Consider the following 56570-nt stretch of genomic DNA (forward strand, 5'->3'; position numbering starts at 1 on the left):
GACATGGATGAAGCCACGGCAAGCTGAAACGAACCTGAATGGAGTGCCTATTTACGTGTGGGCAGATGCACCTCGGCTCTCAATCCCCCTGCGGCGGCTGTTGAGTAGCTCACGCAACCAGCGTAATGCTTGACGAGATGCGCAAGAATGGAGAGCCCCAGCCCATACCCCGGGTGAGTTTCGTCCTGCCGCCACCCACGCTCGCCAAGATGGGCCAACTGTGCCTGCGGCACCCCCGGACCATCATCCTCGACGCAGAGCACGATCTGGTCACTCTCTATCGTCAATCGGCATTGCACCTGATTGACAGACCATTTGCCCGCATTATCCAGCAATATGCCGAGCATTTCGGTGAAATCCTGTGTCTCGACATTCACCCAGCTATCCGCATGCTCATTAGATACGCCCAGACACTCCAGCAAGAAGGTACGCTGCGGATAGATCCCCTGGAACATCTCGATCAAGCGCTGGGCCTCTTCAACCGGGCGTGTTGTCTGACCGGCGCGCGGGCCAGCAATGCGGGCTCGCCTGAGTTCTGTCTCCAGCTGGGAATGAATCGTCTTTACACGTTGCAGCATCTTGCCACGACGTATCTCATTGATCGGTCGCTTGCCACGCAGCACCTGTGTCAGCGCCGTCAGAGGTGTCTTGAGCGCATGGGACAGATTCGCCACAGACTCTCGTGAACGAGACAACCGACGATCAAACTCATCCAGCAGGGTGTTGAGCTGTGATACCAGCGCATCAAGCTCGGAAGGGGCCTCAAGCACAATCCGCTTTCGGTGCCCGGACTGGAGTTCACTCAATTGATGACGCAGGGCACTCAACGGCTTGAGCCCGCGCCTTACCGCCAGCAGATTGAGAGATATCAGAATCCCCCACAACAGGATGGCGCTGGCGGCGATCCACCAATGAACTCGGGTCAGGCCCTGCTCCACTGGCGAGAAATTCTCGACAATCAACAATTGCACCGCGTCCCCGCGGATATCGAAGACGTGCCGATAGACCAACAGTGACTGTTGCTGAAACTGATGCATGAACAACGCATCCCCCTTGCCCTCAAGCAAAGGGAGCATCTGCGTCGGCAAGGCAGGCAGCGAAGTACTGACCTTCTCCCCGACTCGCAACACATAGAAATGATGAAAGCTCAGGGACTCCTCTCGGGCCGCTGCCATGAGCTGGGCAACAGGCCGCTCATCCTTCTTGAGCAAGGTGACGATATGCGATGCCTCATCCTTGAGACGCTCGCCAAGAAAGTCCTTCGCCAGCTCTTGGAGAAAGAAGCCATGCAGATACCAGGCAAACAGCACCACCGCGAGAGATGCTCCTCCCAGGCGGGTCAGCAGGCGAAAACGAAGGCTACGACGATCGATGTGAAACAAGCAGATACCCCTGTCCGCGGCGGGTCTGTATCAAGTCCTTGCCCAGGCGGCGGCGAAGGCGAGCGATATAGACTTCTACCAGATTGGGCGCCGCGGCGTCCTGCTCCAGGGCATATAGCTGATCCAGCAACTGTGCCTTGGAGTGCACTCTGTCTGGATGATGCATGAGGTAGCGCAACAGGCGGAATTCGGTGGCCGTCAAGCTCGCCCACTGCTCTCCATCGCAGCACACACGCTGCGCCTCTTCATCCAGCTGAATTCCGCTCACCTGAAGATACCCATGACTTGCCCCTTGGCGGCGCCGAAGGAGCGCATGGAGACGTGCCAGCAACTCTGCTTCATGAAATGGCTTGGTAAGGTAATCATCTGCCCCGCTGCGCAAACCGACGACCTTGTCTTCCCACGTGTCACGGGCCGTGAGAATCAGTATCGGAATATCCACCTGACCTTTACGCCAGCGCTTGAGCAAATCCACCCCGGAGCCGTCCGGTAGTCCCAGGTCCAGAATGGCCAACGCGTACTGCTCGGTTGCCATGAAGGCCTGCGCATCATTCAAATTCGAGGAGACATCCAGTCGATAGCCATTGTCCTCAAGCAGCTCGGCCAGGCTTTCCGCCAGCAGGTCATCATCTTCAAGCAACAACAGCTTCATGCCAGCTTTCTCCTGATCCACAAAACACCCACTGAACACCGCAGCATAGGGCTAAACCAACATGTCATGGTAAGCCTCACCATCCTATGGGGGAAAGCTGGTCTCTGGCTGAAAAGACAGCAACATGCAATCACTCCACCACGCGAAGCCGCTCGAATCTCCCATGTGCTATTCAGCCACGCACGCTTGGCTGGATAGCGCCTCTTGGTCACGGTAGCCTTGCACGCCTGTCAGGCAGGTCATGCGTCATGTCGGCTGCCTGAGCCCCTATTCTCTCTCTATTGGCTACTTGCACAGGATGCCCGCAATGCCCGCCAGTCCCGCCGATATTCCCTACCTCGCAGACCTGCTTGATGGCCTCGCGCAGTATTTCCCGCTCTCGCTGCCTATCGTCTGCGCGTTGCTGCTGCTTGCCCTGCTGACATCAGCCATGTCCGCTGCCGTCGGGGTCGGCGGTGGCACCCTGCTGATCATGTTCATGGCGCAGTTGATGCCTGCCGCTGCCTTGATTCCGGTGCATGGCATGGTGCAGCTGGGTTCCAACGGCGGGCGCATGGCGATGACGTGGCGCCATATCGACATGCGCCGTCTGTTGGCCTTTCTGCCCGGTGTGGCGCTGGGAGCGCTGGTCGCGGCCTGGGTGTTGATCCGCTTGCCTGAAGGGGTGCTGGAGCTTTCCATTGCGCTGTTCGTGCTGTTCACCTGCTGGGGGCCGGCACTACCCAAGCGGGCTCTGAGCCGCACAGGCACCTTGATTGCCGGTGCCATCACGACTTTCCTTTCAAGTCTGATCGGTGCCAGCGGCCCACTGGTCGCGAGCTTCATCAAGCAAGGCGGCGGCGAGCGTCACACCAAGGTGGCGACCTTCGCGGCCTGCATGGTTGCGCAGCACCTTACCAAGGCCTTCATCTTCGGCATGGCAGGGTTTCTCTTCCAGGAGTGGTTGCCCCTGATCGTACTGATGATCGGCGCGGGCCTGATCGGCACCCGCCTCGGACTGCGCTTTCTGGATCGCGTCTCCAACCGGCACTTCGATGGCCTGTTCAAATGGGCGCTGTCATTGCTGGCGCTCAGGCTTGCCTGGCTGGGTAGCGCTTCTCTGATCAGTCATTGATCCGTCGTCAGCCATGCCCTGATCCGCTTCTCACGCACCGCTCATCTGGCGGTCGCGCTGATGATCACAGTTTGTATCCCTGTCCTCTCGACAGGGATGCCCTGGGTATCACACTCAGCTGGCCTTGTTGCCTACCTCGCCCATCATGACGCGTCAGCATTACCTACCATCAAAAGCGCCCCGCTCAGGCATCAGGCTGAGCGGGGCGCCGCTTGTCATGCGTCAACTACAGATCAGAGAGATCAGAACGGGTACTGGCGGGGCTCGACCTGCAGGCTGACCCACTGGTCGGTGGTGAATTCCTCAAGCACCCAGTCGCCATTGAAGCGCCCAAGGCCGGAGTTCTTCTCGCCACCGAAGGGTGCGCGCGGGTCATCATTCACCGGCATGTCATTGACGTGCACCATGCCAGCCTCGACCTGGCGCGCGAAGCGCTCGCCGCGTGCGATATCCGTGGTGAAGACGGAAGCCGAAAGGCCATATTCGGTGCCATTGGCAAGCTCCAGCGCGTGCGCTTCGTCACGGGCCTTCTGGATGCCGACCAAGGGCCCGAAGATCTCGTTGCGCGCCAGACTCATGTCATTGGTGACCTCGGTGAACACATGGGGTGGCACCAGCTGACCCTGCGTCTCGCCCTCAAGCATCACCTGGGCACCCTCGCCCTTGGCCGTCTCGATCATCTCGAGCAGACCATCACGCTGCTTGGCATTGATGATCGGCCCGATGACGGTATCGTCCTGTGCGGGATCGCCGACCTTGAGTGCGCGGGCACGCGCCACGAAGCGATCGACAAAGGCGTCGTGGACCGACTCATCGACGATGATGCGGTTGATGGCCATGCAGATCTGCCCCTGATGGAGGAACTTGCCGACCAGAGCGGCGTCCACCGCCTGCTCGATATCCGCATCATCCAGCACCACGAAGGGGCTGTTGCCACCCAGTTCCAGGGCAACGTGCTTGAGGTGATCACCACCGACGGCGCGCTTGCCGATGCCCTTGCCTACCTGGGTGGAACCGGTGAAGGAGATCAGCCTCGGCACCTCGTGATCCACGAAGGCATCGCCGATCTCGCTGCCGGAACCGACCACCACGCTCAAGACGCCGACAGGCAGACCCGCCTCCTCGAACAATCTGGCCAGCAGCAGGCCACCCGTCAGCGGCGTGTCACTCGCCGGCTTGATGACGACGCTGTTGCCGAGCGCCAATGCTGGCGCCAGGGAACGCTGGGTCAGATGCAGCGGGAAATTCCACGGGCTGATGATGCCGATGACACCCAGCGGCTTGCGGAAGACACGGCTCTCCTTGCCCGGCACCTGAGCCTCCATCGCCATCCCGGCCACGCGGTTGGCCATCGCGGCAGATTCCAGCGTGATCGCGCGAGCCGCGGCCAGCTCCGCCTGGGCCTTGATGCGGGTACTGCCGGACTCACGGATCAACCAGCCGAGCAGCTCCTCGCGTCGCTCGTCCATCAGCTCTACCACCTTGTGCATCACGCCCGCGCGCGCGCTTGCCGGCGTCTGGGCCCAGTCAGGCTGGACATCGCGCGCCTTGCGATAGCTGGCGTCGAGATCCTCGGCGTTGGCCATGGAAATCGAGAGCAGCGAGCTCTGATCGAAGGGGTCCAACACCTCAAGCGTCTTGCCGGCTCGTCCGGCACGCCATTCACCGGCGAGAGGTAGCTGCTCCAGGTTCTGGTAATCGCGAGGCATGAGTCTCTCCGTGCTATGGGGTTACAGGAGACATGGCGATAGTGTGGCAAAACCCAACCACCGCAACTCAGCTATGCCAGAATGGCACCGCCAACTGAGAGCATCCCCCCCCCTACCGAAACCAAATGAGAGTCAAAGGATGAGCCCTGAAGACCTGCAGAAACTGACGACCCGCCAGATGCCCTATGGCAAGTATGCCGGACGCCTGATTGCCGACCTGCCCGGGGATTATCTGGGCTGGTTTGCGCGCAAGGGGTTTCCGCAGGGCGAGATCGGTCGCCTGCTCGCGCTGATGCACGAGATTGATCACAACGGGTTGAATGCGTTGCTGGAGCCGCTGCGGCGGCGCTGAGGGACTAAGACGCTGAGGTCGAGAGATACAGAAGAGCTGCACAAGCCGCAGCGTCGCTGACATACCAGCGAGTGGGAATCACGACAGGCGGCCGCTGGCCTCCAGTTGATCGAACATGTCGTGCAGCGTCGCCTCGAGGGGCCGGTAGATCAGGCCCAGCTGCTCGCGGCTGCGGGTATTGTCGAAGACGAAGGGATGGCCCACGTTGCGCGCGACAACCTTGCGGGTCACGGCCTTGTTGGCCAGCGGACCCGCCAGCCACACCAGCCATTTGGGCAGCTGGCGAGCGGGAATCGAGTACTGCGGGCCGGCGTGACGGTGCAAGGCCCGCCCCAACTCAATGAAGCTTGAGGAATGCCCAGCGACCAGGTGGCGCCCATTGGCCGTGGGCAGAAATCCTGCCGCCAGATGCGCCTCGGCCACATCCCGCACATCCACCACACCCATGCCGTAATCCGGTGCGCCTATCCTGAGCGTGCCATCGCATAGTTGCGTCATCAGGCTGAAGGATTCGCCGCGCGTGTCATCGCTGATCGCGGGGCCGAGCACCAGCGAGGGGTTGATCACCACCAGCCGCCAGCGCGACTGCTGCTCGGCGATCTGCCAGGCGACCTGTTCCGCCAGCGTCTTGGAATGGGAATAGGCCTGATGCTCAAGCGACGCCGTGGTGTTCCAGACACTCTCGTCGAAACAGCCGCGCGGCGTATCCAGCGCATCGGCATTGTCGCTGTAGATGGCGGCACAGCTGCTGGTCAACACCACACGTTCGACACTGGCGTGACGATTGGCCTCTTCCAGCACATTGCGCGTGCCCTCCACTGCCGGACGCACCAGATCGCGCTCAGGGTCCAGGACACTGACCACGAAGGGCGAGGCGGTATGAAAGACCACCCCACAGCCTGCCATCGCCTGAGCGTAGGAACCCGGTTTGAGCAGATCGCTGGCAAAGACACGTAGCTCGCCCGGCAAGCGCTCGCCCAGCGCCATGAGAGCCGCCAGACGTTCGCTATTGCCGGGATCGCGCACGGCGGCATGCACCGTCAGGCCCTCTTCCAGCAAGCGACGAATCAGCTGCCCCGCCACATAGCCGGTCGCGCCGGTCACCAGTACCGGGCGCGATCGCTCCAGCCCTGCCAACAAGGCTTGCGTAGACGCATTGAGCGGCATGGACGGACTCCCGGAATACAGTAATTGGCGATCTGACGGCACAGTGTGCGCGGCAATGGCGTCAGGCAGACAGCTTGACGAACCAGGTCCACAGGCCGCCCAGAATCAGCGACTCGGCGGCGAAGCGGAACAGATGGCGCATCTCGATGCCATCCAGCATCAGCCCCATCAGACGGGCCGTCATGATGCCAGCGATACCTGCCACCGCGAGCGTCACCAGCACCGGCAACACACCCAGGCCGATCGGCGGATACATCAACAGATACCCCACCGCGATGACCCAGCCCCAACGAATGCGCCGCGAGATCGCCGCGCCGGTCTCCTTCGGTACGGTCTGCGGGGTGTCGTTCGGCCCCTTGAAGCGGTTGACCAGCTCCGGCACTGCCGCCAGCAGTACCCCTGCTGTCAGCACGAAGCCGCCCAGAATCTGCAATACCATCATCATCGTGCCATCTTCCCTTGTCCGGTAATCAATGGCGCACATGCTACCAATACTGCCGGGCAAATGCCTGATTTACGCCGCCGGCATCAGTTTGGCGCAGCCTCGTTCACGGCTGGCAGGTCGCGCGGCTCACGCCATAACGACATGAATGTGGCAATGCACATCAGAATCATCAGCAGCGAAAACGGCAGAGAAGCGATGAGCATTGCCTTCTGAATCGCCGCCAGGCCACCCGCCAGAAGCAATGAGCCCACCACCAGTGTCAACAGAGCGCCCCAGATGATGCGGTGACGGCGCTCGTTGGTTTCCTCTCCCCCGGCCATGATGGCGTTGAGCACCAGCACGCCCGAGTCCGCACTGGTCACCAGATACGTGATGATCAGGATCAAGGTGCCGCCGACGATGACATGGATCAAGGCGCCGGTATCCAGATAATCCAGCGTCACGAACAACACGGTGGCGATATGGTCGCGCACGGTTGCCAGAATCGTGCCTTGCGCCAATCCGCTGGTTTCCATGTGCAGACTGCTGCCACCCATGTAGCAGATCCATACGAAGCACATGAGACTGGGAGCCACGACCGCCCCCAACACGAATTCACGAATCGTGCGGCCACGTGAAATACGCGCAAGGAAGAGCCCGACGAATGGCGCGAAGGCAATGAACCAGGCACGCTGCAGAATGGTCCAGTCGACCTGCCACTGGCCTAACGCACTCGTCACCGGCCAGGTCTGGAAGCTGCGTTCCGGCAGGGTTCTCAGATAATCCCAGGTCGCGGAAACCAGCAGTTCACTGGCAAATAGACGACTGCCGAACCAGATGAAGACGGCCAGCAGGGCAAAGGACAGCAGCATGTTGAACTGGCTGAGCCAGTTGACGCCGCGCTTCACTCCGGTCACGGCGGACAGTGTCGACAGTCCCATTATCACGACAAGTGTCAGGATCAATGGCCAGGGGCGTGGAATACCGGCGGAGTCCAGCAGCTCAGTCCCCGGCATCACGAAATCCAGCCCTGCCACCAGCTGACTGACACCGGCGCCCATGGTGGTGGCCACGCCCAGAGTGGTCGCGACCACGGCGATGATATCCACGGCGTGACCCAGGGGGCCATCCAGCAGCCGCTTGCCAAAGATGGGCATCAAGGTACTGCGAATGGTCAACGGCAAGCCACGACGATAGGCGAAATACCCCAGTGCCAGTGCCACAGAGGCATAGATTGCCCAGGCATGCAGCCCCCAGTGCAGGAAGGTATAGCTGACGGCACTTTCAATGGCCTGCTCGGACCCCGCCTGCACCTTGCCTGCCGCGATATCCGGATTGAAATTGAAGTGCGAGACAGGTTCCCCGATGGAGTAGAACAGCAGCCCGATGCCCATCCCGGCGCCGAACATCATCGAAAACCAGGCAAAACGCGAAAATTCAGGCACTTCATCATCACGTCCCAGTCGCTTGCGCCCCAACGGCGACACACACAGCACCGTGCAGAACACCAGATAGAAGGCGACGGCATATACGTAATAGAGATTGAAGTGCTCAAGCATGGTCTGATTGATCGTGGTCAACAGCGCTACGGCCCGATCAGGGAGGGCCACGGCAAATACCACGAGAAGAGTGATGATCAGTTTGCTGATCAGTGTCACCGGAATGTTGAGTCCTCGGTACAACCCCGTTTTCTGGCAAGTGATAGTGATACTGCTGTCATTCACATCGGACGACATGTCTTTACCTCACGTCAGTAGGCGTGCAGCCAGCCGTCCCTCACGCGCCATAGGCACTGGTACATGAAGGAAGCAGACAATGGCGGCACGATCATTTATTGGAATTATGGTGATCTGTGTCTCTACATCTGTGTCACTACGAAACGCGTCAGGAGGTTGCGATCAGGCAGCTGCCCGACCGAACACCCCGGAGTATGAAAACAACGTCATTGCGGACGGCAGACTGCGGGCCAAGGAGTGTCATGGCGCTGCTTGATCAGCAGCGCCATCCTGAAATCATCAGTTCAACAAGGCTTCCTCGAACGGGAACTTGCTCAGGATCTCGAGGCCGTCTTCGCGCATCACGCACTGCTCCTCGAGCTTGACGCCTTCCCCGGCTTCGGGGTCGCCGATATAGCTCTCGACGCAGAGCACCATGCCCGGCTCGATCACGCCGTCGTAGCCTGAGACGGCAAAGTCGGCATGGTGATACAGGTAGGGATATTCGCCGGTCATGCCACAGCCATGGGCAGAGAGGTAATAGCGATTGGCATGGAAACGCTCGGGGATGTTCCAAGCCTTCTCGGAATATTCACGGAAGCTCATGCCGGGACGCAGGATGTCGAGATTGTGCTGTACCTGCTCATGGGCGGTGCGATACAGCAGCTTCTGGGTCTCGGTCGGCTTGTCAGGGCCGACGTGGAAGGTGCGCGAGAAGTCGGAGTAATAGCCGTGGCAGCCGACGACGTCAGTATCCAGTGCCACCAGCTCGTTGGCGGCCAGTCGCTTGGTCGCGGTTTCCTGGAACCAGGGATAGGTGCGCGGGCCTGAGTTGAGCAGGCGAGTCTCACAGTAGTCGCCATTGTCAGCGATGATGGACTGATGCAGCACCGACCACAGCTCGTTCTCGGTGATGCCGGGGCGAATCGCTTCACGCAGACGTCCTACGCCGCGCTCGGTAGCACGCAGCGAGGCTACGACACACTTGAGCTCTTCGTCAGACTTGATGGCACGTGCACGTTCAAGCGGTGCCTGGGCATCGACGACGCGCGCGCCCAGACGATCAAAGGCGATGGCGGTCCCGGCATTCATGCGCTCCATGCCGATCACCGCTTTCAGACCGCACAGCTCGGTAATGGTCGCCAGCATCTCGCGCGCCCATTGCTGTTCACGCTCAGCGATATCGTGACCTGCCGCAACGAAACTGGCAGTCATGGCCGGGCGCACTTCGTCGATGGTTTCCAGGCCATCGGCGAGATGCTCACAGCCCGTGAATTCGAACAGCACACTGCGATGCTGGGTCAGCAGCAGGTAACGCGCCGGAGTATTGCGAGCGCTGAAGACCTGCATGTTGCGTGCGCCGCTGGCGTAGCGGATGTTGACCGGGTCCGAAATGATCAAGGCATCAACGCCCTGGGTGCTCATCTCTTCGCGCAGGCGATTCTGTCGATAACGACGCACGGCCACCAGGTCGATGCCTTCACTTTCAGGGGCATTGTCCTGAAGCTCCAGCGGGTGAAGGTCACTACGGTCGGCATGCCAATCAAGTTCATTCATGTTTGCTACCCAGTCAGGTCACGGAGTGTCATGCTGATAGCCCGTGGTCATCTACGGAATACCCTATGCATCACGATGACATCAGTGTGAACCTGATGATTCTAGCTGTGTATAGCCTCAATCCTGATCAACCTTGATAACCTGAAGTCATCAAGCATTGACCTATCAGCCAACGTTACCCTCCTCGTCTCGGAGCCCTGCATGAAGAGCTTTCGTCATCGCCTCCCGCCTCTCAACAGCCTGCTGACCTTCGAGGCAGCCGCGCGTCACGCCAACTTCACGCGTGCCGCCAGCGAATTGCATATCACCCAGGCTGCCGTCAGCCGTCAGATCGCTATCCTTGAGCATCACATCGATACCAAGCTGTTTCATCGCCATGGCAGACGCGTCTCTCTGACCGCAGCAGGACAGCAGTTGAGCCAGCGCCTGGCGACCAGTTTCGACTTCATGATCGACGCACTGGAGAGCGTCAGCCGCCCTTCTCCCAATGCCCGCCTGACACTGGCCGCCAACAGCGCCATCTCACACCTATGGCTGGGGCCGATGTTGAATCGACTTCGCGCCACCCAGCCGACGCTTGCCAGCGGCCTGCGCCTGATCACTGCAGATCATCATCGCGACATCCTCACCGAGGATGTGGATCTCGCCATCTGCTATGACATGGCGCCGCATCCGGATTGGCAGTTGACCCCTCTGTTCACCGAGACGCTCTATCCGGTGGCGTCACCCGACTTCATCGCCGAGTTGCCACAAGGTGCCCGCGACTGTCGGGAGCTACCTCTGCTGGCGGCTCTGCCACTGCTCGACTACGAGCGCCTCGAACCCAACTGGATCAACTGGCCACGCTGGTTCAGCGGCATGGGCAAGCCGGGGTTGGCACTCAATGTGCAACGTCAATTCACCAGCTACCACCTGGTGCTGGATGCCGCATTGGCTGGGCAAGGCGTCGCGCTGGGCAGTCATCAGCAAGTCAGTGCATTGGTGGCACGGGGACAGCTTGTGCGGCTGGGGACGTTGGAGTATTCCTCCGGTTGTGATTACTGGCTCGCGGCGCGTCTCGAGAGCCAGAACCCGCGCCAGGCAGCGTTGGCCAGCTGGCTGCATGAGCAGGTCTGAGATGGCCAGCACGAATACTGATGGCTGTCAGCCCAAGACGGAGGGCTGAAGATCGACCGCTGAAGATCGAGAGCAGAGAGCAGACTTCCCATCCGCGGCACGCTGATCTATCATCGCACCATCGTCATTTCGACAAGTCTCGACATATGGACAGATCAAATGAATGACTCCGACAGCCTGCCCGACCCGCAGGCCACGCTGGACACCTTCGCAGCGCTGTCCCAGGCCACGCGTCTGGACACGTTTCGCCTGCTGGTCCGTCATGAGCCACAAGGCCTGCCCGCCGGCGAGATCGCACGCCGTCTCGAGGTGCCGCACAACACGCTCTCGACCCATCTGGGCGTATTGAGCCGCGCGGGGCTGATCCACTCCCAGCGCGAAGGCCGCTCGCTGATCTACCGCGCCAACCTCGAGCACATGCTCGCCACCGTGCAGTTTCTGGTACGTGACTGCTGCGCGGGCTCCTCGGTGGTCTGCGACCCACTGCTGGCCTCGCTCACCGTGCCCGACTGCAGCGCCTCTTCCACCCCCTGTGCTTCTCAGGAGCCTCGCAACGATGACTGATTCCGTCCGTTCTTCCGGCAAGATCACGATGTATCACAACCCGGCCTGCGGTACGTCACGCAATGTGCTGGCCATGCTCAAGGCCTCCGGCGAGGCACCGGAGGTGATCGAGTATCTGGTCGCCCCGCCGACGCGCGAGACGCTGGAATCCCTGATTGCCGCCATGGGGGGCGGCCCGCGCCCGCTGCTGCGCCGCAAGGGCACGCCCTATGACGAGCTCAATCTGGATGACCCGGCCTTGAGCGATGCGGCGTTGATCGACGCCATGATGGCCCACCCGATCCTGATCAATCGCCCCATCGTGGTCACGCCGCAGGCCACGCGTCTGTGCCGCCCGTCGGAGGCGGTACTGGAGCTGCTGGACAATCCGGTCGCGCAATACACCAAGGAAGACGGCGATGTCGTCCACGCCCCCAGGACCTGAATCATGAACGCACACACTCCCGACACGTCTCACCTGCCGACAGGCGACACCATGACCGACGAGATGAAAGCGGCACTGGCCGAGCTGCCCAATATCGATGCCGAACACTGGCGACCGCTGGAGATCAATCGCCTGGTCGGGCCGGATGCCCCGCGTCATGCACCGCGCATTCTGGTGCTGTACGGCTCCCTGCGTGAGCGTTCTTTCTCACGCTTCGCCGCCGAGGAAGCGGCGCGCCTGCTGCGTGCCTTCGGTGCCGAGGTGCGCCTTTACTCGCCAGCCGGCCTGCCATTGCCGGATGACTGCGAGGCCGATCATCCCAAGGTGCAGGAGCTGCGCGAGCTGGCCCAGTGGTCCGAGGGCATGCTGTGGGCGAGCCCGGAGCGCCACGGCGCGATGACCTCGATCATGAAGGCGCAGATCGACTGGATTCCCCTGTCACTGGGCGGCGTGCGCCCCACCCAGGGCAAGACGCTGGCCATCCTGCAGGTCAGTGGTGGTAGCCAGAGCTTCAACAGCGTCAATCAGCTGCGCATTCTGGGCCGCTGGATGCGCATGCTGACCATCCCCAACCAGTCATCCGTGCCCAAGGCCTTCAATGAATTCGACGAGCATGGCCGCATGCGCCTGTCGCCGCTCTATCTGCGCATCGTCGATGTCTGTGAAGAGCTGATGAAGTTCACCTGGATGAACCGCGACCGCAGCGCCTATCTGACCGAGCGCTACTCGGAGCGTGTCGAGAGCGCCGAAGAGGTCTCCCGACGCGTCAATCAGAGCACGATCTGACGCAATCCGCGGTCGCGCACGCGGCTTCTCACTTACTCTTCACCCTCGACAAGGAGACGTCATGCTTGCCTTGGCAATCTTCGCCATCACGCTGGCACTGGTGATCTGGCAGCCACGCGGGCTGGGCATCGGCACCAGCGCCCTCGGCGGCGCCGTGGTCGCGCTGGCCTGCGGCGTGGTCAATCTGCCGGATGTGCTGGTGGTCTGGGATATCGTCTGGGACGCCACCTTCACCTTCGTGGCGCTGATCATCATCTCGCTGATCCTCGATGAGGCGGGCTTCTTCAGCTGGGCCGCGCTGCATGTCGCGCGCTGGGGCGGCGGCAACGGACGCAAGCTGTTTCCGCTCATCGTGCTGCTGGGCGCGGTGATCGCGGCCTTCTTCGCCAATGATGGCGCGGCCCTGCTGCTGACGCCGATCGTGATCGCGATTCTGGTGCGCCTGGAGTTCTCGGCGGCGGCCTCGCTGGCCTTCATCATCGCCACCGGCTTCGTGGCCGACTCCACCAGCCTGCCGCTGGTGATCTCGAATCTGGTCAACATCGTCAGTGCCAACTACTTCGACATCTCCTTCACGCATTACGCCGCCGTGATGGTGCCGGTCGATCTGATCGCGCTGGCCGCCACGCTGATCGTGCTGTGGCTGATGTTCCGCAAGGAGCTGCCCTCGCACTACGCGCTGGAGAAGCTCGAGGCACCGTCGAGCGCCATCAAGGACCGCCAGGTATTCCGCGCGGCCTTCCCGCTGTTGGGGGTGCTGCTGGTGTCCTACTTCGTGACCGCGCCGCTGGGCATTCCGCTCGCCGTCGTCACCGGCAGCGCCGCGCTGATTCTGCTGGCCATCGCCGGGCGTTGGCTGGGCAGCGGTGTTGCCGTAATCGAACTCGGCCCGGTGCTGCGCGGTGCGCCGTGGCAGATCGTGCTGTTCTCGGTGGGCATGTATCTGGTGGTCTACGGGCTGGGCAATGCCGGCCTGACCGATCACGCCAGCGACATCCTCGCCTGGCTTGCCAGTCAAGGCGAGCTGGTCGCCACCCTCGGCACCGGCGTGCTGGCCGCCGTCACCGCCTCGGTGATGAACAACATGCCGGCCACGCTGATCGGCGCGCTGGCCATCGACCACCTCACCGCGCAGCAGGTCAGTGACGCGACGCGTGAGCTGATGGTCTACGCCAACGTGATCGGCAATGATCTGGGGCCCAAGTTCACCCCGATCGGCAGTCTCGCCACACTGCTGTGGCTGCATGTGCTCGATCAGAAAGGTCATCACATCAGCTGGGGGCAGTACATGAAGGTCGGCCTGGTGCTGACGCCGCCGGTGCTGATCGCCACCCTGCTCGGCCTGTGGGCCTGGCTGGGCGTACTCAACGGCTGAGAGGCCCGCCATCTCCTGGCCAAGGGTCATGGTTCAGGCCATTGCTCAGATCGCGACCCATGCCGTCATGACATGAGCACTTGCACAAGAAAGCCCCGCCGAATCCCGGCGGGGCTTTTGCGTTGTGTGCGCCATTGACTGGCAGCGAGATGCCCGCCGTCAGGGCTGGCGGCGGCTGACGATGACCCCGCTGTCGGCCGCTTCTCCCTCGGCGGCGATCTCCGCGCGCATCCAGTCGCAGAATTGCTGCACATGTCTGGCGGGCTGCGGGTGATGGAACAGCCAGTAGGCACGCTGGCGATTGGCGGCCATCTCGAACAGGCATTCCAGGGTGCCGTCCTCAAGCTCCTTGCGGATCAGGCGTGGCGGACACAGCGCGACCCCCTGCCCCGCGACCACCGCAGCACTCAGCAGACTGAAATCCTGATAGAGATCGCCCTTGTCGAGCTGGGAGGGATACAGCCCGCAATTGTTGAACCAGTCATGCCAGGGCTGGCGCGACTGATCGTGGATCAGCTCCAGCTTCAACAGGTCTGCCGGCTGGGTCGGGCGGCGGTGATGCTCCAGATACAGCGGGCTCGCCACCGGCTGGGTGGCCCCCGAGAACAAGCGGAACGCCTGTGATGCCTTGTCCGGAAGCTCGTCCTGCCAGGTGATCATCACATCGACCTCCGGCAACAATCCCCGCGCACTGATGCCGGCATATTGCAGGCTGACCGCGATATCGGGGCATTGTTCGCGAAAGCTGTTGAGCCGCGGAATCAGCCAGCGCACCGCCACCGAGGGAAGACAGCTGACGCGCAGCTGGCGCCGCTGATGCACGCCTTGTGGGTCGACCTCGAATTCGGCTACCGACTGCTCGATTCTGGCAAAGCCGGCCTGCAGGCCATCGGCCAGTCGGCGTCCGGCGTGTGAGAGCACCACGCCGCGTCCAGCCCGCTCCAGCAGACTGATCTCCAGCGTGGCCTCCAGGCGGCGTATCTGGTGACTCACCGCCGACTGGGTGATGTTGAGCTCATCCGCAGCCGCGGTGATGCTCCCAAGGCGTGACACGACCTCGAAGGCATTGAGCGATGACAGACTGGGTCGCATGGGATGTCCTTGATGACTGGCCTGGCCGGGGGCCAGAAACCGGGTGCTGAGTGCCTGTGCCAAGCGCTTTGCTGAGTGCTGTGCTGAGTGCTTGCGAGAGCGCCCTGATGGAAGAAAGGCGTCAACCAGCATGTGACGGCAACCCATGACATGAAGTCATAGGTTAAACGAAAAATGGTCAGTTTTCTGCAATCTACCTCATGGCTAAGGTGAAGGTGTCAGTGATATTGCCAGCTCCCCGCTGCTTGTTCCGCGCAAGCCTGCTGCAACACGACACCACTGGTGAACAATAACAAGACGCCTCGGCGTCACCATGAGGTCTCCTAGGATGAACTTACCTGTCCTGCTGTCGTTCGGGCTCTATCTGCTGCTGATGCTGGGCATCGGCATCTACTTCTATCGCATCACCCACAATCTGTCGGATTACATACTCGGGGGACGCGGCTTGCCGCCAAGCGTCGCGGCCTTGAGTGCCGGCGCTTCCGATCTCAGCGGCTGGGCCCTGATGGGCCTGCCCGGCGCCATCTTCAGTGGTGGCCTCTCGCAAGCCTGGATCGCGGTCTGGACCCTGGTCGGCGTCTACCTGAACTGGACCCTGGTCGCCGAGCGACTGCGCGTGTTCACCGAAGCGGCCGGCAATGCGCTGACGGTGCCGGATTATCTGGAAGCGCGTTTCGAAGACCGCTCACGCGTACTGCGTACCCTGTCTTCCGTGGTCATGCTGGTGTTCTTCACCTTCTATGTCTCGGCGGGTCTGGTCGGTGGAGCCGTGCTGTTCGAAGGTCTCTTCGATATCGATTACCGCGTCGCACTGTGGTTGGGCGCGCTGGTCATCGTCGGCTATACCTTCCTCGGTGGCTTCCTCGCCGCCTCATGGACCGACCTCATCCAGGGCCTGATGATGGCCGCCTCGCTGTGTGCCGTGGCTGCCATGACGGCAGTGGCGCTGTTCGGCGATGGCGCAGCCGCCCCGGCAGCGGCGCAGGATGTCGCCCCCATCGGTGGCCTGCTGGAAGGCGTGACCTTCCTGGGCATGCTGTCGCTGGCCGGCTGGGCGATCGGCTACTGTGGCCAGCCACACGTCGTGGTGCGCTTCATGGCCGTGCGCAAGCGCGAAGATATCAAGGTGTCGCGGCGTATCGCCCTGCTGTGGTCCGCCATCACCATGGCGGCTGCGGTATCAGTGGGCGTGCTGGGTTACTACTGGTTCGGCGGTGAGCTGGGTGGCGGTCTCACGGACAGCGAGCGTGTCTTCATCTCCCTGAGCCAGATCATGCTCAACCCCTGGGTGGCAGGCTTCATTCTGGCCGGTGTCCTGGCCGCGATCATGAGTACCGTCGATTCCCAGCTGCTGGTCTGCTCCAGCGCGATCGCCGAAGACATCTACCGTGGCCTGATTCGCCCCCAGGCGACGCAGAAGGAGCTGGTCTGGCTGAGCCGTGCCAGCGTGATCGGCATCGCACTGCTCGCCACCGTGATGGGCAGCGAGCGTGACAGCAGCATCCTGGGCCTGGTGTCCTACGCCTGGGGTGGCTTCGGCGCCGCCTTCGGTCCCGTCATCCTGCTGTCACTGTTCTGGCGTGGCATGACCCGCAATGGCGCCATCGCCGGCCTGCTGGTCGGTGCTCTCACCGTCGCGATCTGGAAGCCGCTGAGCGGCGGCCCGCTGGAGATATTCGACATGTTTGAGGTCGTGCCCGGCTTCCTGTTCGCCCTGATCGCCGTCGTCCTCGTCAGCCGCATGAACGCAGAACCTGCCGCCAGTGCCTGCTTCGACCGACTGATGAAGCACTGGCGCCGCGAACAGGCATGACCCCGCGCAGGGGGACCGAGAACCTCCCCCTGTGCCCTGCAGATACCGCCACTGCCGGCCACGACTCTTGCCGGCAGTGCACGAAAGCCCCCGGCCGGGCAGCGAATTCCAGATTGTCCGGCCTGGTCATCAGATCCAATTTCGACTCACGAGGAGTCCTGTCATGAGTGATGTACCTGCCGCCTATCAAGCCAGCAAGGGTTCGATTCTGGACGTCGATCGCGACTTCTACGACAGCCTCACCGAAGGCAAGGCCGAGCGCACCCTGGTCGCGACCCATACCGTGCCGCTGCGCGATGGCCTGGCGTGGGAAGTGCCGGCGGGCCACGTGCTGCGCATCAAGATCACCGAGGGTTCACAGGTCGGCGATTTCAACATGTGGAACCTGCAAAACCCGCGTGAGCGCATGTGGGCGTCTCGCACCCGCCAGCTGCAGCGCGCGCATGTCAGCACCTATGATCGCCTGTGGTCCACACTGCCCTACCTGCGCCCGATGGCGACCATCATCGATGACACCCTCGCCGACTATGGCGTCGATGCAGAAGGCGGTCGCGTGCATGACCTGCTGGGTACGCGCTGCGACCCCTACGTCAATCGCCTGCTGACCGGCGAGGACTTCGATCACCACTGTCACTCCAACCTGGTGCGCGCAGTGGAGCCCTGGGGCCTGACCGAATTCGATATCCACGATGTGCTCAACATCTTCCAGTGCACCGGCCTCAACAATGACGACAAGTACTTCATGAAGGCCTGCCCGGCACGCAAGGGCGATTACCTGGAGTTCTTCGCCGAGACGGACCTGCTGTGCGCGATGTCCTGCTGCCCGGGTGGCGATCTGTCAGTGGACCTGTGGGGCCCTGATGCGCGCGACCCGCTCGAGACCTGCAACCCGCTCGGTGTCGAGATCTATCGACTGGAAGGCGATGTTCTCGCAGGCTGGGAGTCGCCCAAGGTCGCGGCTTACGCCGGCAACCACGGCCGCCAGCACCCCGCAACCGACTGGGCCGCCATCAAGCGTGAACGCTGCTGCTGATGCGGATTTTGAAACGCTGATCGTCTTTATCGGGTACTGATGCAACAAAGCCCCCTGCCGAGACTCTCGACAGGGGGCTTTGCCTTTCATGTACGGACATCGCCGTCTCACCCTTGGCGGGTCTGCTCATACAAACGGCGATGTTCGGCGTGCAGCGATGTCCAGAGCGGCGCCATGCGGGCAATCAGGCGAGGATCAAACTGCTTGCCGGATTCCTCGCTGAACAATCCGACCAGACGCTTCAACGACCAACCCTGCTTGTAGGCGCGCGGCGAGGCCAGGGCATCGAAGACATCCATCATCGCGGCCACCTGACAATGCAGTGGCAAGGCACCCCCGGCGGACCCGACAGGATACCCTTGGCCATTCCAGCCCTCGTGGTGGGTAATCGCCACCAGGCTGGCCAGCGCTCTCAGGGGGCCGCGCAGCGTAAACAACAGGCGTCCGCCATGACTGGCATGATCGCGCATAGTGACACGCTCCTCATCACTGAGCGCACGCGGGGCATTCAGAAGCTCCGTCGAGATCCCGACCTTGCCGATATCATGCAGCAAGGCCGCGCTATGCAGGTCATGCAGTGGCACCTTGCGCTGACCGGGCCCCAACAGCCTTGCGTAGAGAAATACCGTCAGCCCCGCCACCCGCCAGGAATGCGCCAGAGTATCGCCATGATGACGATGAAGGAGGCGCGCCAGGGCCAGAACTCCGGGTTCGAGCGTCTTCGCCCCGGGGGGCGGCATGAAGAGGTAATCCGGCAAGGGGGCATCACCGGCATGCGCGAAACGCATCGCGCGCGGGGCATCTTCCATGGAGCCTCCCTGTTCAATCTGCCTATAAAGAGTCGCGAGTCATCAGGGGGCTCATGATCGATGCACCAGATAGGGTCGCATCAGCCCAGAGTGACGAGCGCCTATTTCTCGTTCTTTTTTAGATTTATGTTTCACATTCGTCTCGCAAGCTCGGGCCTTCATATCCGTTTTGAAGACCAGCTCTTCCAAGACCCTGCACTTGCTAAAAAGGGCTTGCTAAAAAGGACTTGATAGACAGCACTTGATAGAAAGCACGTGATAAAAGGTACTTGGTGAATATTAGGCGATAATAATGATGCACCTCAATGTTTCCTTCATCAAATCCTTGCCTCATCCGTATTGCAGCATGACGCATACCGCGCTCAGAGACGCGCGCATATTATCTCGCGAACCATTCCAGCAGATGCTCGATCAAGCGCACCGTGCGCAGCGGGCGATGGCGCTCACGATGATAGATCAATGACAACGGCACATCCGCCGGCTGCCAGTCACTCAGCAACTCCTGCAGCTCCCCTCGCGCGATGGCTGATTCACAGTAGAGCCTGGGCACGCGAATGATGCCGTTGCCGGCGATGGCACCACTGACCAGCACATGCCCGTTGCGGCACTCAAGCTGGCCACCGACGTCCACCTGCAATTCGCGAGGCTCTGCCCCGCGTGCAGTGAAGGACCAGCGCGAGACCGAGCCGACCAGGCAGCGGTGATCCACCAGCTCGCCGGGCGTATTCGGGGCGCCATGGCGAGCGAGATAGTCGGGGCTGGCCACCACCACGTAGGGCAATGTCATCAGCGGACGCGCGATGAAGTCGGCATCCTCGAGGGCGCCCATGCGCAGGGCGATATCGAAATCATCACGAATCAGGTTCACGCGATGACTGCTGAAATCCAGCTCCACCTGCACTTGCGGCCAGGTCTGCATGAAGGCGTGCACGGCGGGTGCCAGCAGCCGCTCGCCGATCGGCCCGCCGACGCTGTTGATGCGCAGCCTCCCGCGCATGGCGTTGCGCTCCTCACGTACCAGCGTCACGATCTGGGTGATGTCGCCCAACGCACTGCGACACTGGGCATGCAGCAGATGGCCGCTCTCGGTGAGTCGCAACGAGCGTGTCGAGCGCTGCATCAGCGACACGCCAAGTGCCTGTTCAAGCGCAGTCACCTGTTTGGAGACCTGCGACCGCGACACGCCCAACTGCTCGGCGGCGCGGGTGAAGCTGCCATGATCCGCCGTCATGACGAAGGCACGAATATCGGCCAGAGGAAGCGACTCGAGCATGGGGCTCTCCAGGCAGGTGTGATGTCGAGAGGGAACACAGAGGCAGGCACGCCAAGACACTCAATCGAAGATACTCGACTGCAGACACGCAATCGAAGACACGCGATCAAAGACAGTCAGTCACAGAGCATCATGCCAGCAGTCTACCAGCCGCATTGACGTCTGCTGTCACAAGGTCTTCAAGACGACAGATGGCGCGTGAAGATCCTCGGCGTTAGATAACGCATACAAAAAGGGGCGCTGATGAGCGCCCCTTTTTATTTCAAGATCACCAGTCTATTTCTAGATCACCAGTCTATTTCTAGATCACCAGTCTATTTCTAGATCACCAACTTATGACCAGATCACCAACTTATGACCAGATCATCAGCTTATGACCAGATCACCCGACTTCCGAAACTGGCTTATATCGTCTGTCTTGCCTGTCTATATGCCGTGACTGTCTATATGTCGTGACTATCCTGGCATCGAGCCCCCCTGGCGAGTCAGCCTGCCAGAGGGGGCCACATTACCAGCCGACGCTGGCTGACAGGGTGATTTCCATCGGGTCACCCACCAGCACGCGGGTATCGCCGCCGCTGCCGTAGTAGTAGCCCGTATCGAACAGGTTCTTCGCATTCAGCTTGAATTCGGTGTCCGGGCCGAAGAAGTCATGACGCCAGCCGACGAAGGCATCTGCGACGGTGTAGGCATCCATCGAGAAGCTGTTGTCGTCATCGCCTTCACGCTCGCCGACATAGCGCACGCCACCGCCGACACGCCACTCGCCGTAGGACGGGTCGATCGCCAGATCATGTGCCAGATAGAGGCTGGCCGCATTGAGCGCCGCATTCGGCAGACGATTGCCCTCGGTGCCTTCGGTATCCTCCAGCACTTCGGTATCGGTGTAGGCGTAGCTGAACAGCAGGGAAGTGCGATCCGTCAGGGCCCCTTCGAGGCTGAATTCCAGGCCTTGCGAGCCGGCTTCACCGATGGTGCGAGTCACACCATTGTCAGTGACTGCGACGTTTTCCTTGCGGATCTGGTAGAGCGCCACGGAGGTTGCCAGACGCGGATTCCACTGACGCTTGTAGCCGATCTCGTAGCCCTTGCCGAGCTCGGGGTCGAGGCTCTCGCCGCTGTCACTGTCGCTGCCGTTCGGCACGAAGGATTCACTGTAGCTGATGTAGGCGGAGCTGGCATCGTCGATGCGATAGAGCAGATTCGCGGAGGGCAGGAACAGGTCGTCGCTGTAATCGGGGTCAGACACGAAGTCCTCGCCCTGCCCGCTCTGCTGATCGAACCAGGTGTAGCGCCCGCCAAGGCCCAGAATCCACTTGTCGGTCAGATACCAGCGGTCGCTGACATAGACCCCGATGGCCTGGGTCTCGTCGAGACGATTGCTGCGCGAGGTATTGATGTCGTCGGAGGTCACCTGGGCCAGCTGGCCGTGGTTCACGTCGGTGACGGTAGAGACCGTGACGGAATCGCCGAAATAGCGCTCATCCAGATAGTCGCGAGTGGTCTCGTAATCCGCCCCGATGACCAGCTGGTGACGCTGGCCCGCGATCTCGACATCGCCCATGGCGTCCAGCGCCGTGTAGTGCTCGCTGCGATCATAGCCCTGGTTCTCTTCGGCGCGCACGGTCACATCACCGCTGTCGCTGACGTCGGTGACATTGGCGCGTGCATCGCTGTACTGACGACGCGTCCAGCCGTAGGTCAGCTTCATGTCCCAGTTGTCGGTGACTTCCTGCTTCCACCAGGCATTGATGGACTCGTCATGGCCATAGACGCGGTTCCAGGATTCATCGAAACGCGTGCCACGCGTGACGTTGGCGGCGCTGCCGTTGTAGAAGACGGTGCCACGATCGATATCCAGCTCGTAGTCCTGGTACTCATAGCTGATCTGGGCACTGCTGTGCTCGCCTTCCCAACGCAGTGACGGGGCGATGGTGGTGCGACGGTCATTGCCGTATTCGCGCCAGGAGTCCTCATCCTCATGCGAGAGGATGAAGCGATAGGCCAGGCCGGTATCCTCGATGGGGCCGGTGGTGTCCAGGGTGGTATTGCCACCGCCGAAGGAGCTGACCTCGCCACTGATCTCGGTGTGGGTCGCGTACTGCGGACGCTTGGTGACCATGTTGATCACGCCGCCGGGGTTCTGCTGGCCCTGGAAGAGCGATGACGGCCCCTTGAGCACCTCGACGCGGTCCACGGTCGCCGTGGTGTAGGTACGGCGCGGCTGACGGATGCCGTCGATCAGCATCGAGCCATCGCTGTTGCTGCCGAAGCCCCGCTTGACGAAGCCGTCCTCGGTGCCCCCCAGGGTGTTGCCCAGCTGGATACCCGCGACCGGCTGCAGCGCCTCTTCCAGATCATCCAGATTGAAATCATGCATGACCTGCTGGGTCACGACATTGATGGTGCGCGCCTGCTCGAGGAAGTCCACCGATTGCTTGTTGGCCAGGCTCGAGGCCTCGGCGCGGTAGCTGCCCGGCGCCACTTCGCCTTCACGCTCTCCGGTCACCACGATCACCGAATTCGCGACCGGCGACTCGCTTGAGGTGGCACCCTCTGCCGCCAGCGAAGTGCCCGGCAATACCATCAGGGTGAAGATCAGGCAGGAGAAATGTCCCTTGTTCGTGCTTGCAGCGCTATCCCGAGAATGATTTGGCACCTGAAAACCCTTTGTACGCGATGCGACAGCGTCCTGCTGAACCACACCTTTCATCTGCTCGATGAGCAGAAAGTGGCCATGACTGACGCCCCCCGCGCCAGTAAATAAGTCGCGAATGCTAATCTTTATCAAATGCTACCGCAACGAAAAATGCGTGATTTTTCCGCGGAATGACCTGGGCTTTGCCTTATTTAACGCTCAGCAAACTTCTAATTGCGTAATTGTACTGACATCGAAGTGTCACACGCGCAATGCGCGACTTCAGAACATGGCAGCAATGACACAAGGCTTGGGAAACGCTGCATTGACATAGGGAGAATGGACGCTCTACCCTGCGCAGGTAGAATGAACACTCTCCCTCGTTGATTCGACCATGGCACCGACATGATTCAGCACGATATCGCCGCCCGCCTGGAGACGCTCTTCAGCCAGCGCGGCTTCGCAGAACCGAGTGTTGCCGAGCTCAAGGCAGCGTCAGACGTGAGTCTGCGCACCCTCTATCGCCACTTCCCCTCCAAGGAGAGCATGGTGATCGGTGCGCTTCAGCATCGCCACGAGCGCTATATGGCCTTCCTCGAAGAGGGAGTGCCCGCGGATGGCGCTGCGGCGCTCAGCCACCTCTACCAGCGGCTGGGCCACTGGATGGCGTTCGAGGCGCCCAATGGCTGCATGTCGGTCAATGCCCTGGCGGCCTTTCCCGACAACCTTCAGGTGCGCGAGGCCGTCGACCGCCACAAGCACGAGATTCTCGAGTGGCTCGGCCAACGCAGCCGCCGCGCAGACCTCGCCACCGAGCTGTTCCTGATCCATGAAGGCGCCTCCTCCGCCTGGCTGGTGCTGGGCGAGAAGGCCATCGAGGCCGCACTTTCCACCACACTGACCCTGTTGGGAGCACCCCACCGATGAGCTCACTTGCCACAAGCAAAGACAGCATGCACGGCGTCTACCTGACCGGGCATGGCGGCCCGGAAGTGCTGGAAGTGCGTGACGACATTCCTCGCCCGACACCCGGCCCGCGTGACGTGCTGGTGCGGGTCGGCGCGGCTGGCGTCAACAATACCGACCTCAACACGCGGCTGGCCTGGTACTCCAAGGGCGATGGCGAGGCCGAGGATGCCAGCTGGTCCGGGCAGCCGATCCACTTCCCGCGCATCCAGGGGGCCGATATCTGCGGCGAGATCGTCGCGGTCGGCTCAGACGTCAGCCAAACGCGCCTCGACGAGCGTGTACTTATCGAGCCCTGCCTGAGGGAGCACGACGGCCAGGCGCTGGAGTCCGCCTGGTATATCGGCGCCGAATGCGATGGCGGCTTTGCCGAATACACCCGGGTCGCGGCGCGCCATGCCCTGCGCGTCGAGAGCTCGCTCAGCGATGTGGAACTCGCCTCCTTCCCCTGCTCCTACTCCACCGCCGAGAACATGCTGACTCGCGCACGGCTTGCCAAGGGCGAGCGCGTGCTGATCACCGGCGCCTCCGGTGGGGTCGGCTCCGCGGCCGTCCAGCTTGCCAAGGCCCGTGGTGCCCATGTGATCGCCGTGACCAGCGCGGCCAAGGCCGATGCCCTGCGCGATCTCGGAGCCGATGACATCGTGCTGCGCGATCAGCCTCTCGACGAAGCGCTCAACGGCCAGAGTGTCGAGGTGGTCATCGATCTGGTGGGCGGCCCGCAATGGCCGCAACTGCTGGATATCCTGGGCTACAAGGGGCGCTACGCCGTCGCGGGTGCCATCGGTGGCGAGATGGTGGAACTCGACCTGCGCACGCTGTACCTGAAGGACTTGAGCTTCTTCGGCTGCACGGTGCTGGAACCGGAGGTCTTCCCCAATCTCGTGCGCCATATCGAGCAAGGCAACATCAAGCCGCTGGTCGCTGACACCTTCGCGCTGGCCGAGATAGCCACCGCTCAAGAGGTCTTCCAGCAGAAAGGTCACGTGGGCAAGGTCGTGCTCAAGGTCCGTCAGGACTGAAAGCGCCCTGCCCGCGCGACCGGCCAGAACGCAAAAGGGCTACCCGATGGGTAGCCCTTGTTGTGACTGAACGCTCATTGCTCGACAAAACTGCCTGACAACAAGACAGCCAGACAATCGCGTGGCGATAATCAGTCGCTAGGCTTGTCTTCGGTGTTGGTCTCGAAGTCGCTCGCCGAGTGGCGTTCGATCAGCTGCTCCTGCGACTCTCCCCAGAAACGGTTGACCATGCGACCCCGCTTGACCGCAGGGCGTTCGGCAATCGACCTGGCCCAGCGCTGCACGTGCGTGTAGTCCTGCACGGAGAGGAACTCGGCGGCGTCATAGAGCTTGCCTTCGACAAGTGCGCCATACCAGGCATAGATGGCGATATCCGCGATGCTGTATTCGTCACCGGCGATGTAGGCGTTGTCGGCCAGCTGACGATCCAGTACGTCCAGTTGACGCTTGGTCTCCATCGCGAAGCGATTGATCGGGTACTCGAGCTTCTCCGGGGCGTAGGCATAGAAGTGGCCAAAACCACCGCCCAGGTACGGCGCAGAGCCCATCTGCCAGAACAGCCAGTTCATGACTTCGACACGCTTGGCGGGGTCCTTGGGGATCAAGGCGCCGAACTTCTCGGCCAGATGCAGCAGGATGGAGCCGGATTCGAACACGCGAATCGGCGTCTCGCCGCTTCTGTCCATCAGCGCGGGGATCTTGGAATTGGGATTGATCGCGACGAAATCACTGCCGAACTGATCGCCTTCGCCGATACGGATCGGCCAGGCATCGTATTCGGCACCGCTATGCCCGAGCGCCAGCAGCTCCTCGAACATGATGGTGACCTTCACGCCGTTGGGTGTCGCCATGGAGTAAAGCTGGAAGGGATGCTCGCCGACCGGCAGCTCCTTGTCATGCGTCGGGCCCGCGATCGGCCGATTGGTACTGGCGAACTTGCCGCCACTCTCGCTTTCCCATGTCCAGACCTTGGGTGGCTGATAACTGTCGCTCATACCCTTGACTCCTTGGCATCCTGTTGAAGCTTCAAGACTGAAGTTTCAAGACTTCGGTGACGTCAGACACGTCGGCGTGGTGCCGCTCTGACTCGGTAGACAAGTTATGACGGTCAGGCGCTCGTGACACAAGGGGATGAAATGACAAGATTTTGTTGCTAGTATGCCACCAGTTTTTGGGGAGTAGCCCGCTCTCGTCACCCAACGAGAGTCTCGGATGTCAACATAGTCGGCAGGCATTGCCGTGGCACCGAGGACCCACCTATCCGATCATGCCCGTGATCAGTCAGGACGAGGTTCGGCGAGACCAATGACAGTCAGACGCTTCCGGCCGGTGGTGTCTAGCTGTTATTGACTCGTAACCGGCCTGGAAAACCTGACTCATGCCTTTGCTATCGACATTTCTACTCGCCTTCTCCATGTCCTGCGACGCCTTTGCTGCCGCCTTGTGCAAGGGAGCCGCCATACGTCGTCCCTCTCTGAAAGACGCCCTGCGTATCGGCCTCATCTTCGGGGTCATCGAAGCCATCACGCCAGTGATCGGCTGGCTGATCGGCCGCTCACTGGCCGTCTATGTCGAACAGTGGGACCACTGGATCGCCTTCGCCCTGCTGCTGCTGCTCGGTTTGCACATGATTCATGAGGGGCTTTCCAAGGACGAGGAAGACGAGGACTGCACCACGCCACAGTCGTTACCTCGTCTGATGCTGACCGGCCTTTCTACCAGTATCGATGCCATGGCCGTGGGTGCCGGGCTTGCCTTTGCGGGCGTGAACATCGTCACCACTGCGCTGGCGATCGGTACCGCCACCTTCGTGATGGCTAGCGCCGGCGTGATGCTGGGCGGTGTGCTGGGCAAGATGGTCGGCAAGCGCGCGGAAATCATCGGTGGCCTGGTGCTGATCGGCATCGGCACGACCATCCTGCTGGATCACACCGGCTACCTGGGTTGATCCTCTGCTGAAAAGCGCCCCGAACGGCCCCGTGGCGGCCCCGTGGCGGCCCCTGGCGATGAACGCACCCTCGCGTTGCGCCAGGGGCCCCCTTGAAACCCCTGACAATGGCGTCATTCAAGGGGGACACATGGCGCCTCCTGTCGCTGGTCATTCAAGCCGCTTGATTTCTCAGATAGTGATATCCCGACACGTGATATCCGCCGCCTGATCAGCAGTGACATGAAAGCCAACGCCGTGATCTTCCAAAGGGAGCCAGATTGCATGTATACACGCAAGCTTCATCCAGGCAGTGAATTCCCGGCCATCCAGGTCAAACGCAGCGACGGTGAGGCACTGAACCTCGGCAAGCCCCAGGGCGAGCATGACTGGCAGCTGGTCGTGGTCTATCGCGGTAAGCATTGCCCGATCTGCACCAAGTTTCTCAACAAGCTTGAGAGCTATCGCGAGCGCTTCAGCGCCCAGGGCGTCGACCTGGTCGCCGTGTCTGCCGATGATGAGCAGCAGCTCACGCAGCATCGCGAGTCGCTGGAGGTCAACTTCCCGCTCGCGTATGGGCTGACCCTCGAACAGATGCAATTGCTGGGGCTGTTCATCTCGACGCCGCGCAGCGAAAAGGAAACCGATCACGACTTCCCGGAGCCTGCCTTCTTCATCGTCAATGGTGAAGGCAAGATCCAGATTCAGGAAATCGCCAACGCGCCCTTCGTGCGGCCTGATCTGGATACCCTCATCGGTGGCATCGAGTTCATCCGCAAGCCGGATAATGACTACCCGATTCGCGGCACCCGCGATTACGACTAAATCCCCCAGGGTTCATGTCGCCACACAGACGCCCCGCAGCCTTCATGCTGCGGGGCGTCTGTGTATCTGGTCCTGTTGCTTGCTACCTGTCCTTCACCCTGCGCTCTTTGTGCTTATGGCCTCTTTGCATGACGCCGCTGATAGGCGCTGAAAACAAGCCCTGTATAACCACGAAAAAAAATGTGATCCCGTGACATCCAGACGAGAAAGGCCAGCGTTATGAACAGTGCAAGGGAGACAACGACACACCTGCAACCGCTAGCTGAACCTTACATGTCTACGGAGTCGTCAAGATGAAAACAATCGCCTGTATCTCTGGTATTTTCGCAGCCCTCGCATTGAGCCCGCTGGCTCAGGCCATGGACGTTCCCGAAAGCGTCACGGTGCCAAAAGGCAATGAAGTCGCCATGGAAACCGTCGGTGTCGGCAAGATCAAATGGGCCTGCGAAGCCAAGGACGATGGCACCATGGGCTGGGTCTTCAAGGGTCCGGATGCTGCTCTGAATGATGCCGATGGCAAGCAGGTCGGCAAATACTATGGTCCGCCCGCCACCTGGGAATCCATGGATGGCTCCAAGATCACCGGCACACAGCTGGCGGTAGAGCCCAACGGCAAGGGCAATATTCCGCTGCAGCTGGTCGAGGCCAACCCGGCCGAAGGTGAAGGGCACATGCAGGGCGTCACCTATGTTCAGCGCCTCAATACCCAGGGCGGTGCCGCACCTGACATGGCCTGCGATGAAGCCCACAAGGACAAGGTCGAAATCGTGATGTACCAGGCCGATTATCTGTTCTACAAGGCCATGTAATCTCAAGCCTTGAATAGAATGGATTCACCACTCGATGTCGTGTAACAAAGCGCATTGACACAGGGAAGGTGAGATCATGAAAAGCCCCGACATGCACAGGCATGTCGGGGCTTTGTCGTCATCAATCCCTGCGGGGAAATAATGATTCAGCGTGGAGCTCAATCAGCAACGCGCAGGCGATAACAGAAGTGCTAACAGAGAAGATCAGGGAGGCCATCACGAAGACAGTCAGCCCCCCCATTTCGGTGCAAAAGCCGTGAGTTTGTTTCCCCGGCCTTTGAACCGATCTCTAATCCGATAAGCTGCCGTCAGACCAGCGCCAGCATCGTATAGGGCGCTTCACAGGAGTGACGCTCATCGCGTTCATCCACGCTGCCCAGCTCATGATTGCGATCATTGTCATAGACCACGAACAGCCGTTCGCGATCCAGTACCGCAAGCCCTTCCGCCTTGTGCTCGAACTCCAGCACGCGACCATCCTCATGCGTCACCAGCGTCGGGGGCTTGCCTGCATGGAAGTCCGAAAGCGACAGCACCCACAGATAGCCCCCGATCACCTCTTCACTGCCCTCGGTCTCGAAGCTGGTCACCAGGTAGAGACGTGCGTGATAGGGATCATATTCCAGGCTCGAAAGACCACACTCGTGATTCACGCCCTCATACTCGGCGGGGTCAAAGGCATAGACGTCGTGAAGGTCCTCGATGAACTCGATATTGTCGCTGTCGGTCATGGCATAGCGCGCCCCGATGACGCGTCGCACGTACGCGAAGTCATCATGCGAGTTGCCTTGTTCGCGCACCCCGAACAGGATCAGCCCATCGCCCTTGTCACTCGGGACGACCGCCAGACCTTCGATCTTGTAGTACGGCTGGCCAATGGCCGCTTCCAGCTTCTGACGGAATTCCAGTGAGCCCTCGACCCCGTCACGCGGGTCCGGGTCGACCACCTGCACCTTGTCCGGCTCGCCCAGCGGCCAGATCAACAGGTGGTTGTAGGCATTCAGGGCATGGCTCTCGCTGTCGATGCGATCAAACCCGGTGGTCGCCAACATGTGACGGCCATCGGTGGTCAACGCGAAGTCTTCATATTTGACCGCCTGACGGATAAGCGGCGTGGTCAGATACTCAAGCTGACTGTCATCGGGCCCTTGCGAATCCAGAGGCAAGGAGAAGACCGCCGAGCGTCCCTCGCCCGGAATCGGCTTGTCACTCGCCATCAACAGACGCTCGCCGTCATAGGCCACGGCGGAAATCTCGGCGTTCACCAGCTTGCCCTCCTCATCCTTCAAGCCGGCCGGAAAACAATGGATCGTGCCCTGTTGCGTGATACGTACCTTCGCCATGCATGGCTCCTTGAAATGAAACGTCATGACAGTGGGACAGGCCATGCAGGATTGAGTTCGTGCTAACCACTTGAAGACCTTGAACCACAATCACCATCAGTGCAGCACATTGCGAATAAAGCGCAGCATCCCGGTGCCCGTGTTGTGGTAGCGGTAGGCCTGATCACTGGGATAGACATGGAAATCCCCAGCGTGAATGACGATTTCCTCACGTTCCAGCGTGAGGGTCAGCTCGCCTTGCGTGACCACCAGCATCTCGTGCCAGCCGGCATCATCGGGCGCGGAGTCATAGTGCTCGCCGGGGGCAAGAGTCCAGTCCCATAACTCGACTTCCTGGGTCGCCGGTTTGCTGGCCAGCAGCACCGCGCGGCTTTCGGGCGCCTGCCCGACCCACGCCACCTCATTGATGCGTGCCGAGTCTTCGCTTTCCGGGGGCTGCACCAGCGCGTAGAAAAGTACCCCAAGCGCCTCGGCGAGCTTGTCGAGCGTGCCCAGGCTGACATTGACGTCGCCCTTCTCGATATTCACCAGCATGCGGCGGCTGATCTCGGCCTGATCCGCGAGTGCCTGCTGGCTCAGCTCGGCGGCCAGACGCAGACGGCGAACATTGGCCGCGACATGGACCAGAACATCGGGTCGATCTTTACTGTTGTGCAATATAGTGCGCATCCGTACAATCCCGCTGACGATGAGGGAAGCCGGCATCCCACTGGCCTCAAGCTCCCTTCCCTTGCTACCTCAATGTCCCTGAATCATGCCGCATGTGTTCTTGACTGACCATGCCCGTCATCCACTGGATCGCTCAAGGAGCCCCCCATGTCCGTTGCCGTCGCCGCCTCCTCTTCTCGTCTGTGGCCCGTCGCCATGCTGCTGGTCGCCATGTGCTCGATCCAGAGCGGTGCTTCGCTGGCCACTTCCCTGTTCCCGATGATCGGCGCGGCGGGCGCGACGGCGATTCGTTTGATCATCGCCTCGATTCTGCTGCTGGCCATTCTGCGCCCGTGGCGCAAGCCGGTGACGCGCAAGGCCTGGAAGTCCATCACCATCTACGGCGTGGCGCTGGGCGTGATGAACCTGCTGTTCTACCAGGCCCTCAAGACGGTACCGCTGGGCATCGCCGTGGCACTGGAATTCACCGGCCCGCTGGCCGTGGCGCTGCTGAGCTCGCGCCGCTGGATCGATCTTGGCTGGGTGGCGCTGGCGATCACCGGGCTGGTACTGCTGTTGTTGCTGGGTGAGGACACCGCCGCGCCGATCGACCCCGTCGGTGCCGCCTTCGCCCTCGGCGCTGGTCTCTGCTGGGCGCTGTATATCCTGTTTGGCCAGAAGGCCGGCGCAGGCAATGGCACCCAGAGCGCGGCGCTGGGCATCACGATCGCGGCGGTGGTGGTCGCGCCCGTCGGCCTGATGGAGGCCGGCAGCGCCATGTTTTCGGTCGATATCCTGCCGTTGGCACTGGCCGTCGCGGTGCTCTCGACCGCGCTGCCCTACACCCTCGAGATGGTGGCCTTGCCGCGCCTGCCGACTCACACCTTCGGCACCCTGATGAGTCTGGAACCCGCCATCGGGGCGCTCTCCGGCCTGTTGTTCCTCGGTCAGACGCTGGGCATCTTCCAGTGGCTCGCCATCGGTCTGGTCATCGCCGCCTCGGTGGGTACGACGCTGACCGGTCGCAGCAAGGAAGTCTTCGATGGGCCGGTGCCGGATTGAGGATGTCCCCGCCGTCCGCAGCTGAGCCGTTCAGATGTTCCGTTCAGCTGAACCGGGCAGACGTACCTCTCAGCTGAACCGTTCAGGTGCCCCTTTCAGGAAGAACGGGACGGTGAATCAGGACGCAGCGTGGGATATCGTGTCTTTCTCTATCACGCTTTTCGAGACAGGAGACCGCCAGATGACATCGCCACGTTCCGCGTCTTCCTCACCCTCCGCTGCGCGCTCTACCGCCCAGATGGTGGTGTGGTTCGGGCTGAGCTTCCTCACTGCCGCCATCGGCGCGCTGGCCTCGGTTGATGCGAAGACCTTCTATGCAAGCCTCACCCAACCGGCCTGGGCCCCGCCGGCGGGTGCCTTCGGGCCGGTGTGGACGGCGCTGTTCGTGATGATGGCGCTCGCCGCCTGGCGTGTCGCGCGCGATGGCTTGCATGCCAGCAATGGCTTCCGTTGGCGCCATCGTCTGGCGCTCGGGCTGTTCGTGGTGCAGCTGGTCGTCAACGGCCTGTGGAGCTGGCTGTTCTTCGCCTGGCATCTCGGTCAGGCGGCGTTCATCGACGTGCTGGTGCTGTGGACGCTGATCGCCGTCACCCTGATCGCCTTCTGGCGTATCAGTCGCCTGGCCGGGCTGTTGATGCTGCCCTATCTGGCGTGGGTGACGCTGGCCAGTGCGCTGACCTGGTCCGTCTGGCAAGCCAATCCGGCCCTGCTGGGCGGGTGAGCCGGCAACGATCGACCTGACGGCAGATGAGCGGCCAGCACTCGGCCCCCGACGCCAGAACATCCCTCGCGGACACCAAACGCCAACGCCCGGCCGAGACTCCTGCAGAGTCTCGGCCGGGCGTTGGCGTATCAAGCGTCGTCTTGCTGGTGCGATTCTTGCTGTTGCGATGATGCCTTGCGGTCCACTGGTGCCGCGGTGCGGGCCTGGTAAGCGATCAGATCGCCTGACGCGCCTTCAAGCGACCTTCCTCTACTACCAGTACGCGATCCGCGACCTTGCGCAGCAGCGCCGCATCATGACTGACCAGCACCAGCGCCGTGCCCTGCTCGCGCACCATCTTCACCATGCAGGCGATCACCTCCTGCTGAACCAGCGGATCAAGGCGTGAGGTTGGCTCATCGGCGAACACGAAGCGCGGCTTGATCAGCATCAGACGCAACAGCGCGAAACGCTGCAATTCGCCACCCGAGACCTGCCCCGGCAGACGCGAGAGCAATTCCGGCGCCAGGCTCAGTTGCTCCATCAGCTGCGGCAGCTGGCTGTCGTCGAGACGATGGCGTGCGCTGAGATCCTTCAACAGGCGCCCCAGTGTCCGGCGTGGCGGGAAGGTCGCCACGGGGTCCTGATAGAGCTTCTGATACTCCTGGCGTTCGGCATGCTGGACCACGCGTCCTGAATGCGGTGGCAACAGGCCGAGCAGCGCATCGCCCAGCGATGACTTGCCACAGCCTGAAGCGCCCTGGACGCCGATGATCTCACCGCCCTTCACGCTGAGTTCCACGTCACGCAGCAGCGCGGTGCCCCCGCGCGCGATGGTCAGATTCTCGGCGCGGATGATGGTCTCGCCTGCCACCTTGCCATCACGGCTTGCACTGTCGGCTGCCGGCTTGAAGGCGGCCTCCGGCCAGGCCTGCGGCGCGGCATTCACCAGGCGTCGGGTATAGGCATGTGTCGGCGCGGCCAGCACGTCACGCGTCGCGCCCTGCTCGATCACCTGCCCCCTGCGTACCACCATCAGCCGGCCACCGATCTGGTGCGCCAGCGCCATGTCATGGGTGATGACCATCAAACCAGCACGCGGTGTCTCGGCCAATGACTTGAGCAGCAGCTCGCCGATCTCGCTGACGCGGGCGGCGTCCAGCCCCTTGGTCGGCTCGTCGGCGATCAACAGCGGTGCGCCGCCGGCGCGGGCGGCCGCAAAGGCCACACGTTGCGCCATGCCACCGACAGCTTGCCCGGCAGCTGCTCGCTGGCCGCGGCGACACCCAACTGCTCCAGATCACTGCGCGCGGCCGCGTGGGAGGCCTGTGCCGAACGCCCCGCGACCAGTCGATATGCCTCACCGACCTGACGAATCACCTTCATCAACGGGTCCAGCGCCAGCCAGGGCTCCTGGGGCAATACCGCCAGGCGGCGACCCCAGAGCGGGCGACGATTCTCTGGCGTATGCAGAGGATATGGCTCGCCGTCGAGCCACAGGCTGCCGGAGGCCACAAGCTCCGGGGGCAGCGTGCCCAGCAGTGCCTGAGCCAGCAGACTCTTGCCGGACCCCGTCTCACCGATCACCACCAGCGGCTCTCCCGCCTTGAGCGCAAGCGAGACAGGCTCCAGCAGCGCCGTCTGCGCACCCTGGACCCGCACGCTCACATCCTCGGCACTTAGCACCACATCATCCGCCGTTGCCCCATCCCGCGTGTGAGAGGCTGGCGTGGTCATTGTCGCGACATTCATGGGCGCGCTCCTTCGAGGGTGTCCGCGGCGGTTGACGTTCTGGCCTTGCTGCCGGACATCAGCAACAGCCCCAGCAACAGCAGGAAGGTAACCAGCACCGGCGTCAGCAGCGCGAATGGCGCTTCACGCCAGTACGGCAACAGCTCGACCATCATGGTGCCCAGCTCCGGCGTGGGCTCCGGAATGCCGACATGCACGAAGCCCAGCGCGGCAATCGCCATCAGGGCGTTGGCCATGCCGAAGGCCATCGCCGTCATCATCACGGGTGCCATTTCCGGCCACAGGTGATGACGAAACCGGTACCAGGCCCCGAAGCCCAGCAGACGGCTGGCCTCCACACCGGGACTCGCCAGCACGCTGCGACCGGTGGCGCGAGCCAGGCGGAAGAATTCCACCCACAGCACCAGCGACAGACCCAACCACAATGCCAGCGGCGTCGACGGCAGGATGACGCTGACCATCAGCACCAGCAGCAGCCCCGGCAATGCCAGCAGGCTGTCTGCCACCAGGCTCAACAGGCGCTCGGCCCAACCACCGCGTCCCGCGGCCAGCAGGCCCAGCGAAATGCCCGAAAAAGCCGCCAGAATCACCGCCCCCGCGGCAATGGAAAGCGACAGCCCGAGCGCCGCCACCAGGCGGTGATAAAGGGAGCGCCCAAGGTGGTCATAGCCCAGCGGGGCGCTGGTGATCACCTCGCCGGCGTCAGAGACACCGACGGCATCCGCGCCCTGCAGTGCACGATAGAGATGCTGCTCCAGCGGGTCTCCCGGTATCACCAGATTGCCCAGCAAGGCCAGCAGCACCAGACTGGCGACCATCGCGGCCCCGATCACCCGGCGCAACGGCCAGTCAAGACGTGGACGACGCACGGCTTCCACGCGCTGCGGCGCAAGCCCTTCCACCACCTGATTCATTTCACACCCCGTGGGTCCAGTTGGCGACCCAGCAGATCGACCAGCAGATTGATCAAGACAAAGCCGACGCCCAGCACCAGGGCGGTGCCCTGCACCATCGGCACATCGCGCGAGAAGATGGCGTGCACCAGCGCATGGCCGATGCCCGGCCAGCCGAAGATGCTCTCGATCACCACCACACCCTCCACCAGGGTCACGAACTGCAGTCCCAGATAGGTCACCAGCGGCAAGGCCACATGGCGCAGGCCGTGACGCCAGAAGGTCTGGGCGTTGCTGAGGCCCTTCCAGCGCGCGAAATCATGAAAGGCCGTCTGGGTGACGGCGGCCATGGCATCACGTGCCAGGCGTGCCGATACCGCTGCCAGCCCGAGCGCCAGCGTCATCGCCGGCAGAATGAAGTGCTGCGGCTCACCGTGACCGGCGGCCGGCAGCAGGCCCATCTCCACCGAGATCAGCAGGATCAGCACCAGCGCCAGCAGGAACTGCGGCGTGGCACGCAGCAGACTGCAGACGGCCAGCAGGCTACGGTCCAGCCAGCCACCGGCACGCAGACCGGCCAGCAGCCCCAGCGGCGGGCCGATCAGCAGCGAGATGCCCAGCGCCGCGCCGGCGAGCGACAGGGAGTTGCCCAGCTGATGACGAATCTCCACCCACACCGATTCACCGGAAATCAGCGAGGTGCCAAACTCCAGGCGCAGGATATCGCCCAGCCAGTAAAGGAAGTGCAAGCCGCCCTGTGCCTCGAGGCCCAGTTCGGCGCGTACCGAGGCCGCAGCGGCCGCATCCAGCGCATCATAGCCATAGCGGCCGGCCGCGATACGCCAGGCGGCATCGCCGGGCAGACTCTGCATCATCAGATAGCTGGCGCCGCCGACCATCAGCACCACCATCAATAGCTGCAACAGACGTGAAGGGAGATTCATTGTGCCCACCGCAATTCTGAAAGGCCGAAACTACGCTCCCAGGGATCTACCTGAGCGCTTTGCAGTCGATTGGAGATCGCCAGGTTCTGGTAGTACCAGGCGATGGGGATCACGGGCAGCGCCCGCTGGATCACGCCGCTGGCCTGGGCGCGCGGGTCCTGCCCTGCCGGCGTGGGCCCATAGCCCTCGCGTGCCATGCGCTCAAGCTCGGCGGTGAAGTCCGCATCGAACCAGCCCATCGCGCCCCAGTCGCCACCAGGGGCCTCGGGGGTTCCCGCGTAATCGCTCAGCACGTTGCCGATGGGGTCCGGCACCATGGCCAGATTGCGCGCGAACAGCGCCATGTCGAGGCTGCCGTCATGATGGCCGGCCGGAATCGCCGAGAAGTTGGTGATATCCAGACGCGTCTGGATGCCGATGGCGTGGAACTGGCGCTCCAGCACCGTGGCGACCAGCGGCAGCTCCGGACGGTCCGAGAAGGTGATCAGGCTGATCGCGAGGCGCTGGCCATCCTTGTGGCGGATACCCTCCTCGCCGACGGTCCAACCTGCGGCGTCCAGCAGTGCACGCGCCTCGGCGACGTCCTGATGCAGCTCGGGCAGTGCGGGGTCATGCCAGCCTTCCACCATCGGCGGGAACAGCTGGCTGGCGCCACGCGGATAGCGCAGCACGACCTGAGCGATGGCGGTGCGATCGATCGCCAGACTCAATGCACGCCGTACAGCGGGGTCCTGAAAGGCCGGATGATTGGCGTTGACCTTCAACAGCATCGTGCGCGGCGTCGCGGCCGCTGCCAGAGTCACACGCGGCGACTGGGAGAGACGCTGGCGACTGGCGGGGTCCAGCCCATAGGTGAAGTCGGCATCTCCGCTCTCGGCGATCAATGCCCTGCCCTCGGCGCGGCTCACCGCCTGATAGCGCGCCTGGCGCACCTCGGGCTGCGGGCCCCAGTAGTCCTCGAAGGCGGTGACTTCCAGGCTCAAGGGCGGCGTCATGCGCAGCATGCGATAGGGGCCGGTGCCGATGACCTGCTGGGCGGTGCCCGTCTCATCGAAGGCTGCCGGCGCGAGTATCTGCTGGCGATAATCGGCCAGATAGGCGGGCAATGCGGCGAAGGGCTCGCTGAGGGCAATCACCAGCGTCTGGGCATCTTCGGCGACGATCCGCTCGACCGGCACCGACTTCAACAGACCCGGCTTGGCACTTGCGATCTCGAGCACCTGACGCGCCACCTCGGCATCCAGCTGGCTGCCATCATGGAACTGTACGCCGGAGCGGAGCGTGAAGCGCCACTCCAGGCCGTCATCCGAGACCTCCCAATCGGTCGCCAATCCCGGCTGCAGCTCTCCCGTGGCATCCACCTCGACCAGTGTCTCGACGATCTGCATGCGCTGGAAAAGAATGCCGCTGAGCAGCGGGTCCGCCCCCTTAATGTCGAAGGGCGCGACAATCTCCAGACGTCGTGTGTCAGCCGCCGACGCTTGCGCCGCTGAGGCATCTTGCGCATGGCTGGGCTGCACCACGGCCAGGCTCAGCGCGACGCTGGCGACGGCCAGCTGCCTGCGATCGTGAAGGAAGGTTCGGTATTGCCACCGAAGCCTTGAGAGCAATTTGACCATCGATATCGCGAGTCCCGAGCAAGAGCATGGATGCCGACGCGCAACCGCCGCCGCCGAACAAAAACGCAATGTTATAGTGTAACTATTACGTTTTGGCAACTCTCGACTCACCTTCTACGACTGGGCAAAGCTGGACGGGCACTTGAGGGGCACTTGAGGGGCACTTGAGGGGCGCTTGAAAGGTGCAGGACAAGCACTGGACAGGCATTCACTTGTCAGCGGCAACCCAACATCCGATGATAGATGGCAAACTACATTAGTATGCGCTAACCGACTGGTCCGCTATTCTGGACGAATGGTCATCAGTCCGCGCATCTGTGCCCCTACCCTCAACAATAAGCGACAGGATCATGGATGATCTCAGCATTACCCCTATCAGCGATTCGGCTTGCAGCAGCTATCTGAGCGCCGCGGCTCGGCGACTGTGCTGCGGCAACATGCTCGCGACCTACAAACGGCATGGCATGAGCTGGAACGAGGAGTTGTTCAGCGAGCGCTGGCAGGACAACGAGAACTACGCGATACGTATCAATGGCGAATGGGTCGGCTTCATCAGCCTCAAGGCCCTGCCGGACATCCTGTATCTGCGCGACCTGCAACTGGTGCCACATTGGCAAGGCCGTGGCGTCGGCTCCGCCTGCCTGAACTGGTTGATCCAGCTGGCAACGCAACAGGAGTACGGCCAGTCGCTGATGAAAGACCGCGCCTCCGAGCTCTCCCCGGGCGCTCAGCCCTGCCCGCGCGCGCTGCGCCTGAGAGTCTTCTCCGACAGCCCGGCATTGGCGCTCTACCAGCGCCACGGCTTCACCCTGGTCAATGAGCAGTGCACCCCGACGCGCAGTGGCAGCATCATGGCACTGGAAAGACCCCTCGCCTTCCAGACAGCGCCGACGCTTGCCCCGCGGAGTGATCACGCGCCCCTGCCCCCGGTAGGCAATGCCTCTCTCGACACGATCATCGATGACCTTACCGAGGAAGAGGCCTTGACGATCACCGCCAAGCGCAAGCGACAGTCCCCTCCGGCCGCGCGGAACATCGCGCATCATTAGGCGATTTCCCGTGCGCGATTTCCGCCAGATACGACAATGCCCGGTCATAGGACCGGGCATTATCGTTCAGGACTCATTCACCATCAGGGGTGAGATTTTACTGCGCTTATGGCTGATGGGCTCCTCCTCAGCGGGCGAGGAAGTCCAGGATATAGCGCACGGTATCCTGCGGCTTTTCATCCGTCACCCAGTGACCGGCATCCTTCACCCAGATCAGCTCGGCACCCGGAATGGCATCTGCCAGCATCGGGGCGTAATCCGGCTTCTGGAAGTTGTCCTTGTCGCCCCACAGCACCAGAGTCTTGATCTCGATATTCTTGAGCTCACCGGCGATGGCCTGGGTGTATTCCTTGTTGAGACGACGCATGTTGCGGAAGAAAGCCGCCTTGCCTTGCTCGCTGTTCCACTGGGACACATAGCGCTCGACCATCTCTTCGGTCGCGACGGCCGGATCATGCACACCACTGGGCATGAAGCCGCGCATGGTGCTGATGAATTCCTCGACGCTGGTCGCTTCCTCGACGCCCGGCTCCAGCAGCTGCTTGAACTCCGGAATCGGCCAGGAATCGAAGCATACGCTGTCGATCAGTACTTGACGGCGAACACGCTCGGGATGATTGACGGCCATCAGCTGACCGATACCTCCGCCGATATCATGCGAGACGACATCCGCACTCGCCACACCCAGTGAATCCATCAGCTTGATGAAGATGCGTGTCTGGGCATTGATGGAAACGTCAGCATCCACCGGCATGTCCGACTCGCCATAGTTGAGCATGTCCGGGGCGATGACACGATAATGCCTGGCCAATTCCGGCATCACATCACGCCACATCAGCTTGTTGGTCGGAATACCGTGAATCAACAACAGCGGCTGACCTTCACCCATTTCCTTGTAGGCAATGCGGTGACCTTCGATCATCGCATAACGGGTTTCCAGGGCTTCCATTGTCACGTTGTCGTGGCTCATTGCTGACCTCTTCGCTTGATGAATACTCAATCACGGCCTGGCGAAACAGTGCTATATCGCGGTGATGCCGTGAACTTGGGACCACCTTACGGATTCCTGAGCGATCACTCAAGCACGATTTTGATTGATTGCTCAAAATACGCTTTAATGGCCCCATCAAATTCAAGGGAAACGCCCATGGCCCGTGTCATCAACCGCAGTCTGCTCGATCTTCGTCGCCTGACCATCAACCTGGTGACCTACCCCGAAGGCCACAGCGTGATGCGCCACAACGACCCGATGGGCAGCGGCAGCTACTACAAGCTCAATATCGTGCTCAAGAAGCCCCGCCGGGGCGGTGTCTTCGAGACCGATGGCAGCCTCTTTCGCCTCGCGGACCGCGTGGTGCTGTTTCGCCCCGACCTTCACGAACACAGCGTCAGCCGCATCGAGCGCGGCAAACGCGTGCTGCTGAGCATCGCCTTGCACGCACCTTGGCGCTGACCCGCAATGGGACTGCGCAAAAGAACCTGAGGCAAAAGCGAATAATGAAACAGATAGCGGGTAGCGCCAAGTGACAAAAAAACGCCAGTCAGCAATTGCTGACTGGCGTTTTTTCCCACCTGAATCCAGGCCAGGAACGACGTGCTCGACAATGTGCTGCCTTGGCTATTCCATCCGGTCCAGCCCGACGCGATAACGGGCAAAGCCCATCTCGTCCTGATCCACCAACGTCATCGGGTAGACCGCCTGGGCATCAATGAACTGCTGCGCATCCTCGCCGGGGGCGGTGGTGAAGCGAATGTCCAGCGGGGTATCGGTGTCGATCGCGGCCAGCCGCCAGTTGTGATCCGCCGCGGGGTCCACCGCGCCCTGCTGCTGCGTCTGGCGCGAGATGTACTGGGCCAGAATGCTGCGATTTTCATCCGGTGACGCGAAAGCGATATGCGACTCTCCGGTGCCGGGGAAGTCCTCGCCGTAGGCGCGATAGTTGTTGGTCGCGAGCAGGAAGACCTCGTCGTCCTTGACCGGCTCGCCCTGGTAGGCGAGTCCCTGGATACGGTGGGCATCGGCGTCGATCAGCGCGCAATTGCCGTCGTAACGCGCCGGCTGCGTGACATCCACCCGGTACTCGACGCCATCGATCACGTCGAAGTTGTAGCTGCGGAAACCTTCCCAGTTGATCAAGGGCTGGGGCGTGGCGAGATCCGGATCAATGCGATGGAACTGGCCGGCGCTGCACTCGAGCCATTCCCGCACTTCCCTGCCGGTGACCTTGAGCGCCACCAGCGTATTCGGATAGAGATAGAGATCGGCGGCATTGCGGAAGCTCAGCTCGCCCGCCTCCATCTCGGTGAACTGGGTCGGATCATTGTGACGGCCGCCGACCTTGAACGGCGCGGCTGCCGAGAGAATCGGCAAGCCTTCCAGGTCCGGGTCGCCTTCGACGAAGCGTTTGACGTAATCGGCCTGGGCGCGATTGACGATCTGGATCGTCGGGTCGTCCTGCACCAGCGCCAGATAGCTCTTCATCGCCGCACTGGCGCGTCCGATGCTGCGATTGACGTACTCGCGCGTGGCGTCGTGCTCATGATCGACCAGCGCCGCCAGTTCGGCATCTTCCGCCACTTGCGCCTCGCCCCCTACCTGAATCGGGCGGGCTTCTGTCTGGCCGCTCACTACCCGCCACTGGCCCGAGGCATTGCTCAGTTCGAGATCCATCACGCCCACATGGCTGCCCCAGTGCCCCGGCATCATCGCCGGCACGCCATTGAGGGTGCCCCTGGCGATATCGGCCCCCGGTACCTCGGCGAATTCCTCGCTGGGGAAGACGGCATGGGCATGCCCGAAGGCGATGCCATCGATGCCCTCGACCTGCGAGAGGTAATACACCGAATTCTCGGCCATCACCCGGTAGGGGTCGGTCGAGATGCCGGAGTGCGGGATGGCGATCACCACATCCGCGCCCGCCCGGCGCATCTCGGGCACCCAGCGCCTGGCGCTCTCGGTGATGCCCTCGGCCGTCAGGCGGCCCTGGAGGTGCTTGCGGTCCCAGGTCATCACCTGCGGCGGTGCGAAGCCGATATAGCCGATCTTCAATGTCTGAGCGTTGCCCTCACTGTCGGTGAAGGCATGGGCGGTGATCTGGTAGGGCGTGAAGTACGGCTCGCCTGTCGTGGCGTCCAGCAGGTTGGCGTTCACATAGGGGAACTGCGCGCCGGACAGCGCCCGTTCGAGATACTCGAGCCCGTAATTGAATTCATGATTGCCGATATTGCCGACATCGTAATCCAGCTGATTCATGACCTTGTAGGCCGGGAAGACATCACCCTCCTCGAGACCTTCTGCCGCCATGTAATCGCCCATCGGGCTGCCCTGGATGAGGTCGCCATTGTCCAGCAGCACGCTGTTGGCTACCTCGGCACGCGCCTGCTTGATCAGACCTGCCGCGCGTACCAGGCCGATGCGCACGCTGGGCCGGTCCTTGTAATAGTCGTAATCCATCACGTTGGCGTGGATGTCGGTGGTCTCGATCACGCGCAGTGACAGCGTCGCGGCATTGGCTGGCTGAACGATCATGAAGATACCTCCGAGACTGGCCAGGCCAAGGATGGCTGCCCGCAAAGGCGGCTTGCGCCGACGTCCGGGGTGCTGCGCAACAGCTGGCGAGTCAGACGCCCGTTGATCTTCGCTAGCCGATGAAGCATTCGCCATCTCTCACTTCCTTGTCATGGGGGGATGTGCCAGTGCCCCTTGGGGGCAGCGCTCCATTATTCAGATGCCGACGCCTCAGGCAACTGGCGGTCTCTGCCCGCCAGCCAGCCGACACCTGCCATCAGCACACTGAGGACGGCGCAGACCATCAGTGCCAGCTGCCAATTGCCCTGCATATCGTAGAGCGCGCCGATCAGCGGCGGCCCCATGGCCGCGAGCAGATAGCCCAGCGTCTGCGCCATGCTCGACAGTGAAGCCGACTGCATGGCATCACGCGCCCGCAGCCCCATGAATGACAAGGCGAGAATGAAGCTGGCCCCGGAGCCCGCGCCCAGCAACAGCACCCACACCAGTGCCCACTTTGGCATCAGCCATAGCCCGATGAATCCCGCCAGCGACATGCAGGGCGTCGCGAAGGCGATCAGGCGTTGATCCTTCAGGCGCGGCATCAGGGGCACCAGAATCAATCCCGGCAAGGCCGAAGCCAGCTGGAGTAGACCATGCAACGAGCCCGCCTTCTCGGCTGAGAAGCCATTGTCCGCCAGCATGCTCGGCAGCCAGCTGTTGACGGTATAGAACAGCAGCGAATTGATGCCCATGAAGAGCGTCACCTGCCAGGCCAGTGGCGAATGCCACACGGCTGCCTGACGCACCGGCCGCGCGGCACCCTTCTCGGCTTCCTTCGCCGCCGCCGGCAGGGAGCGACGTGACAACTGCGGCCACCACACCCCCATCGTCACCAATGGCAAAACGACCACTATGAGCATCGCGTACTGCCAGCCAGCGCTGCTGCCCTGTGCCAAAGGCACCATCAGCGCCGAGGCGATGGCGGCCATGATGCCCATGGTCAGCACATAGCAGGAGGTCAGCAGCGCGACATGCTGCGCAAAGCTGCGTTTGACCAGACTGGGCAGCAGCACATTGCCCACGGCAATGCCCGCCCCGATCAGGCCGATACCCAGATAGAGGGCCAGCATGCTGCCCTGCACCCGCAGCACGATGCCCGCGGCGATCGTCACCAAGGCGAGGAAGAGACTGCGTTCAAGCCCGAGACCTCTGGCGAGGCGCGGCACCCAGGGCGAGACGACGACGAAGGCCAGCAGCGGCAGAATCATCAACAGGCCAGCCGCCGTGGCATTGAAGCCCAGCGCCGCCTGCAGGCGCTCCAGCAGTGGCGCGATACTGGTGAAGGGCGCACGCAGGTTCATGGCGATCAACAGGATACCGGCGATCAATACGGCCGGATGGCTCAGTCGCCGGACAGGAGACGAGTGGCAGAGTTCAGTCATGAGGCGCTCGCAGCGATCGTGAAACGGGGTAATGGCGGGACGACACCCAAGAGATGAGTCCGCACACAGAGTGAGGCTAGCTTAATCCCCTCGCCCACTGCAGAATTGAGCCATCATGACATCAGATCACTGAAATCAGACAATCTGCGAGCCGCCATGTCAGTGACCACACCCGTTCTACCGCCATCGCCCGGGGTCAGCACCCGCGGCCCCGATCAGGTGCCCTTCTCCAGCAGCGTCTGCGAGCACGACCCGGACATCTACGAGATTCCGGCCAGCGCCCTGCATGTCGAGACCGGCCAGCAGGTGATGGAGGTGCCGATCCACCAGCATCGCAAGGGACAGCTGGTGATCGCCCTGCATGGCGTGGTGACCAGTCGCGTACCGGAAGGTCTGTGGATGGTGCCGCCGCACAGCGGGGTCTGGATTCCCGGCAACCTGCCCCACAGCAATCATCTGACCCGTGGCGGCCGCGTCTGCCACCTGTTCATCGAGCCCGGTGCGCTCGAGATGCCAAGCCACAGCTGCACGCTGTCGATCTCGCCCCTGCTGCGTGAGCTGGTGCTGCGTCTGGCGGAGCTACCCCAGCCATATCCTGAACAGGGGCCGACAGCGCGGCTGGTCGGCGTGCTGCTGGAAGAGCTGGCCTGCATGCCAAGCGAACGTCTGCACCTGCCCTTGCCCGAAGACCCGCGGCTGACACGCATCAGCGATGCCCTGATCAAGACCCCGGACGACCGACGCACCCTGGCCGAGTGGGCGAGCGAACTGGCGATGAGCGAACGCACCCTCGCCCGGCTTATCCAGCGTGACACCGGCCTGAGCTTCAGCCGCTGGCGTCAGCAACTGCACCTGGTGGTGGCGATTCGCCTGCTGGCCGAAGGCATGAGCGTGCAGCGCGTCTCGGAAGACGTCGGCTATCAGTCCGTCAACGCCTTCATCAGCATGTTCAAGAAGCTGCTCGGCACTACACCCGCCCGCTACCTGCAGGAACGCGAGCAACGCCGCTCTGGCAGTGGCATGGGCGGCGCGTGACGGCGACGCTTACTGAGTGGCCGCCTGTGCCACGCTGACGGCCAGCGCTTCGACGGAATCCACGATCGGCAGCCGGTCATCGAGCAGATGGCTGATAATGGAGAGCTCGGTGCAGGCCAGCACCAGCACATCGGCTTCCTGCGCCACCAGGTCAGCGGCGGCCTGACGGAAGGCTCCCCCGACGGCGTCATCACTCACCTGGCCTTTCTTGACGCTGCGGATCACCTCCAGCATCGCGTCCTCATCCTGGGGATAGGCCAGCGACAGACCACGCGACTCGATGAAGCCTTCGTAAAGGCCAATCTTGCGCAGCGCCGGGGAACACAGCATGCCGACACGTGCGCCCGGCCACTGCGCCGCCACCCAGTCCAGGGTGCGCTCGACGATATGCCACACCGGAATCGAGACGGCGTCCTGCGCATCCTGCCAGTAGTAGTGGGCCGTGTTGCAGGGCATGACCAGAAAATCACACCCGGACTGCTCCAGTCGCTGGGCCATTTCCGCGATGGCAGGCCCCGGAGAGACATCGCCCCCTTCCAGCAGAGCCTTGATGCGCGACGGCACCTTGGGATTGTTGTCGACCACCATGTGTACATGATCGATGTCGTCCTCGGCCGGTGTGGCCTGGATCACCTGCTGCATGAAGGCCACCGTGGCATCCGGCCCCATGCCGCCCAACACGCCCACGACGATATGTTCTGCGCCCGAGGCGTCATGCGAGCTTCTCATTGGTCGTTCTCCGACAAAACTCTCACTGAAGATCAAGGCTCGAGAGGATGGCGACGTGGCCGGCATCCTCTCGAGAAACTGTTTCATGAGGCACTGTTCACGAAGGGTTGTGTTTACGAGCCACTGTGTTGACGAAAACAGTGATGACGAGCCACTGCCCTCCGCTGGGCCGCTAGAAGCCCATCATGTCCGGCAGCCACATTGTCAGCTGCGGCACGAAGGCCAGCAGCAAGGCGATCAGCACCATGGTGCCGACCAGCGGCAGCGCCCGCACCGAGATTTTCTCGATGGACACGTTGGCGATGCTGGAGCTGATGAACATGTTCTCGCCCAGTGGCGGGGTCGAGAAGCCGATCCCGAGACTCACCACCAGCACGATCCCGAAGTGCACCGGGTCGACGCCCAGCTCCACCATGACCGGCAGCAACACCGGCGTGACGATCATGATGGTGGCCAGAATCTCGATGAACATGCCGACGATCAGCAGGAAGGCGATCACCAGCACCCACACCAGCCACAGGCTGTCGGTGATGTTGAGGATGCCCTGGGCGATCATGGCCGGAATGTGATGCTCCACCAGGATGCGACCGAAGGCGGTAGCGGTGAACATGATGATCAGCACGCGACCGGTCAGCCAAGTCGTGTTCTGGAAGGCTTCATTCAAGCCCAGCAGCGAGGACTCCTTGTGAATGAAGACACCGACGAACAGCGCATAGAAGATCGAGACGACGGCGGCTTCGGTCGGTGTGAAAAGACCGCTGTAGATGCCGCCGAGGATGACCACCGGTGCCATCAGTGACCAGAAGCCCTCCTTGAGTACCTTGAAGACACGCGCCTTGTCGTACGGCTCGCCCTGGGCCTGATAGCCGTTGCGCTTGGCGGTGATGTAGTTGGCGATCATCAGGGCCGCCCCCAGCATGATGCCCGGGATGACACCCGCCATGAACAGCGCCGAGATCGACTCGTTGGCGGTCACCCCGTAGATGACCAACGGCATGCTGGGCGGAATCACGACGCCCAGTCCGCCAGCGGTGGCGGTAATCGCCGCCGGATAGCTGCGGCCGTAGCCACGTTCGATCATCGCCGGAATCACCAGCATGCCCACGGCCGCCGTGGTCGCCGGCCCCGAGCCGGAGATGGCGCCGAAGAACATGCAGGCCATCACCGCTGCCGCCCCCAGGCCACCTGCGGCCGGGCCCGCCAGCTCTTCGGCGATACGAATCAGACGCCGCGCGATGCCGGCGTCGCCCATCAGGGCGCCCGCCAGAATGAAGGATGGCAGTGCCATCAGCGGGAAGGAGTTGATCGCCGAGAACGCCAGCTCCACCAGCGAGGTGATGTCATCACCACTGACGACATAGACCGCCATGGACGCCACCCCAAGGGCAACGACGATGGGTGAGCCCAGAAACAGCAGTGCACCGAACAGAGAGAACAGAATAGTCGCGGCCATGGCATCAGCCTCCCATCTTGGCGGTGCGGGTGTCATCGGCGGCATCCGGGGCCGCTTCCGTGATGCGCTTCACTTCCTCGTCGTCCACGTTGCCGGGCTCGATGCCTCTGACCAGCTTGAGGAACTGCACCTGCAATACGCGAAAGGCCATCAAGGTGAAGGCCACGGGGAAGATGTAATAGACATAGGCGAGCGACCAGCCGAGCGCTGGGGACTCATAGGGAAACTCGGTGAGAAGCCCGATCAGATCCAGGCTCTTGTAGGCGATGATCAGGCTGAAGAGCGCCCAGATAAGGTCGACAAACAGCAGGATGGCGTTGGCCACCTTGCGCGGCAGCAGATTGATATGGGTCTGCAGCCGATTGTGGGCACTCAGGTGAGCCGCGTGTGCAGCCCCCAGGAAGACGAACCAGACGAAGGCGTAGCGTGCCAGCTCTTCCATCCATGCCATGCCGATACCGAACACGACACGCAATACCACTTGGGAAAACAGCAGGAGTACGAAGACCGCGAGTAGAAAGCGGCAGGCGTAATCCTCGAGATTGTTCAATCTGGCCAACATGCGAGCCTCCTTCACGATGAACTGTGAGAGGGATACCAGCACTGTCTGGTATCCCTGCTCGATAGCATTGAACGCAGCGGGGGTCGCTCAGGCGTCATTCACGCTGACGCCGCGAGCGACCCCGCCCACTCGGGCTCAGTGGCCCAATGCTTTCTGCAATTCGTCGAAGGATTCCTTGCCGCCGATCTCTTCATAGAACTGCGGCCAGACTTCTTCCTTGGCAATGCTGATCCACTTGTCCTCGTCGGTCAGCTGGGCGGACTGCACCCCTTCCGCTTCCATGGCAGCACGCGCCTGAGAGGCCTCGGTCAGCTGGAATTGAAGCGCATAGAGCTGGGCTTCCAGGCCGGCGCGATCGATGATCTCGCGCTCCTCATCAGAGAGCTTGTTGTAGGTGCGCACCCCCATGACGATCGGCTGCAGGGAGTACTGATAGTGGACCTCGGTCAGATACTTCTGCACTTCCTGGAACTTCATCGTGTAGTTGACGATGTCCGGGTTGTCCTGGCCATCGATCACGCCCTGCTGCAGACCGGTGAAGACTTCCGGCCACGACATGCTGATCGGGCTGGCGCCCCAGGCCTGATAGGTGGCGAGCATGATCTTGTTCTGCGGCACACGGATCTTCATGCCTTCAAGGTCGTCCAGCGACGTCACCGGACGCTTGGAGTTGGTCAGATAACGGAAGTTGGAATACAGCCAGCTGACGATGTGGACGCCGGCCTGTTTCTCGGCGATCTGGTTCCATTCATCCGCCAGCGGGCCGGTGGTGGCCTTGACGGCATCCGCATGGCTACGCAGTGCATAGGGCATGGTGAGCGCGCCAAGGCGCGGCGCGTAGGGCGTCAGGTTGCCGACGCCGATCAGCGCGAAGTCCAGCTTGCCGATGCGCGTGTCCTGGATCATGCCGGTCTCGGAGCCCAGCTGACCGCCCGGGAACAACTCCACCTGCATCTCGCCATCGGAAAGGTCCTCGACCAGTTCCTCGAAGCGCTGTGCAAGCGCGCCCTGATCCGAATCCATCGGATCGCCCATGCCGACCTTGAAGGTCTTTGCCTGAGCGGTCGCTGACATCGCCAACATCACTGCGGTTGCCAAGAGAGCTTTATTGAACATTGTTATTACTCCACTGGTTGCGGGTCCGCATGGCCTGTCACCAGGACATGCGGATTGAAGATCATGTGGCTTTCAAAGCGTTATCGTTATGGGTTCACCCCTGTCACGTGCTGCCGCCGGGCATAGTCACGCGACGGTCGAGACAGGTCGTGCACTGTGCAGAGCGTCCTGGATCAAGTCCGCGATGACCTCGCAGTCCTGCACGTCAAAGGTCAGCGGGAGACGCAGATCACACAGCGTCGCCAGCACCCGGTCGGCATTGGGCACTGCACGATGGCTGCCCAGATAGGCCCAGCTGTCGTAGCGGCTGGTGTAATCCTCCGGCAGCGGCTTGCCGTACCATTTCACCGGTAGCCCACGCGCTTCACAGCCTGCGATGAAGGCGGCGATCTGCTCGTGGGAGCACTGCGCCAGCGTGAACTGGATGGAGCTTCCGACGTAGCCTTCCAGCGGGCCACGCAGGATGGGCGTGACGCCCTCCATGGCCGCGAGCCGGTCCTGCATGCGGGCATAGAGGGCATTCCAGCGCTCACGACGCTCTGCCAGCTCCCCCAGTTGCGGACGCAGGATGGCAGCACGCAGATTGTCCATGCGACCACTCATGTTGGGGGTCTGCAGGCGCGTCTCGGCGAAGCTCTCCGCGGCCGGTGCCGCCAGGTGGCGGTCGTACAGCATGTAGGAGCCCGACAGGATGATGGCGCGTCGCATCACCTCATCATCGGCGGTCGCCAGCAGGCCACCTTCACCGGAATTGACGTGCTTGTAGGTCTGGGTGCTGTAGCAGCCGACCTTGCCGAAGGTGCCGCTGGGCTTGCCGTCGTAGCTCGCACCCATGGTATGCGCGCAATCCTCGATCACCGTGATGCCGCGGCTGTCGCAGGCCTGCATGATCGCGTGCATGTCGCCGATATGGCCGCGCATGTGCGAGAGCATGAAGAAGCGGGCCCCGCTCTGATCTGCCGCACGCGCCAGATCCTCCGGATCGACCGTGGTGTCCTCGAGGATGTCCACCAGCACCGGCTCGCCACCGGCGGCGACGATGCTGCCGGGCACCGGGGACAGGGTGAAGGCGTTGCACAGCACCTTGTCACCGGCCTCGAGTCCGCAGGCGCGCAGCGCCAGTTGCAGGGCATAGCCGCCGGAGGCACAGGCCAGCGCATGGGGAATGCCCAGACTCGCCGCGAATTCCTGCTCCAGCAGCGCCGTTTCGCCCTGCTCGCCTTCCGCCAGGTTGTAGCGATGCAGGCGACCACTGCGCATCACGGCGACGGCAGCCTCGATGGCGGTGTCGGAGATGGCTTCCTGTTGGGTGAATGACTTGGCAAAACGACGCATGTGGCCTCCTCAATACCGCTTCTGGGCATAGACGGGGAAATCCCAATCCTGCTCGGGGAAGTATTTGGTGAGGCGCCAGTCACAGGCACGCGCATGGCCTTCCATCCCTTCGGTGCGCGAGATGCGCGAACCGATGGCACTGAACTTGAGATTGGCTTCAACACTGAGCTGTTGGGTGGTCAGTACCTTCATGAACTTGTGGACATTCAGACCGCCGGAGTAGCGACCGGCGCGCTTGGTCGGCAGGATGTGGTTGGTGCCGGAACACTTGTCACCGTGGGTGACGGTGCTGCCTTCGCCGAGGAACAGAGAGCCGTAGTTGCTGAGATTCTGCTTCCACCACTCCAGGTCCTCACACAGCACCTGCAGGTGTTCGCAGGCGTACTGATCACTGATCTGGACCACTTCTTCGCGGGTGTCGCACAGGATGACTTCGCCGTAGTCGCGCCAGGCGGCGTGGATGACCTCGGCGTTGGGCATGTCGTTGCCGACCAGCGGCACCAGCTCGATGACGCGGCGCGCGACCTCTTCACTGGTGGTGAACAGCCAGACCGGCGAGTTCGGGCCGTGCTCCGCCTGGGAGACGAGATCCACCGCGATGGTCATCGGGTCTGCCGTGTGATCGGCGATCACCGCCGATTCGGTGGGGCCGGCGAAGACGTCGATGCCGACCTGCCCGAACAGCAGGCGCTTGGCTTCGGCCACGAAGGCGTTGCCCGGGCCGACGAGGATGTCGGCTTCGCGCCCGCCGAACAGGCCGAAGGCCATGCTGGCGACCGCGTGAACGCCGCCCATCTCCAGGATGCGGTCGGCACCGGCCACATGCATGGCGTAGGCCACCGCCGGATTGATGCTGTCACCGCGCGGTGGCGAACAGGCCGTGATGTACTTGACGCCGGCGGCCTTGGCCGTGGCGACGCTCATCAGCGCCGAGGCGGCATGCGCGTAGCGTCCGCCCGGCACGTAGCAACCCGCGGCATCGATGGGCAGCACGCGCTGCCCCAGCACGACACCCGGCTCGGTCTCTATCTCGAAGGACGTCAGGCTGTCGCGCTGCGCTTCGGCGAAACGACGGATCTGGCGATGGGCGAAATCGATATCGTCCTTGACGCTCTGCGGCACGCTTTCGATCAGCGTGGCCAGCTTTTCCTCGCTGAGGACGAAATCGCCGCTCCAGTTGTCGAACTTCTCGGCATACATCCGCACGGCGTCTTCACCACGCGAGCGAATGTCCTGCAGCATGTCCTGGACGATGGCCGTGGTGCGCTGATCTTCCTCTGCCACGCCGTCGGCTGCTTCAGCCAGCTTGAGGTGTCTGATTGTCATTGTGATTCCCCGAAAACTGCTGTGATCATCACGCTCCCTTGCCAGCTGGGCCGGGGAGCGTGTCGTTACGGGATGCGTCAGTCACGCCGCTGTCGTCAGGCGGGACGCATCACTGGCCGCAAACGCTATCAGGCCTGGTAATCCGCGAAGTTGAAGGCATCCGGGTAGCCGAACAGGGCCACGGCACCGCCGGTGTGCAGGAAAACCACGTTCTCGCCTTCCTTGAAGTGCCCCTTGCGTACCAGGTCGATCAGACCGGCCATGCCCTTGCCGGAGTAGACCGGGTCCAGCAGGATGCCTTCCTGCTGAGCCAGCAGCGTGACGGCCTCGATCATGCTTTCGGTCGGAATGCCGTAGCCGTCACCGACGTAATCGCAGTTGGCGACGACATCTTCACGCTTGACCACGTCAGACAGGCCCAGCTTGGCTTCGGTCTTCTGTGCCAGCGCGAAGACATTGCCTTCCTGCTTGTCCTTCGGGGCCCGCACGCCGATGCCGAGTACCGGAATGCCGGAGTTGCAGGCGGTCAGGCCCGTCACCAGACCCGCCTGGGTCCCGGCGCTGCCGGTGGCGTGCACGAGGTGATCGATCTTGAGGCCCATGTCGTTGGCCTGGGACAGCAGTTCGAGGGCGGCATTCACGTAACCCAGCGCGCCGATCTCGTTGGAACCACCCCCCGGGATGATGTAGGGCTTCTTGCCCTTGCCGATCAGCTTGTCGGCCAGCGCTTCCATCTCGGCGGCCATGTCGGCACCGCCTTCACGCTTGGCGACCGTCGCGCCATGCAACTGGTCGAGGAAGACGTTGCCGTTGTAGTTGTAGCTGCGGTCGTCGCTGCCGGTACGGTCTTCCAGCAGGATGTGGCACTCAAGACCCAGCTTGCAGGCAGCGGCAGCGGTCTGACGCGCGTGGTTGGACTGGGTAGCGCCCTGGGTGATGATGGTGTCGGCGCCCTGCTCCAGCGCGTCTGCCATCAGGAATTCCAGCTTGCGAGTCTTGTTGCCACCGGTGGAAAGCCCGGTGCAGTCATCACGTTTGATCCAGAGACGCGGCCCACCCAACAGCTTGCTCAGGTTGTCCATCGGCTCCAGCGGAGTCGAGAGGTGACCAAGGCGAACACGGGGAAAACGGGACAGATGCATACGAGCCTCCAGGCGAGTCATTGTTGTCATAGGGGGTTACTCTCATAACGACGTTCGTCGAATGTGTGACATCACTCCGGCACGCCGCCGAGCGGTCTTCTCAACAGTAAGCCGCGATTCTCGCCAGTCCCAATGCCATGTTTCTCAAAGTTTGTTACTTTTCTGCATGACCAGCTCTTTGCTCTTGTCCGACTCAGGCATCCAGAAGATCGTCATGCCCGCGACGCCGACCGGCAGTCATATCCATTGCCTGTGGCCTGTGGCCCCTGGCCCTTCGGCGCTGCCCTACCATTGACGAACCATGGATGGTTCATGCTCCGGGGGTGTGCTTGCGGTCTTCACCCCAACAAGCACTCGGTGCATGATGGCCGACCTCCAACAACAACCGACATCTCCTCAGGCGACGCATGAAGATCGAATGGATCGAAGACTTTCTCGCATTGATCGAGGCCGGAACCTTCTCGCTGGCAGCCGAGAGACGCAACGTGACGCAACCCGCCTTCTCGCGCCGGATACGGCAGCTGGAAGAGTGGCTGGGCGTCGAGCTGGTCTATCGTCAGTCGCAGCGCATGATCCTCACCGAGCACGCGCTGGAATATGAGCAGGAAATGCGGGAATGGCTGGCGCGGCTCTACACGTTGCGCAGCCGCCTGCGCAGCGAGGCCCGCCAGGGGCCGAAGGCAATCATCACCACCCAGCACACCCTCACCGTCAGCTATCTGCCGCGGTTGCTGCGCTATTTCCGGCACAACTCCCCCGAAGCCGGACTGCAGGTGAAATCACTGGATCGCAGCGAATGCCTGCAACTGTTCGAGCATGATCAGGCAGACCTGCTGCTGTGCTCAGAACTGCAGGGCGCGCCGATCTTCGATGACAACGGCGACACCCAGCGCATCTCGCTGGGGCTGGAGCGGCTGCTGCCGGTGTGTGCTCCGGACGCCCAGGGGCGCCCCCTGCACCTGCCGCGCAGTGACCAGCGCCTGCCCTTGATCGCCTATGATCCGGAGAGTTTTCTGGGCCAGATTCTGGCCTCGCCCTACCTGATGGACCTGCAGCGCGCCCAGGACATCGACATCATCTGCGAGACGTCCTTTACGCTGGGCATTCGTGAACTGGTGATGGCCGGATTGGGAGTCGGTTGGCTGCCCCACGGCCTGATCGAGGATGACCTGGAGAGCGGCAGACTGGTCTCGCTATTGGATGATCTGGGCGGCCCGACCCTCGAGGTGGCCTGCTATTGTCGCCGTGGCAAGCACAGCGCGGCGACCGAGTCGCTGTGGCAACTGCTCAACGAGAGCCCACCTTCGGTGTAAGCCCACCTGGCGCTCACCTGTCTGCTGGGCTCTGACTTGACCAGCACTGACTTGACTGGCACTGACTCGAGCAGCACGCAGCTGCCAACCGTTTCTTGAGGAACCAGCATGAATCGCATCAACCCCGACAAGCTGTTGCAGAGCAAATGGACCGCCGTGTCGCCCCGGGAGCGTGAGCGCCATTTCATCGTCACACGCTTGATTCGTGATGAGCAGGACGAACATGTGGTCGAGGTCGTGTTGCAGGCGGTGCTGACACGCAGGGATTACACCCTCGCCTGGCGCGAGCTCAAGGCAGATGATGTCTGGCAGATGGGCTGGAAATGACGGGCTGGAAATGATGACCTGACTTGAGCATCGCTGAACGCAGAAACGCCGCCCTCGGGCGGCGTTTCTGCGTCTATGCAACAGAGGGTGAGACGGATTGAAGCCTGATCTTGACTGGCCTTGCCTTGCCTGGCCTTGAGACTGACCGAAAGTCACTGAGAAAAGATCTCAGGCCACGACCTCGGCTTCCAGCTGGTCACACAGCAGCGCCATGCGCTGCACCGCTTCCAGCAGGCTGTCGTCCGGCACGGTCAGGGCGACACGTACCAGCGGCGTACCGCAATCACCGAAGACGCTGCCGGGCATCACCGCCACCTGCTGCTGTTCCAGCAGCCGCCAGGCGAATTGCTCACCGTTCAGGCCGGTGCGTGAGACATCGACCATCAGGAACATGCCGCCCTGGGGCAGGCTGGAGGACAGCTGCGGGATGGCCGCCAGCGCCTCGTGGACCAGACGCGCGCGGCGCCCGAGAGAGTCGCGCAGACGCTCGGTGGTATCGAAATCCCCGCGCAGCGCGGCCTCGGTCATGTCGGCGATGAAGGGCTGGTTGCCGAACAGCATGGTTTCCGAGACAGGCAACAGCCGACGGCAGAATTCCGCCGAGCCGATGGCCCAGCCACTGCGAAAACCGGTGGCAGCGTGACTCTTGGAGATCGAGGACACCACCACGGTGCGCTCACGCAGTGCCTCGATTTCCAGCGGAGAGACGAATTCGCCCGTGAAGATCAGCGCTTCATAGACCTCATCGCAGACGATCCACAGATCATGCTCGCGACATAGCGCGCCGATATGCTCGAGGGTCGTTCGGTCCATCACCGCCCCGGTGGGGTTGTGCGGCGTATTGAGCAGCAACACACGGCTCTGCGGCGTGATGGCCGCGGCCAGATCGTCTGGCTGCAACACGAAGCCATGCTCCATGCGCAGCGGTACCGGCTGCAGGTCACCGCCGGCGCCGCGGATCACGCCCTCATAGGTCGCGTAGTAGGGGTCGCCGGTCAGTACGCCGGCCCCCTCCTCCACCAGCGCCAGCATCACCGCGAACAGCGCCGTCTGCGTGCCGGGGAAACACAGCACGTTGTCTGCACTGATCTCGGGCATGCGCGCGGCGTAGCGCTCGGCCAGTGCCGCGACCAGCCCCGGTTCACCACGGCTATCGGAGTAGCGGGTACGGCCAGCCCGCAGCGCCTCGACACAGTGCTCGACCAGGGCCGGGTGCGTGGCGATATCCGGCTCCCCGATGGTCAGCTCGATGATCGGCTCGCCGGCCTGGATACGCTGGCGGGCGGCGCTGTGAACGGCCCATTTGTCACCGCCCAGATCACTCAGTCGTTCGGTAATGGTGGCGTAGCGCATGCTCAACTCCTGTGAGGTGGGGGTGATGTCGTGATAGCGACGTGCTCAAGCAAGGTGCCCTGTGGCAGCCGCAGAATGCCCTCTGCCGCCCGCATGGCGATCGCGGGCAGCCGCTCGACCGGATAGAGGTCGTGTTCCAGCCCGCCTTCCAGCCACAGGCCATCGATCAAGCCATTGAGGGCGATCGCCTGCTCCTGACATTCGCTCTCGGTGGCGGGCAGCGCGTGGGCACTCAACACCGGCTGGACCAGCTGTGCGAGCAGATCGAGAAACTCGCGATAGGTTTCCTGGTGCACCGCCGAATAGCTGGCATCGTGGCGCACCCGGCCAATGAAGGTCGCCCACAGGGAGATCTTGTGGGCGGCCAGGTTGGGCTGCGTGAGACTCGCCGCGATGAAGCGCGCCAGACGACACGCCGGGGATTCATCACTGGCCGGGCTGGCATCGGCGATATCGGAGGTCAGCTGGCCCATCATGTAGGCGTAGGCGGCCCGCACCATGTCGTCCTTGGTGCCGAAATGGTGGCGAATCAGTCCGGGCGAGACCCCGGCCGCCTCCGCCACGCGGCGCACGCTGGCGCCGGCCAGACCGTGCTGCGCGACACAGCTCAGGGTGGCTTCCAGCAGGTCGCGACGACGCTGATCCTGGGAAAGCCGCTGGAAGGCCTTGCGACTCATCGTGATGTCTCCCGTCCGGTCGCGGTCCCGCGCATCAGACACTCGATGGGCTGATCCACGACGATGCTTTCACCAAAGGCGCCTTCTGCGACTCGCCCTTCAACGACGATGCTTTTAGCAACGATAGTCACAGCCAAGGCTCTCCAGCAGTCGCAGATGAGACTCCCACTCCAGCGCCAGATCTCCCTCCTCGTGGATGGCCATGTCGTACTGACCGACCACATGCTCACAGATCTCGGGCGAGAGGCGGCGCACCGGCTGGCCCATTGACAGGGTCGCGACCTGGATCTCGCAGCTGCGCTCGAGATAGAACATGTTGTTGAACATCTCGGCGGCAGAGGCGCCGGTGGTCAGCAGGCCATGATTGCGCAGGATCAGCGCCGGATTGTCGCCAAGGCTCGCCACGATGCGCTCGCGCTCATCCAGATCCAGCGCGATACCCTCGTAATCGTGGTAGGAGACGCGGCCATGGAACTGCAGGGCGATCTGATTCAGGGGCAAGAGCCCTTCTTCCAGGCTCGACACCGCCACACCGGCGCGGGTATGGGTATGCATGATCCAGCTGGCTGAGTGACTTGCCGCATGAATCGCCGAGTGAATGGTGAAACCGGCCGGATTGACCCGCGCGGCGCTGTCATCGACCTTCTGGCCGTTGACGTCGATCTTGACCAGCGAGGACGCCGTGATCTCCT

General features: G+C 62.2%; 53 protein-coding genes (1 of these 53 only partly in view). 21 read left to right on the forward strand and 32 right to left on the reverse strand.

The genetic code is table 11. The features are described from left to right. Positions 1-47 precede the first annotated feature (47 nt). Positions 48-1382, reverse strand: a complete 1335-nt coding sequence (locus tag ACJJV2_RS09115; RefSeq protein ID WP_405280216.1) for an ATP-binding protein — start codon at positions 1380-1382, stop codon at positions 48-50. Then, positions 1360-2034: a response regulator gene (locus ACJJV2_RS09120; RefSeq protein WP_405280219.1), complete on the reverse strand. Its 675-nt coding sequence runs from the start codon at positions 2032-2034 to the stop codon at positions 1360-1362. Before ACJJV2_RS09120 ends, ACJJV2_RS09115 begins: the two co-directional genes overlap by 23 nt. A 307-nt stretch (positions 2035-2341) precedes the next feature. Here ACJJV2_RS09120 and ACJJV2_RS09125 point away from each other — a divergent pair, with 307 nt between their 5' ends. After that, positions 2342-3148, forward strand: coding sequence for a sulfite exporter TauE/SafE family protein (locus tag ACJJV2_RS09125; RefSeq protein ID WP_405280221.1), 807 nt, complete (start codon positions 2342-2344; stop codon positions 3146-3148). A 242-nt stretch (positions 3149-3390) separates the two neighbouring features. Here the strand turns inward: ACJJV2_RS09125 and ACJJV2_RS09130 are convergent, their stop codons facing one another. Then, positions 3391-4857 (reverse strand): aldehyde dehydrogenase family protein, encoded by a 1467-nt coding sequence (locus tag ACJJV2_RS09130; RefSeq protein ID WP_405280224.1) that lies wholly within the window; start codon positions 4855-4857, stop codon positions 3391-3393. Positions 4858-4996: 139 nt separating this feature from the next. On the opposite strand from ACJJV2_RS09130, the gene ACJJV2_RS09135 reads away from it, so the two are divergent. Next, positions 4997-5209 (forward strand): DUF3820 family protein, encoded by a 213-nt coding sequence (locus ACJJV2_RS09135; RefSeq protein ID WP_052384432.1) that lies wholly within the window; start codon positions 4997-4999, stop codon positions 5207-5209. A gap of 78 nt (positions 5210-5287) precedes the next feature. Here the strand turns inward: ACJJV2_RS09135 and ACJJV2_RS09140 are convergent, their stop codons facing one another. From ACJJV2_RS09140 to ACJJV2_RS09155, 4 genes are all read right to left on the reverse strand, one after another. Beyond that, on the reverse strand, positions 5288-6376 hold the full coding sequence (locus tag ACJJV2_RS09140) for an NAD-dependent epimerase/dehydratase family protein (protein ID WP_405280228.1): 1089 nt from the start codon (positions 6374-6376) through the stop codon (positions 5288-5290). A gap of 61 nt (positions 6377-6437) precedes the next feature. Further along, positions 6438-6821 carry a hypothetical protein gene (locus ACJJV2_RS09145; RefSeq protein WP_043332759.1) on the reverse strand — a complete coding sequence of 128 codons (384 nt, stop codon included), beginning with the start codon at positions 6819-6821 and terminating at the stop codon, positions 6438-6440. Between the two features lie 83 nt (positions 6822-6904). Next, positions 6905-8536, reverse strand: coding sequence for a BCCT family transporter (locus tag ACJJV2_RS09150; RefSeq protein WP_215824332.1), 1632 nt, complete (start codon positions 8534-8536; stop codon positions 6905-6907). A 279-nt stretch (positions 8537-8815) separates the two neighbouring features. Continuing rightward, on the reverse strand, positions 8816-10072 hold the full coding sequence (locus tag ACJJV2_RS09155) for a Xaa-Pro peptidase family protein (RefSeq protein WP_043332761.1): 1257 nt from the start codon (positions 10070-10072) through the stop codon (positions 8816-8818). Positions 10073-10273: 201 nt separating this feature from the next. Between ACJJV2_RS09155 and ACJJV2_RS09160 the strand changes: the two genes are divergently transcribed. The 5 genes from ACJJV2_RS09160 (at position 10274) to ACJJV2_RS09180 (ending at position 14337) form a co-directional block, all read left to right on the forward strand. Then, positions 10274-11188 (forward strand): LysR substrate-binding domain-containing protein, encoded by a 915-nt coding sequence (locus tag ACJJV2_RS09160; RefSeq protein WP_043332762.1) that lies wholly within the window; start codon positions 10274-10276, stop codon positions 11186-11188. Between the two features lie 159 nt (positions 11189-11347). Continuing rightward, entirely contained in the window at positions 11348-11752 is a 405-nt protein-coding gene (locus ACJJV2_RS09165) for a helix-turn-helix transcriptional regulator (RefSeq protein WP_052384434.1), read from the forward strand. Then, on the forward strand, positions 11745-12176 hold the full coding sequence (arsC, locus tag ACJJV2_RS09170) for an arsenate reductase (glutaredoxin) (RefSeq protein ID WP_347421335.1): 432 nt from the start codon (positions 11745-11747) through the stop codon (positions 12174-12176). Before ACJJV2_RS09165 ends, arsC begins: the two co-directional genes overlap by 8 nt. A 63-nt stretch (positions 12177-12239) precedes the next feature. Next, positions 12240-12962 carry an arsenical resistance protein ArsH gene (gene arsH, locus ACJJV2_RS09175; RefSeq protein ID WP_405280749.1) on the forward strand — a complete coding sequence of 241 codons (723 nt, stop codon included), beginning with the start codon at positions 12240-12242 and terminating at the stop codon, positions 12960-12962. Between the two features lie 61 nt (positions 12963-13023). Continuing rightward, entirely contained in the window at positions 13024-14337 is a 1314-nt protein-coding gene (locus ACJJV2_RS09180) for an arsenic transporter (RefSeq protein ID WP_347421336.1), read from the forward strand. 159 nt (positions 14338-14496) lie between these two features. Here ACJJV2_RS09180 and ACJJV2_RS09185 read toward each other — a convergent pair whose 3' ends face one another. Then, positions 14497-15429: a LysR substrate-binding domain-containing protein gene (locus tag ACJJV2_RS09185; RefSeq protein WP_347421337.1), complete on the reverse strand. Its 933-nt coding sequence runs from the start codon at positions 15427-15429 to the stop codon at positions 14497-14499. Positions 15430-15757: 328 nt separating this feature from the next. On the opposite strand from ACJJV2_RS09185, the gene putP reads away from it, so the two are divergent. After that, the gene (putP, locus tag ACJJV2_RS09190; RefSeq protein ID WP_405280237.1) at positions 15758-17242 is read left to right on the forward strand and encodes a sodium/proline symporter PutP; all 1485 of its coding nucleotides are present in this window, start codon (positions 15758-15760) and stop codon (positions 17240-17242) included. Between the two features lie 163 nt (positions 17243-17405). Continuing rightward, the gene (locus ACJJV2_RS09195; RefSeq protein WP_347420662.1) at positions 17406-18275 is read left to right on the forward strand and encodes a DUF1989 domain-containing protein; all 870 of its coding nucleotides are present in this window, start codon (positions 17406-17408) and stop codon (positions 18273-18275) included. 107 nt (positions 18276-18382) lie between these two features. Here ACJJV2_RS09195 and ACJJV2_RS09200 read toward each other — a convergent pair whose 3' ends face one another. The 3 genes from ACJJV2_RS09200 to ACJJV2_RS09210 form a co-directional block, all read right to left on the reverse strand. Then, positions 18383-19084 (reverse strand): HD-GYP domain-containing protein, encoded by a 702-nt coding sequence (locus ACJJV2_RS09200; protein ID WP_405280241.1) that lies wholly within the window; start codon positions 19082-19084, stop codon positions 18383-18385. A gap of 379 nt (positions 19085-19463) precedes the next feature. Beyond that, complete coding sequence (locus ACJJV2_RS09205; protein ID WP_213114680.1) at positions 19464-20357, reverse strand: LysR family transcriptional regulator; 894 nt, start codon at positions 20355-20357, stop codon at positions 19464-19466. Between the two features lie 508 nt (positions 20358-20865). Beyond that, entirely contained in the window at positions 20866-23016 is a 2151-nt protein-coding gene (locus tag ACJJV2_RS09210; protein WP_405280244.1) for a TonB-dependent siderophore receptor, read from the reverse strand. A 384-nt stretch (positions 23017-23400) separates the two neighbouring features. Here ACJJV2_RS09210 and ACJJV2_RS09215 point away from each other — a divergent pair, with 384 nt between their 5' ends. Then, positions 23401-23922 carry a TetR/AcrR family transcriptional regulator gene (locus tag ACJJV2_RS09215; protein ID WP_405280247.1) on the forward strand — a complete coding sequence of 174 codons (522 nt, stop codon included), beginning with the start codon at positions 23401-23403 and terminating at the stop codon, positions 23920-23922. Continuing rightward, a complete protein-coding gene (locus tag ACJJV2_RS09220; RefSeq protein ID WP_405280250.1) occupies positions 23919-24983 on the forward strand; it encodes an alcohol dehydrogenase family protein in 1065 nt (354 codons plus the stop codon). Before ACJJV2_RS09215 ends, ACJJV2_RS09220 begins: the two co-directional genes overlap by 4 nt. A gap of 131 nt (positions 24984-25114) precedes the next feature. On the opposite strand, the gene yghU is transcribed toward ACJJV2_RS09220, so the two are convergent. Beyond that, complete coding sequence (gene yghU / locus ACJJV2_RS09225) at positions 25115-25978, reverse strand: glutathione-dependent disulfide-bond oxidoreductase (RefSeq protein WP_405280252.1); 864 nt, start codon at positions 25976-25978, stop codon at positions 25115-25117. A 383-nt stretch (positions 25979-26361) separates the two neighbouring features. Between yghU and ACJJV2_RS09230 the strand changes: the two genes are divergently transcribed. The 3 genes from ACJJV2_RS09230 (at position 26362) to ACJJV2_RS09240 (ending at position 28544) form a co-directional block, all read left to right on the forward strand. Continuing rightward, the gene (locus ACJJV2_RS09230; protein WP_213114138.1) at positions 26362-26931 is read left to right on the forward strand and encodes a manganese efflux pump MntP family protein; all 570 of its coding nucleotides are present in this window, start codon (positions 26362-26364) and stop codon (positions 26929-26931) included. A gap of 264 nt (positions 26932-27195) precedes the next feature. Next, a complete protein-coding gene (locus ACJJV2_RS09235; RefSeq protein ID WP_213114137.1) occupies positions 27196-27735 on the forward strand; it encodes a redoxin domain-containing protein in 540 nt (179 codons plus the stop codon). Between the two features lie 359 nt (positions 27736-28094). Next, positions 28095-28544, forward strand: a complete 450-nt coding sequence (locus tag ACJJV2_RS09240; RefSeq protein WP_405280255.1) for a DUF3455 domain-containing protein — start codon at positions 28095-28097, stop codon at positions 28542-28544. A 308-nt stretch (positions 28545-28852) separates the two neighbouring features. Here the strand turns inward: ACJJV2_RS09240 and ACJJV2_RS09245 are convergent, their stop codons facing one another. Together ACJJV2_RS09245 and ACJJV2_RS09250 are read right to left on the reverse strand one after the other, a co-directional pair. Further along, positions 28853-29887: a hypothetical protein gene (locus ACJJV2_RS09245; RefSeq protein ID WP_215824325.1), complete on the reverse strand. Its 1035-nt coding sequence runs from the start codon at positions 29885-29887 to the stop codon at positions 28853-28855. 96 nt (positions 29888-29983) lie between these two features. After that, a complete protein-coding gene (locus ACJJV2_RS09250; RefSeq protein ID WP_215824525.1) occupies positions 29984-30556 on the reverse strand; it encodes a helix-turn-helix domain-containing protein in 573 nt (190 codons plus the stop codon). Positions 30557-30703: 147 nt separating this feature from the next. On the opposite strand from ACJJV2_RS09250, the gene rhtA reads away from it, so the two are divergent. Further along, positions 30704-31597, forward strand: a complete 894-nt coding sequence (gene rhtA, locus ACJJV2_RS09255; protein ID WP_054556012.1) for a threonine/homoserine exporter RhtA — start codon at positions 30704-30706, stop codon at positions 31595-31597. Between the two features lie 181 nt (positions 31598-31778). After that, positions 31779-32318: a TspO/MBR family protein gene (locus ACJJV2_RS09260; RefSeq protein WP_240548752.1), complete on the forward strand. Its 540-nt coding sequence runs from the start codon at positions 31779-31781 to the stop codon at positions 32316-32318. 217 nt (positions 32319-32535) lie between these two features. On the opposite strand, the gene ACJJV2_RS09265 is transcribed toward ACJJV2_RS09260, so the two are convergent. From ACJJV2_RS09265 to ACJJV2_RS09285, 5 genes are read right to left on the reverse strand one after another with little or no spacing between them, the layout of a single operon-like run. Beyond that, entirely contained in the window at positions 32536-33540 is a 1005-nt protein-coding gene (locus ACJJV2_RS09265; protein WP_405280261.1) for an ATP-binding cassette domain-containing protein, read from the reverse strand. After that, a complete protein-coding gene (locus ACJJV2_RS09270) occupies positions 33486-34052 on the reverse strand; it encodes an ATP-binding cassette domain-containing protein (RefSeq protein ID WP_405280263.1) in 567 nt (188 codons plus the stop codon). The genes ACJJV2_RS09265 and ACJJV2_RS09270 overlap by 55 nt, the downstream gene beginning before the upstream one ends. After that, the gene (locus ACJJV2_RS09275) at positions 34049-34966 is read right to left on the reverse strand and encodes an ABC transporter permease (protein ID WP_197738734.1); all 918 of its coding nucleotides are present in this window, start codon (positions 34964-34966) and stop codon (positions 34049-34051) included. Before ACJJV2_RS09275 ends, ACJJV2_RS09270 begins: the two co-directional genes overlap by 4 nt. Next, on the reverse strand, positions 34963-35889 hold the full coding sequence (locus tag ACJJV2_RS09280) for an ABC transporter permease (protein ID WP_043332786.1): 927 nt from the start codon (positions 35887-35889) through the stop codon (positions 34963-34965). The genes ACJJV2_RS09275 and ACJJV2_RS09280 overlap by 4 nt, the downstream gene beginning before the upstream one ends. Next, complete coding sequence (locus ACJJV2_RS09285) at positions 35886-37508, reverse strand: ABC transporter substrate-binding protein (RefSeq protein WP_064503250.1); 1623 nt, start codon at positions 37506-37508, stop codon at positions 35886-35888. The genes ACJJV2_RS09280 and ACJJV2_RS09285 overlap by 4 nt, the downstream gene beginning before the upstream one ends. Positions 37509-37858: 350 nt before the next feature. Between ACJJV2_RS09285 and ACJJV2_RS09290 the strand changes: the two genes are divergently transcribed. Further along, entirely contained in the window at positions 37859-38557 is a 699-nt protein-coding gene (locus ACJJV2_RS09290; RefSeq protein WP_052384438.1) for a GNAT family N-acetyltransferase, read from the forward strand. A 127-nt stretch (positions 38558-38684) separates the two neighbouring features. On the opposite strand, the gene ACJJV2_RS09295 is transcribed toward ACJJV2_RS09290, so the two are convergent. Continuing rightward, positions 38685-39527, reverse strand: coding sequence for an alpha/beta fold hydrolase (locus ACJJV2_RS09295; protein WP_225996418.1), 843 nt, complete (start codon positions 39525-39527; stop codon positions 38685-38687). Between the two features lie 177 nt (positions 39528-39704). On the opposite strand from ACJJV2_RS09295, the gene ACJJV2_RS09300 reads away from it, so the two are divergent. Next, positions 39705-40010 carry a hypothetical protein gene (locus tag ACJJV2_RS09300; protein WP_043332791.1) on the forward strand — a complete coding sequence of 102 codons (306 nt, stop codon included), beginning with the start codon at positions 39705-39707 and terminating at the stop codon, positions 40008-40010. A gap of 165 nt (positions 40011-40175) precedes the next feature. Here the strand turns inward: ACJJV2_RS09300 and ACJJV2_RS09305 are convergent, their stop codons facing one another. Together ACJJV2_RS09305 and ACJJV2_RS09310 are read right to left on the reverse strand one after the other, a co-directional pair. Further along, positions 40176-42086, reverse strand: coding sequence for a bifunctional 2',3'-cyclic-nucleotide 2'-phosphodiesterase/3'-nucleotidase (locus tag ACJJV2_RS09305; RefSeq protein ID WP_052384439.1), 1911 nt, complete (start codon positions 42084-42086; stop codon positions 40176-40178). A 191-nt stretch (positions 42087-42277) separates the two neighbouring features. Then, a complete protein-coding gene (locus ACJJV2_RS09310; RefSeq protein WP_215824324.1) occupies positions 42278-43510 on the reverse strand; it encodes an MFS transporter in 1233 nt (410 codons plus the stop codon). 156 nt (positions 43511-43666) lie between these two features. On the opposite strand from ACJJV2_RS09310, the gene ACJJV2_RS09315 reads away from it, so the two are divergent. Then, positions 43667-44545 (forward strand): AraC family transcriptional regulator, encoded by an 879-nt coding sequence (locus tag ACJJV2_RS09315; protein ID WP_084589321.1) that lies wholly within the window; start codon positions 43667-43669, stop codon positions 44543-44545. A gap of 9 nt (positions 44546-44554) precedes the next feature. On the opposite strand, the gene ACJJV2_RS09320 is transcribed toward ACJJV2_RS09315, so the two are convergent. The 7 genes from ACJJV2_RS09320 to ACJJV2_RS09350 form a co-directional block, all read right to left on the reverse strand. Then, a complete protein-coding gene (locus tag ACJJV2_RS09320) occupies positions 44555-45274 on the reverse strand; it encodes an aspartate/glutamate racemase family protein (RefSeq protein WP_052384440.1) in 720 nt (239 codons plus the stop codon). Between the two features lie 172 nt (positions 45275-45446). Further along, positions 45447-46727 (reverse strand): TRAP transporter large permease, encoded by a 1281-nt coding sequence (locus tag ACJJV2_RS09325; protein WP_043332797.1) that lies wholly within the window; start codon positions 46725-46727, stop codon positions 45447-45449. Between the two features lie 4 nt (positions 46728-46731). Further along, the gene (locus ACJJV2_RS09330; protein ID WP_043332799.1) at positions 46732-47289 is read right to left on the reverse strand and encodes a TRAP transporter small permease; all 558 of its coding nucleotides are present in this window, start codon (positions 47287-47289) and stop codon (positions 46732-46734) included. A 135-nt stretch (positions 47290-47424) separates the two neighbouring features. Beyond that, positions 47425-48363: a TRAP transporter substrate-binding protein gene (locus ACJJV2_RS09335; protein WP_215824322.1), complete on the reverse strand. Its 939-nt coding sequence runs from the start codon at positions 48361-48363 to the stop codon at positions 47425-47427. Between the two features lie 168 nt (positions 48364-48531). Continuing rightward, on the reverse strand, positions 48532-49740 hold the full coding sequence (locus ACJJV2_RS09340; RefSeq protein WP_043332802.1) for a DegT/DnrJ/EryC1/StrS aminotransferase family protein: 1209 nt from the start codon (positions 49738-49740) through the stop codon (positions 48532-48534). A gap of 9 nt (positions 49741-49749) precedes the next feature. Then, positions 49750-51066 carry a histidinol dehydrogenase gene (hisD, locus tag ACJJV2_RS09345; protein WP_064503251.1) on the reverse strand — a complete coding sequence of 439 codons (1317 nt, stop codon included), beginning with the start codon at positions 51064-51066 and terminating at the stop codon, positions 49750-49752. Between the two features lie 128 nt (positions 51067-51194). Continuing rightward, positions 51195-52208: a D-cysteine desulfhydrase gene (locus ACJJV2_RS09350; RefSeq protein WP_043332804.1), complete on the reverse strand. Its 1014-nt coding sequence runs from the start codon at positions 52206-52208 to the stop codon at positions 51195-51197. 407 nt (positions 52209-52615) lie between these two features. Between ACJJV2_RS09350 and ACJJV2_RS09355 the strand changes: the two genes are divergently transcribed. Together ACJJV2_RS09355 and ACJJV2_RS09360 are read left to right on the forward strand one after the other, a co-directional pair. Continuing rightward, the gene (locus ACJJV2_RS09355) at positions 52616-53521 is read left to right on the forward strand and encodes a LysR family transcriptional regulator (protein WP_043332806.1); all 906 of its coding nucleotides are present in this window, start codon (positions 52616-52618) and stop codon (positions 53519-53521) included. A gap of 108 nt (positions 53522-53629) precedes the next feature. Then, positions 53630-53848, forward strand: a complete 219-nt coding sequence (locus tag ACJJV2_RS09360) for a TIGR02450 family Trp-rich protein (protein WP_043332808.1) — start codon at positions 53630-53632, stop codon at positions 53846-53848. Between the two features lie 168 nt (positions 53849-54016). Here ACJJV2_RS09360 and ACJJV2_RS09365 read toward each other — a convergent pair whose 3' ends face one another. The 3 genes from ACJJV2_RS09365 to ACJJV2_RS09375 form a co-directional block, all read right to left on the reverse strand. Beyond that, on the reverse strand, positions 54017-55201 hold the full coding sequence (locus ACJJV2_RS09365) for a pyridoxal phosphate-dependent aminotransferase (protein WP_043332811.1): 1185 nt from the start codon (positions 55199-55201) through the stop codon (positions 54017-54019). 2 nt (positions 55202-55203) lie between these two features. After that, the gene (locus ACJJV2_RS09370) at positions 55204-55878 is read right to left on the reverse strand and encodes a TetR/AcrR family transcriptional regulator (RefSeq protein ID WP_043332813.1); all 675 of its coding nucleotides are present in this window, start codon (positions 55876-55878) and stop codon (positions 55204-55206) included. A gap of 114 nt (positions 55879-55992) precedes the next feature. Then, a protein-coding gene (locus tag ACJJV2_RS09375; RefSeq protein WP_197738731.1) for a class II aldolase/adducin family protein crosses the window boundary here: on the reverse strand, positions 55993-56570 show its 3' portion. 172 nt of this gene lie beyond the right edge of the window; only the last 578 of its 750 coding nucleotides appear in the window; its start codon lies off the right edge, out of view — the gene reads right to left on this strand; the stop codon is at positions 55993-55995.

This window comes from Cobetia sp. Ld8 (assembly GCF_045066615.1).
Lineage (GTDB): Bacteria > Pseudomonadota > Gammaproteobacteria > Pseudomonadales > Halomonadaceae > Cobetia > Cobetia amphilecti.

Coding starts and splice junctions, on each gene's coding strand:
- ACJJV2_RS09120 (WP_405280219.1), bottom strand. CDS start 2,034: ATGAAGCTGTTGTTGCTTGAAGATGATGACCTGCTGGCGGAAAGCCTG.
- ACJJV2_RS09125 (WP_405280221.1), top strand. CDS start 2,342: ATGCCCGCCAGTCCCGCCGATATTCCCTACCTCGCAGACCTGCTTGAT.
- ACJJV2_RS09130 (WP_405280224.1), bottom strand. CDS start 4,857: ATGCCTCGCGATTACCAGAACCTGGAGCAGCTACCTCTCGCCGGTGAA.
- ACJJV2_RS09135 (WP_052384432.1), top strand. CDS start 4,997: ATGAGCCCTGAAGACCTGCAGAAACTGACGACCCGCCAGATGCCCTAT.
- ACJJV2_RS09140 (WP_405280228.1), bottom strand. CDS start 6,376: ATGCCGCTCAATGCGTCTACGCAAGCCTTGTTGGCAGGGCTGGAGCGA.
- ACJJV2_RS09145 (WP_043332759.1), bottom strand. CDS start 6,821: ATGATGATGGTATTGCAGATTCTGGGCGGCTTCGTGCTGACAGCAGGG.
- ACJJV2_RS09150 (WP_215824332.1), bottom strand. CDS start 8,536: ATGTCGTCCGATGTGAATGACAGCAGTATCACTATCACTTGCCAGAAA.
- ACJJV2_RS09155 (WP_043332761.1), bottom strand. CDS start 10,072: ATGAATGAACTTGATTGGCATGCCGACCGTAGTGACCTTCACCCGCTG.
- ACJJV2_RS09160 (WP_043332762.1), top strand. CDS start 10,274: ATGAAGAGCTTTCGTCATCGCCTCCCGCCTCTCAACAGCCTGCTGACC.
- ACJJV2_RS09165 (WP_052384434.1), top strand. CDS start 11,348: ATGAATGACTCCGACAGCCTGCCCGACCCGCAGGCCACGCTGGACACC.
- arsC (WP_347421335.1), top strand. CDS start 11,745: ATGACTGATTCCGTCCGTTCTTCCGGCAAGATCACGATGTATCACAAC.
- arsH (WP_405280749.1), top strand. CDS start 12,240: ATGAAAGCGGCACTGGCCGAGCTGCCCAATATCGATGCCGAACACTGG.
- ACJJV2_RS09180 (WP_347421336.1), top strand. CDS start 13,024: ATGCTTGCCTTGGCAATCTTCGCCATCACGCTGGCACTGGTGATCTGG.
- ACJJV2_RS09185 (WP_347421337.1), bottom strand. CDS start 15,429: ATGCGACCCAGTCTGTCATCGCTCAATGCCTTCGAGGTCGTGTCACGC.
- putP (WP_405280237.1), top strand. CDS start 15,758: ATGAACTTACCTGTCCTGCTGTCGTTCGGGCTCTATCTGCTGCTGATG.
- ACJJV2_RS09195 (WP_347420662.1), top strand. CDS start 17,406: ATGAGTGATGTACCTGCCGCCTATCAAGCCAGCAAGGGTTCGATTCTG.
- ACJJV2_RS09200 (WP_405280241.1), bottom strand. CDS start 19,084: ATGGAAGATGCCCCGCGCGCGATGCGTTTCGCGCATGCCGGTGATGCC.
- ACJJV2_RS09205 (WP_213114680.1), bottom strand. CDS start 20,357: ATGCTCGAGTCGCTTCCTCTGGCCGATATTCGTGCCTTCGTCATGACG.
- ACJJV2_RS09215 (WP_405280247.1), top strand. CDS start 23,401: ATGATTCAGCACGATATCGCCGCCCGCCTGGAGACGCTCTTCAGCCAG.
- ACJJV2_RS09220 (WP_405280250.1), top strand. CDS start 23,919: ATGAGCTCACTTGCCACAAGCAAAGACAGCATGCACGGCGTCTACCTG.
- yghU (WP_405280252.1), bottom strand. CDS start 25,978: ATGAGCGACAGTTATCAGCCACCCAAGGTCTGGACATGGGAAAGCGAG.
- ACJJV2_RS09230 (WP_213114138.1), top strand. CDS start 26,362: ATGCCTTTGCTATCGACATTTCTACTCGCCTTCTCCATGTCCTGCGAC.
- ACJJV2_RS09235 (WP_213114137.1), top strand. CDS start 27,196: ATGTATACACGCAAGCTTCATCCAGGCAGTGAATTCCCGGCCATCCAG.
- ACJJV2_RS09240 (WP_405280255.1), top strand. CDS start 28,095: ATGGACGTTCCCGAAAGCGTCACGGTGCCAAAAGGCAATGAAGTCGCC.
- ACJJV2_RS09245 (WP_215824325.1), bottom strand. CDS start 29,887: ATGGCGAAGGTACGTATCACGCAACAGGGCACGATCCATTGTTTTCCG.
- ACJJV2_RS09250 (WP_215824525.1), bottom strand. CDS start 30,556: ATGCGCACTATATTGCACAACAGTAAAGATCGACCCGATGTTCTGGTC.
- rhtA (WP_054556012.1), top strand. CDS start 30,704: ATGTCCGTTGCCGTCGCCGCCTCCTCTTCTCGTCTGTGGCCCGTCGCC.
- ACJJV2_RS09260 (WP_240548752.1), top strand. CDS start 31,779: ATGACATCGCCACGTTCCGCGTCTTCCTCACCCTCCGCTGCGCGCTCT.
- ACJJV2_RS09265 (WP_405280261.1), bottom strand. CDS start 33,540: ATGGCGCAACGTGTGGCCTTTGCGGCCGCCCGCGCCGGCGGCGCACCG.
- ACJJV2_RS09270 (WP_405280263.1), bottom strand. CDS start 34,052: ATGAATGTCGCGACAATGACCACGCCAGCCTCTCACACGCGGGATGGG.
- ACJJV2_RS09275 (WP_197738734.1), bottom strand. CDS start 34,966: ATGAATCAGGTGGTGGAAGGGCTTGCGCCGCAGCGCGTGGAAGCCGTG.
- ACJJV2_RS09280 (WP_043332786.1), bottom strand. CDS start 35,889: ATGAATCTCCCTTCACGTCTGTTGCAGCTATTGATGGTGGTGCTGATG.
- ACJJV2_RS09285 (WP_064503250.1), bottom strand. CDS start 37,508: ATGGTCAAATTGCTCTCAAGGCTTCGGTGGCAATACCGAACCTTCCTT.
- ACJJV2_RS09290 (WP_052384438.1), top strand. CDS start 37,859: ATGGATGATCTCAGCATTACCCCTATCAGCGATTCGGCTTGCAGCAGC.
- ACJJV2_RS09295 (WP_225996418.1), bottom strand. CDS start 39,527: ATGAGCCACGACAACGTGACAATGGAAGCCCTGGAAACCCGTTATGCG.
- ACJJV2_RS09300 (WP_043332791.1), top strand. CDS start 39,705: ATGGCCCGTGTCATCAACCGCAGTCTGCTCGATCTTCGTCGCCTGACC.
- ACJJV2_RS09305 (WP_052384439.1), bottom strand. CDS start 42,086: ATGATCGTTCAGCCAGCCAATGCCGCGACGCTGTCACTGCGCGTGATC.
- ACJJV2_RS09310 (WP_215824324.1), bottom strand. CDS start 43,510: ATGACTGAACTCTGCCACTCGTCTCCTGTCCGGCGACTGAGCCATCCG.
- ACJJV2_RS09315 (WP_084589321.1), top strand. CDS start 43,667: ATGTCAGTGACCACACCCGTTCTACCGCCATCGCCCGGGGTCAGCACC.
- ACJJV2_RS09320 (WP_052384440.1), bottom strand. CDS start 45,274: ATGAGAAGCTCGCATGACGCCTCGGGCGCAGAACATATCGTCGTGGGC.
- ACJJV2_RS09325 (WP_043332797.1), bottom strand. CDS start 46,727: ATGGCCGCGACTATTCTGTTCTCTCTGTTCGGTGCACTGCTGTTTCTG.
- ACJJV2_RS09330 (WP_043332799.1), bottom strand. CDS start 47,289: ATGTTGGCCAGATTGAACAATCTCGAGGATTACGCCTGCCGCTTTCTA.
- ACJJV2_RS09335 (WP_215824322.1), bottom strand. CDS start 48,363: ATGTCAGCGACCGCTCAGGCAAAGACCTTCAAGGTCGGCATGGGCGAT.
- ACJJV2_RS09340 (WP_043332802.1), bottom strand. CDS start 49,740: ATGCGTCGTTTTGCCAAGTCATTCACCCAACAGGAAGCCATCTCCGAC.
- hisD (WP_064503251.1), bottom strand. CDS start 51,066: ATGACAATCAGACACCTCAAGCTGGCTGAAGCAGCCGACGGCGTGGCA.
- ACJJV2_RS09350 (WP_043332804.1), bottom strand. CDS start 52,208: ATGCATCTGTCCCGTTTTCCCCGTGTTCGCCTTGGTCACCTCTCGACT.
- ACJJV2_RS09355 (WP_043332806.1), top strand. CDS start 52,616: ATGAAGATCGAATGGATCGAAGACTTTCTCGCATTGATCGAGGCCGGA.
- ACJJV2_RS09360 (WP_043332808.1), top strand. CDS start 53,630: ATGAATCGCATCAACCCCGACAAGCTGTTGCAGAGCAAATGGACCGCC.
- ACJJV2_RS09365 (WP_043332811.1), bottom strand. CDS start 55,201: ATGCGCTACGCCACCATTACCGAACGACTGAGTGATCTGGGCGGTGAC.
- ACJJV2_RS09370 (WP_043332813.1), bottom strand. CDS start 55,878: ATGAGTCGCAAGGCCTTCCAGCGGCTTTCCCAGGATCAGCGTCGTCGC.